At 48.6% G+C, this 56,898-nt stretch carries 55 protein-coding genes, 6 tRNA genes and 1 other RNA gene (2 of these 62 only partly in view); 20 read left to right on the top strand and 42 right to left on the bottom strand.

The genetic code is table 11. The features are described from left to right. The 18 genes from rpoB to rpsU all read right to left on the bottom strand — a co-directional run. On the bottom strand, positions 1-318 hold the 5' portion of the coding sequence (gene rpoB, locus HGH92_RS16315) for a DNA-directed RNA polymerase subunit beta (RefSeq protein WP_168871840.1). It extends 3,492 nt beyond the left edge of the window; the window shows 318 of its 3,810 coding nt (coding positions 1-318); it begins with the start codon at positions 316-318; the stop codon falls past the left edge of the window. A gap of 219 nt (positions 319-537) precedes the next feature. Beyond that, entirely contained in the window at positions 538-909 is a 372-nt protein-coding gene (rplL, locus tag HGH92_RS16310) for a 50S ribosomal protein L7/L12 (protein ID WP_113617224.1), read from the bottom strand. A 122-nt stretch (positions 910-1,031) separates the two neighbouring features. Further along, positions 1,032-1,559: a 50S ribosomal protein L10 gene (gene rplJ / locus HGH92_RS16305; RefSeq protein ID WP_168871839.1), complete on the bottom strand. Its 528-nt coding sequence runs from the start codon at positions 1,557-1,559 to the stop codon at positions 1,032-1,034. A 57-nt stretch (positions 1,560-1,616) separates the two neighbouring features. Beyond that, positions 1,617-2,306, bottom strand: a complete 690-nt coding sequence (gene rplA, locus HGH92_RS16300; protein ID WP_247654960.1) for a 50S ribosomal protein L1 — start codon at positions 2,304-2,306, stop codon at positions 1,617-1,619. Positions 2,307-2,349: 43 nt separating this feature from the next. Further along, complete coding sequence (gene rplK, locus HGH92_RS16295; RefSeq protein WP_143307800.1) at positions 2,350-2,793, bottom strand: 50S ribosomal protein L11; 444 nt, start codon at positions 2,791-2,793, stop codon at positions 2,350-2,352. Positions 2,794-3,024: 231 nt separating this feature from the next. Further along, positions 3,025-4,218: a transglutaminase domain-containing protein gene (locus HGH92_RS16290; RefSeq protein ID WP_168871837.1), complete on the bottom strand. Its 1,194-nt coding sequence runs from the start codon at positions 4,216-4,218 to the stop codon at positions 3,025-3,027. Positions 4,219-4,383: 165 nt separating this feature from the next. Beyond that, positions 4,384-4,950 (bottom strand): transcription termination/antitermination protein NusG, encoded by a 567-nt coding sequence (nusG, locus tag HGH92_RS16285; protein WP_078667076.1) that lies wholly within the window; start codon positions 4,948-4,950, stop codon positions 4,384-4,386. Between the two features lie 4 nt (positions 4,951-4,954). Beyond that, positions 4,955-5,152 carry a preprotein translocase subunit SecE gene (gene secE / locus HGH92_RS16280; RefSeq protein WP_168871836.1) on the bottom strand — a complete coding sequence of 66 codons (198 nt, stop codon included), beginning with the start codon at positions 5,150-5,152 and terminating at the stop codon, positions 4,955-4,957. A 97-nt stretch (positions 5,153-5,249) separates the two neighbouring features. Continuing rightward, positions 5,250-5,323 (bottom strand) — tRNA-Trp (locus tag HGH92_RS16275). A gap of 102 nt (positions 5,324-5,425) precedes the next feature. Then, positions 5,426-6,613: an elongation factor Tu gene (gene tuf / locus HGH92_RS16270; RefSeq protein WP_168871835.1), complete on the bottom strand. Its 1,188-nt coding sequence runs from the start codon at positions 6,611-6,613 to the stop codon at positions 5,426-5,428. A gap of 74 nt (positions 6,614-6,687) precedes the next feature. After that, positions 6,688-6,767 (bottom strand) — tRNA-OTHER (locus HGH92_RS16265). Between the two features lie 120 nt (positions 6,768-6,887). After that, positions 6,888-6,959: transfer RNA gene (locus tag HGH92_RS16260), tRNA-Thr, on the bottom strand. Between the two features lie 15 nt (positions 6,960-6,974). After that, positions 6,975-7,047, bottom strand: a tRNA-Gly gene (locus HGH92_RS16255). A 193-nt stretch (positions 7,048-7,240) separates the two neighbouring features. Continuing rightward, a tRNA-Tyr gene (locus HGH92_RS16250) sits at positions 7,241-7,326 on the bottom strand. Positions 7,327-7,399: 73 nt separating this feature from the next. Further along, positions 7,400-7,473: transfer RNA gene (locus HGH92_RS16245), tRNA-Thr, on the bottom strand. A 235-nt stretch (positions 7,474-7,708) separates the two neighbouring features. Further along, complete coding sequence (locus HGH92_RS16240) at positions 7,709-8,008, bottom strand: HPF/RaiA family ribosome-associated protein (RefSeq protein ID WP_078667073.1); 300 nt, start codon at positions 8,006-8,008, stop codon at positions 7,709-7,711. Positions 8,009-8,170: 162 nt separating this feature from the next. Then, positions 8,171-9,109 (bottom strand): tyrosine-type recombinase/integrase, encoded by a 939-nt coding sequence (locus HGH92_RS16235; RefSeq protein ID WP_247654959.1) that lies wholly within the window; start codon positions 9,107-9,109, stop codon positions 8,171-8,173. 89 nt (positions 9,110-9,198) lie between these two features. After that, positions 9,199-9,396: a 30S ribosomal protein S21 gene (gene rpsU / locus HGH92_RS16230; RefSeq protein WP_168871833.1), complete on the bottom strand. Its 198-nt coding sequence runs from the start codon at positions 9,394-9,396 to the stop codon at positions 9,199-9,201. Positions 9,397-9,753: 357 nt separating this feature from the next. Between rpsU and HGH92_RS16225 the strand changes: the two genes are divergently transcribed. After that, a complete protein-coding gene (locus HGH92_RS16225) occupies positions 9,754-9,903 on the top strand; it encodes a hypothetical protein (protein ID WP_168871832.1) in 150 nt (49 codons plus the stop codon). A gap of 8 nt (positions 9,904-9,911) precedes the next feature. On the opposite strand, the gene HGH92_RS16220 is transcribed toward HGH92_RS16225, so the two are convergent. Next, a complete protein-coding gene (locus HGH92_RS16220) occupies positions 9,912-10,664 on the bottom strand; it encodes an XRE family transcriptional regulator (protein WP_168871831.1) in 753 nt (250 codons plus the stop codon). Positions 10,665-10,772: 108 nt separating this feature from the next. On the opposite strand from HGH92_RS16220, the gene HGH92_RS16215 reads away from it, so the two are divergent. After that, positions 10,773-11,219 (top strand): hypothetical protein, encoded by a 447-nt coding sequence (locus HGH92_RS16215; RefSeq protein WP_168871830.1) that lies wholly within the window; start codon positions 10,773-10,775, stop codon positions 11,217-11,219. 83 nt (positions 11,220-11,302) lie between these two features. Here the strand turns inward: HGH92_RS16215 and HGH92_RS16210 are convergent, their stop codons facing one another. Continuing rightward, a complete protein-coding gene (locus HGH92_RS16210; protein ID WP_168871829.1) occupies positions 11,303-11,968 on the bottom strand; it encodes an SdpI family protein in 666 nt (221 codons plus the stop codon). A 437-nt stretch (positions 11,969-12,405) separates the two neighbouring features. Here HGH92_RS16210 and dinB point away from each other — a divergent pair, with 437 nt between their 5' ends. From dinB to HGH92_RS16190, 4 genes are all read left to right on the top strand, one after another. Continuing rightward, complete coding sequence (gene dinB / locus HGH92_RS16205) at positions 12,406-13,620, top strand: DNA polymerase IV (RefSeq protein WP_168871828.1); 1,215 nt, start codon at positions 12,406-12,408, stop codon at positions 13,618-13,620. Between the two features lies 1 nt (position 13,621). Next, positions 13,622-16,573 carry a DNA polymerase III subunit alpha gene (locus HGH92_RS16200; protein ID WP_168871827.1) on the top strand — a complete coding sequence of 984 codons (2,952 nt, stop codon included), beginning with the start codon at positions 13,622-13,624 and terminating at the stop codon, positions 16,571-16,573. 124 nt (positions 16,574-16,697) lie between these two features. Then, positions 16,698-17,150: an antitoxin Xre-like helix-turn-helix domain-containing protein gene (locus tag HGH92_RS16195; RefSeq protein ID WP_168871826.1), complete on the top strand. Its 453-nt coding sequence runs from the start codon at positions 16,698-16,700 to the stop codon at positions 17,148-17,150. Between the two features lie 3 nt (positions 17,151-17,153). Further along, positions 17,154-17,615: an RES family NAD+ phosphorylase gene (locus HGH92_RS16190; RefSeq protein ID WP_168871825.1), complete on the top strand. Its 462-nt coding sequence runs from the start codon at positions 17,154-17,156 to the stop codon at positions 17,613-17,615. Between the two features lie 60 nt (positions 17,616-17,675). Here HGH92_RS16190 and HGH92_RS16185 read toward each other — a convergent pair whose 3' ends face one another. The 9 genes from HGH92_RS16185 to trpS all read right to left on the bottom strand — a co-directional run bounded on the left by HGH92_RS16185 (position 17,676) and on the right by trpS (position 30,269). Beyond that, a complete protein-coding gene (locus tag HGH92_RS16185; protein ID WP_168871824.1) occupies positions 17,676-18,998 on the bottom strand; it encodes an aspartate kinase in 1,323 nt (440 codons plus the stop codon). A gap of 80 nt (positions 18,999-19,078) precedes the next feature. Further along, positions 19,079-20,152, bottom strand: coding sequence for an Ldh family oxidoreductase (locus HGH92_RS16180; RefSeq protein WP_168871823.1), 1,074 nt, complete (start codon positions 20,150-20,152; stop codon positions 19,079-19,081). Positions 20,153-20,159: 7 nt separating this feature from the next. Then, positions 20,160-20,474 carry a DUF3467 domain-containing protein gene (locus tag HGH92_RS16175; protein WP_168871822.1) on the bottom strand — a complete coding sequence of 105 codons (315 nt, stop codon included), beginning with the start codon at positions 20,472-20,474 and terminating at the stop codon, positions 20,160-20,162. An 85-nt stretch (positions 20,475-20,559) separates the two neighbouring features. After that, positions 20,560-21,891 (bottom strand): SusD/RagB family nutrient-binding outer membrane lipoprotein, encoded by a 1,332-nt coding sequence (locus tag HGH92_RS16170; protein ID WP_168871821.1) that lies wholly within the window; start codon positions 21,889-21,891, stop codon positions 20,560-20,562. A gap of 24 nt (positions 21,892-21,915) precedes the next feature. After that, a complete protein-coding gene (locus HGH92_RS16165) occupies positions 21,916-25,146 on the bottom strand; it encodes a SusC/RagA family TonB-linked outer membrane protein (protein ID WP_168871820.1) in 3,231 nt (1,076 codons plus the stop codon). A gap of 448 nt (positions 25,147-25,594) precedes the next feature. Beyond that, positions 25,595-27,658, bottom strand: a complete 2,064-nt coding sequence (locus HGH92_RS16160; RefSeq protein WP_168871819.1) for a ComEA family DNA-binding protein — start codon at positions 27,656-27,658, stop codon at positions 25,595-25,597. After that, positions 27,634-28,422 carry a hypothetical protein gene (locus tag HGH92_RS16155; RefSeq protein ID WP_168871818.1) on the bottom strand — a complete coding sequence of 263 codons (789 nt, stop codon included), beginning with the start codon at positions 28,420-28,422 and terminating at the stop codon, positions 27,634-27,636. Before HGH92_RS16155 ends, HGH92_RS16160 begins: the two co-directional genes overlap by 25 nt. Before the next feature lie 156 nt (positions 28,423-28,578). Further along, positions 28,579-29,214, bottom strand: coding sequence for a deoxynucleoside kinase (locus HGH92_RS16150; RefSeq protein ID WP_168871817.1), 636 nt, complete (start codon positions 29,212-29,214; stop codon positions 28,579-28,581). A 44-nt stretch (positions 29,215-29,258) separates the two neighbouring features. Continuing rightward, a complete protein-coding gene (gene trpS, locus HGH92_RS16145; protein WP_168871816.1) occupies positions 29,259-30,269 on the bottom strand; it encodes a tryptophan--tRNA ligase in 1,011 nt (336 codons plus the stop codon). Between the two features lie 186 nt (positions 30,270-30,455). Between trpS and gatC the strand changes: the two genes are divergently transcribed. Genes gatC through HGH92_RS16120 form a run of 5 tightly spaced genes read left to right on the top strand, consistent with a single transcriptional unit; the run spans position 30,456 to position 33,364 of the window. Further along, positions 30,456-30,746 carry an Asp-tRNA(Asn)/Glu-tRNA(Gln) amidotransferase subunit GatC gene (gene gatC / locus HGH92_RS16140; RefSeq protein ID WP_168871815.1) on the top strand — a complete coding sequence of 97 codons (291 nt, stop codon included), beginning with the start codon at positions 30,456-30,458 and terminating at the stop codon, positions 30,744-30,746. 4 nt (positions 30,747-30,750) lie between these two features. Next, positions 30,751-31,464, top strand: a complete 714-nt coding sequence (locus HGH92_RS16135; protein WP_168871814.1) for an ABC transporter ATP-binding protein — start codon at positions 30,751-30,753, stop codon at positions 31,462-31,464. 34 nt (positions 31,465-31,498) lie between these two features. Further along, positions 31,499-32,059 (top strand): cob(I)yrinic acid a,c-diamide adenosyltransferase, encoded by a 561-nt coding sequence (locus tag HGH92_RS16130; RefSeq protein ID WP_168871813.1) that lies wholly within the window; start codon positions 31,499-31,501, stop codon positions 32,057-32,059. A gap of 21 nt (positions 32,060-32,080) precedes the next feature. Further along, the gene (locus HGH92_RS16125; protein ID WP_168871812.1) at positions 32,081-32,668 is read left to right on the top strand and encodes a riboflavin synthase; all 588 of its coding nucleotides are present in this window, start codon (positions 32,081-32,083) and stop codon (positions 32,666-32,668) included. A 12-nt stretch (positions 32,669-32,680) separates the two neighbouring features. Continuing rightward, positions 32,681-33,364 carry a hypothetical protein gene (locus tag HGH92_RS16120; RefSeq protein ID WP_168871811.1) on the top strand — a complete coding sequence of 228 codons (684 nt, stop codon included), beginning with the start codon at positions 32,681-32,683 and terminating at the stop codon, positions 33,362-33,364. A 2-nt stretch (positions 33,365-33,366) separates the two neighbouring features. Here the strand turns inward: HGH92_RS16120 and HGH92_RS16115 are convergent, their stop codons facing one another. From HGH92_RS16115 to HGH92_RS16095, 5 genes are read right to left on the bottom strand one after another with little or no spacing between them, the layout of a single operon-like run. After that, positions 33,367-34,719, bottom strand: coding sequence for a DUF58 domain-containing protein (locus HGH92_RS16115; protein WP_168871810.1), 1,353 nt, complete (start codon positions 34,717-34,719; stop codon positions 33,367-33,369). 11 nt (positions 34,720-34,730) lie between these two features. Further along, positions 34,731-35,711: an AAA family ATPase gene (locus tag HGH92_RS16110; protein ID WP_168871809.1), complete on the bottom strand. Its 981-nt coding sequence runs from the start codon at positions 35,709-35,711 to the stop codon at positions 34,731-34,733. Further along, entirely contained in the window at positions 35,711-36,940 is a 1,230-nt protein-coding gene (locus HGH92_RS16105) for a hypothetical protein (RefSeq protein ID WP_168871808.1), read from the bottom strand. The genes HGH92_RS16110 and HGH92_RS16105 overlap by 1 nt, the downstream gene beginning before the upstream one ends. After that, complete coding sequence (locus tag HGH92_RS16100) at positions 36,937-37,794, bottom strand: DUF4129 domain-containing protein (RefSeq protein ID WP_168871807.1); 858 nt, start codon at positions 37,792-37,794, stop codon at positions 36,937-36,939. The genes HGH92_RS16105 and HGH92_RS16100 overlap by 4 nt, the downstream gene beginning before the upstream one ends. Positions 37,795-37,799: 5 nt before the next feature. Next, on the bottom strand, positions 37,800-38,795 hold the full coding sequence (locus tag HGH92_RS16095) for a stage II sporulation protein M (protein ID WP_168871806.1): 996 nt from the start codon (positions 38,793-38,795) through the stop codon (positions 37,800-37,802). 115 nt (positions 38,796-38,910) lie between these two features. Between HGH92_RS16095 and HGH92_RS16090 the strand changes: the two genes are divergently transcribed. Continuing rightward, positions 38,911-39,654 (top strand): RDD family protein, encoded by a 744-nt coding sequence (locus HGH92_RS16090; protein WP_168871805.1) that lies wholly within the window; start codon positions 38,911-38,913, stop codon positions 39,652-39,654. 76 nt (positions 39,655-39,730) lie between these two features. On the opposite strand, the gene HGH92_RS16085 is transcribed toward HGH92_RS16090, so the two are convergent. Both HGH92_RS16085 and HGH92_RS16080 read right to left on the bottom strand, forming a co-directional pair. Further along, the gene (locus HGH92_RS16085; protein ID WP_168871804.1) at positions 39,731-40,156 is read right to left on the bottom strand and encodes an RDD family protein; all 426 of its coding nucleotides are present in this window, start codon (positions 40,154-40,156) and stop codon (positions 39,731-39,733) included. A gap of 41 nt (positions 40,157-40,197) precedes the next feature. After that, positions 40,198-40,626 (bottom strand): DUF5684 domain-containing protein, encoded by a 429-nt coding sequence (locus HGH92_RS16080; RefSeq protein WP_168871803.1) that lies wholly within the window; start codon positions 40,624-40,626, stop codon positions 40,198-40,200. Positions 40,627-40,864: 238 nt separating this feature from the next. Here HGH92_RS16080 and ffs point away from each other — a divergent pair. From ffs to HGH92_RS16055, 5 genes are all read left to right on the top strand, one after another. Further along, an RNA gene (gene ffs, locus HGH92_RS16075) (signal recognition particle sRNA small type) lies at positions 40,865-40,964 on the top strand. A gap of 128 nt (positions 40,965-41,092) precedes the next feature. Next, positions 41,093-41,743, top strand: coding sequence for a fructose-6-phosphate aldolase (gene fsa, locus HGH92_RS16070; protein ID WP_078667044.1), 651 nt, complete (start codon positions 41,093-41,095; stop codon positions 41,741-41,743). Between the two features lie 93 nt (positions 41,744-41,836). Continuing rightward, positions 41,837-43,333: a glycerol kinase GlpK gene (glpK, locus tag HGH92_RS16065; RefSeq protein WP_168871802.1), complete on the top strand. Its 1,497-nt coding sequence runs from the start codon at positions 41,837-41,839 to the stop codon at positions 43,331-43,333. Between the two features lie 11 nt (positions 43,334-43,344). Beyond that, entirely contained in the window at positions 43,345-44,055 is a 711-nt protein-coding gene (locus HGH92_RS16060) for an MIP/aquaporin family protein (RefSeq protein WP_168871801.1), read from the top strand. Positions 44,056-44,406: 351 nt separating this feature from the next. After that, complete coding sequence (locus HGH92_RS16055) at positions 44,407-45,720, top strand: NAD(P)/FAD-dependent oxidoreductase (protein WP_168871800.1); 1,314 nt, start codon at positions 44,407-44,409, stop codon at positions 45,718-45,720. Between the two features lie 108 nt (positions 45,721-45,828). On the opposite strand, the gene HGH92_RS16050 is transcribed toward HGH92_RS16055, so the two are convergent. Next, positions 45,829-47,121 carry a DUF5103 domain-containing protein gene (locus HGH92_RS16050; protein ID WP_168871799.1) on the bottom strand — a complete coding sequence of 431 codons (1,293 nt, stop codon included), beginning with the start codon at positions 47,119-47,121 and terminating at the stop codon, positions 45,829-45,831. Positions 47,122-47,215: 94 nt separating this feature from the next. Here HGH92_RS16050 and HGH92_RS16045 point away from each other — a divergent pair, with 94 nt between their 5' ends. Further along, positions 47,216-48,451: an ABC transporter permease gene (locus HGH92_RS16045; RefSeq protein WP_168871798.1), complete on the top strand. Its 1,236-nt coding sequence runs from the start codon at positions 47,216-47,218 to the stop codon at positions 48,449-48,451. A gap of 2 nt (positions 48,452-48,453) precedes the next feature. Here the strand turns inward: HGH92_RS16045 and HGH92_RS16040 are convergent, their stop codons facing one another. From HGH92_RS16040 to HGH92_RS16030, 3 genes are read right to left on the bottom strand one after another with little or no spacing between them, the layout of a single operon-like run. Continuing rightward, the gene (locus HGH92_RS16040) at positions 48,454-50,775 is read right to left on the bottom strand and encodes a hypothetical protein (protein WP_168871797.1); all 2,322 of its coding nucleotides are present in this window, start codon (positions 50,773-50,775) and stop codon (positions 48,454-48,456) included. Continuing rightward, positions 50,741-51,766, bottom strand: a complete 1,026-nt coding sequence (locus tag HGH92_RS16035) for a hypothetical protein (protein WP_168871796.1) — start codon at positions 51,764-51,766, stop codon at positions 50,741-50,743. Before HGH92_RS16035 ends, HGH92_RS16040 begins: the two co-directional genes overlap by 35 nt. A 9-nt stretch (positions 51,767-51,775) precedes the next feature. Beyond that, positions 51,776-52,516 (bottom strand): TrmH family RNA methyltransferase, encoded by a 741-nt coding sequence (locus tag HGH92_RS16030; protein WP_168871795.1) that lies wholly within the window; start codon positions 52,514-52,516, stop codon positions 51,776-51,778. Positions 52,517-52,647: 131 nt separating this feature from the next. On the opposite strand from HGH92_RS16030, the gene HGH92_RS16025 reads away from it, so the two are divergent. Further along, positions 52,648-55,050, top strand: a complete 2,403-nt coding sequence (locus tag HGH92_RS16025; protein WP_168871794.1) for a BamA/TamA family outer membrane protein — start codon at positions 52,648-52,650, stop codon at positions 55,048-55,050. On the opposite strand, the gene truB is transcribed toward HGH92_RS16025, so the two are convergent. Beyond that, complete coding sequence (truB, locus tag HGH92_RS16020) at positions 55,031-55,726, bottom strand: tRNA pseudouridine(55) synthase TruB (RefSeq protein ID WP_168871793.1); 696 nt, start codon at positions 55,724-55,726, stop codon at positions 55,031-55,033. The genes HGH92_RS16025 and truB overlap by 20 nt on opposite strands. Before the next feature lie 130 nt (positions 55,727-55,856). Between truB and HGH92_RS16015 the strand changes: the two genes are divergently transcribed. Next, the gene (locus HGH92_RS16015; RefSeq protein ID WP_168871792.1) at positions 55,857-56,654 is read left to right on the top strand and encodes a class I SAM-dependent methyltransferase; all 798 of its coding nucleotides are present in this window, start codon (positions 55,857-55,859) and stop codon (positions 56,652-56,654) included. An 87-nt stretch (positions 56,655-56,741) separates the two neighbouring features. Here HGH92_RS16015 and HGH92_RS16010 read toward each other — a convergent pair whose 3' ends face one another. Then, positions 56,742-56,898: the 3' portion of a shikimate dehydrogenase family protein gene (locus HGH92_RS16010; RefSeq protein ID WP_168871791.1), read on the bottom strand. Its footprint extends 575 nt past the window's final position; the window shows 157 of its 732 coding nt (coding positions 576-732); its start codon lies beyond the right edge, outside the window; the stop codon is at positions 56,742-56,744.

Here is a 56,898-nt window from a genome sequence, read left to right as displayed (position 1 = left end):
GCTGAGACGCAGTTTCGCCTTCAACGGTACAGAGTAGGTAAGCCCACGTTCAATACACTCCTCAATGGTATAGCGCGGAGGGTCTACGAAATAATCAAGGAACTCCAGATTGAAGATATTGCGGGTATCTGTAATCGGGAAGTTCTCCTTAAATACTTTAAAAAGGCCTTCGTTATTTCGTTTGTCTGGTGTGGTTTCTAATTGGAAGAAATCCTTGAAAGATTGGATTTGGATAGCCAACAGATCCGGTGTCTCAGTAACTTGTTTGATCTTTCCAAAATTTACTCTTTCGCTTGTTTGGGCTTTTTTTAGAGACATATTCGAAGTTAGCAGTTATATGACTTGTAAGAATTAGGGAAATTAAGATTTCTTTACCAATATCCATCCTAATTTTAGATATGCCTTCTGCACATGGTCAAAGTCACCTTGGGTGATTCCCCGTTTTGACTCTCTGAAAAAGACACTTTCCCAAAGGGAAGAAGGCCAAAAGTACCATGGGCACTTTTGACCTTTAAAAGATGTATACTAAGCAAAGAATTACTGAATTTCAACTTCAGCACCTGCTTCAGTCAGCTTAGCTTTCAGATCTTCTGCTTCTGCTTTGCTAACGCCTTCTTTCACAGATTTAGGAGCGCCGTCAACCAGTTCTTTCGCTTCTTTCAGGCCCAGACCGGTCAGGTCTTTTACAACCTTAACAACGTTCAGTTTGGAAGCACCTGCAGATTTCAGAACTACGTTGAATGCAGTTTTTTCTTCAGCAGCAGCAGCTTCGCCACCACCTGCAGCAACTACAACAGCAGCAGCTGCTGGTTCGATGCCGTACTCGTTTTTCAGTACGTCTGCGAGTTCTTGTACTTCCTTAACAGTTAAACCTACTAATTGTTCGGCTAATGCTTTTACGTCTGCCATTTTTATAATGTTTTAATGTAATGTTTGTAATGTTTGTTAATTATATTGTGACTTGGAAGCCATAATTTGTTGGGAACCAATGATCTGGAAAGAATTTAAGTTCCAGACCGGCCAGGTTCCGGTTATTCTGCAGCCGGAGCTTCTTCCACTGCGCCTTCTTTCTTGCCTTTTTCCAGCAAAGCAGCGATAACGCGTTTTGCAGGAGATTGCAACAGACCGATAACTTCGCCGATGAGCTCGTTTTTGGTCTTGATGTTGGTCAGGGCAGTCAGCTGGTTGTCACCTACGAAGATTTCGTCTGCTACGAAAGCTGCTTTCAGTACTGGTTTTTCCAGTTTGTTGTTCGCTTTACGGAAGCTGGAGATGATCAGAGCCGGCTCTTTCGGGCTGTCAGAGAACATCAGGGCAGTTACACCGTGCAGGGCATCATAGATACCTGCATATTTTTCGCTGTCCAGAGATTCCAGTGCCTTACGGATCAGGGTGTTTTTAGCCACCTTCATTTCCACATTCTTGTTGAAGCAAGTCTTCCTCAGGTCGTTAACCTGCGCTACCGTTAATGACTCGGTGTTGGTGATGTAGAAGTTGCTATATTGAGAGAACTTGCTTTTCAGCAGTTCGATCACTTCATTTTTTTGATCTTTATTCATATTTTACCGTTTGTAGCAAGCCCCTCCTTGCAGATAAGGCTACACACGCGTGATCAATTAGTTTTGAACAGATTTAGTGTCGATCGCAATACCAGGGCTCATAGTAGAAGCCATGGACAGGCCTTTCAGGTAAGTGCCTTTTGCAGTAGCTGGTTTCAGCTTGATGATAGCGTTGATCAGCTCCTGAGAGTTCTGCTCAATTTTATCAGTTGCAAAAGATACACGGCCGATAGAAGCGTGGATGATACCAGCTTTATCTACCTTAAAGGTAATTTTACCACCTTTCACTTCGTTCACAGCAGCAGCTACGTCGTTGGTAACAGTACCGGTTTTCGGGTTTGGCATCAGGTTGCGGGGACCCAGGATTTTACCCAGTTTACCGATTTTAGGCATCACGGCAGGAGTAGCGATGATAACATCGATCTCAGTCCAGCCGGATTCAATTTTCTGGATAAACTCGTCCAAACCAACGAAATCAGCACCAGCTTCTTTAGCGGCAGCTTCTTTGTCAGGTGTGCAGAGCACTAAAACTTTCTTAGTCTTACCAGTACCGTGGGGAAGCGTTACGGAACCACGGATAGCCTGGTCTGCTTTCTTAGGATCAACGCCTAAGCGGATATGTAAATCGACAGAACTGTCGAATTTAGTACAGTTGATATCTTTTACTAAAGCAGATGCTTCTTTCAGCGTATACGCCTTGTTTTTATCAACTTTAGCCTGCGCTACTTTTCTCTTTTTAGTTGCCATTGTCAAAATGATTTAAAGTTCCTGCCTTAACAGGGTGAACCAATTAGTTTTCCCAGGGAGCTTTACCTTCTACAGTAATACCCATGCTACGAGCAGTACCAGCTACCATTTTCATAGCGCTGTTCAGAGTGAAGCAGTTCAGGTCAGGCATTTTATCCTGCGCGATAGCTTCAACCTGTGCCCAGGTCACTTTACCCACCTTGTTACGGTTAGGCTCTTTAGAACCACCTTGCAATTTAGCAGCTTCCAGCAGCTGTACCGGTGCCGGAGGAGTCTTAATTACGAAGTCAAATGATTTGTCAGTGTAAACTGTCAGCAATACAGGCAATACTTTACCCATTTTATCCTGGGTGCGGGCATTGAACTGTTTGCAGAACTCCATGATGTTCACACCTTTGGAACCCAGTGCAGGACCAATCGGAGGTGCAGGGTTGGCCTGGCCGCCTTTTACCTGCAATTTCACGTACGTTGCGATCTCTTTTGCCATTACTATTGTATTTAATTTGGTTAAAACGCCCTCTGCTGTACAGAGAACTCCCAAAACTAAAAGGAACTGAAATAACCTTTTAAAGGGGATGCAAAGGTAAATAATAATATTAAAATGCCAAAAAGTATTTGAATTTGGGCATCCTTTTTGCTAACAGAAACCTTTTTTTTACAAATCCATTGCATTTCTCTTAAAAAAACCTTATTATCCGGGAGAAACGCAAAAGTACAGCTAAAAGCTCACTTTATAAAACAAAGACTTCCGGAACATCTTTCCCGTTTTAATATATTTACCCACAAAAGCCTGCTCATCCGCGATACGACGCTTCAGCTGCGTATTGGCCTCCAATACTTCCATTAATACCCGGCGGTTGCCCTGGTCTGTCACTGTCAACTTCCGCGCCTTCCGCTCTACATCGTCCGACTGCCGCGACATACCGTCCACCCATTCCCGGATTTCCTGGTCAGGCCTGGCGGGAGCAAACTGCTTGTTACGGAAATTCACATATTCATTAAAGTCGTTGGTCAACCGGTTATACAGCCGGCTGCACTCATTGATCTGATCTGCCACCCGGTTTTGCTCCATAATATTGGCATTCTGCCGTTCTACAGTGAGCTGGTTGATCAGGAAAGTCAGCTCTGCGGAAATCAGCTGGTTGGTCACACCGAAACGCCCGATCCTCGCGGCCATATTCTCCGACTTGGCCAGGGGTGACAGCTTACTAAAGGCGGCCAGGGTGTCCCGGAACACAAATACCGGCTGGTCTGTTCCACCACCCCATTTGCCGTCCCGGATTTCATCGTGCCGGAGCGGATATTCGGAGAACTGGAACAACGGATCAAACGGCACGTGTGTTTTCAGGTATTCATGCGGTTCTGCCAGGAAGTGTTTCCAGTTGAGCCGCGCCGTGTATTTATTATTGATCACCGAACCGGCGCCCCAGGTGGGATCAATCATTTTCCATTCATTGTCCAGTTGTACGGCCACCCAGGCGTGACTGGCATTGTCCGGTCTGCCGCCGGTGAGCGGGTAACCTGTCACCAGTACCGCGGGAATGCCTGCGCGGCGGGCTACGTCCATATACAATGAGGCATATCCTTCACACACGGCAACGCGTGTTTGCAGGGTTTTGTTGATGGCGTCTGCCGTGTCCTTATAATAGCCAGGCTGGAAGGTATTGACCATATCATAATTGATATGGGAAGACATCCATGCGTACAGGGAACGGAGGAGCGCTGTTTTGTTTTCGCTGTGAGATACCAGCCAGGCCGCCATGGTAGCGGAGGTGCCGGTTACAGAGTCAGGGATGGAAGCATAGGTTTTAACGGGGACAGCAGATACAGGTGTTACAGCAGGTTTCTTTTGCTGGGCTGAGGCTGACAGCAACAAGAGGCAGCCGGCCATACCGCAAAGCAATTTTTTCATTTTGTTATCTTATTATGTTGTTATTGGGTTATTGGCACAGGGATTTTTAAGATTTGAAGTCCTTTCTGCAACGAAAGGTGTCGCAAAAATATTAAAATAGCAACATATCAAAATAAAAAAGCGCTCCTGTCCGGGAGCGCTTTTTTAAAATATTTGATACAGTAACTATGCTAATTTTTCCACCTGCATGAAGTTCAGTTCCACAGGGGTGGCGCGGCCAAAGATTTTCACGGTTACTTTCAGTTTCTTTTTGTCTTCGATCACTTCTTCGATTACGCCGTTAAAGTCGTTGAACGGACCGTCGATGATCTTGATGGTTTCGCCGACGATGAATGGTTCGCTCATGGTGAGGCCCTGATCGCTCAGTTCATCTACTTTACCCAACATTTTGTTGACTTCGGCTTTACGGAGTGCAATCGGTTTTTCCTTGCCCAGGAAGTGAATAACGCCAGACACGTTACGGATGGCCTGGATCACTTCGTCGGTCATTTTGCCATCTATGGCTTCGATCATCACATAACCGGGGTAGAAGTTTTTTTCGCGCATTACCTTTTTACCGGCCTGCACTTTATATACTTTTTCTACCGGGAGAAACACCTGTGTGATAACGTTACCCCAATCAGATCGGCGCACTTCAATATCCAGGTATTCCTTCACTTTTTTTTCCTTGCCACTAACAACGCGGAGTACATACCACTTTGTTTCCTGCGCAGGAATATTGGTTGCATCCATTTATTTATTTTTTGAAAATTTCGTAATAGTGTGCCAACACAAAATTGGAAGCGGCGTCCATACCCCAAACCAGCGCTGTAACAAAGAGAGTTGCTATCAGCACTACCATGGTGGAGGACTGCAGTTCCTGCCAGGTAGGCCAGGATACTTTGTAGACCAACTCATGATAAGACTCGCGGAAGTAGTTTCTGATCTTATTCATTCTGTAAAGTTAACGATTTATGGTCAATTGATTAAAGCCTAAAAATGGTTGAATTGTTTATTTTTTAATAATAACAATTCAACCATTTAATTAACCTTGGCACGGGTACTAGGATTCGAACCCAGATCAAAGGTTTTGGAGACCCGTATGCTACCGTTGCACCATACCCGTGTGTAAAGCCATTAGCTTTGAGCTTTCAGCAGTCAGCAAATATAACAATAAATCCTGACATTTAATAGCCGAAGCTAATGGCTTTTAGTATTTTGGAAATACTTATTTGATAATTTCAGTAACCTGACCGGCACCTACTGTACGGCCACCTTCGCGGATAGCGAATTTCAGACCTTTATCCATAGCGATAGGCTGGATCAGTTTTACAGTCAGTGTCACGTTATCACCAGGCATAACCATTTCAACACCTGCAGGCAGTTCAACTTCACCGGTTACGTCAGTTGTACGGAAGTAGAACTGAGGACGGTATTTGTTGAAGAACGGAGTGTGACGGCCACCTTCTTCTTTGCTCAGTACGTAAACTTCGCATTTGAATTCAGTGTGCGGAGTGATGGAACCTGGTTTGCAGATAACCATACCACGACGGATCTGGTTTTTCTCAATACCACGCAGCAGCAGACCAGCGTTGTCACCAGCTTCACCTTCGTCCAGGAGTTTTTTGAACATTTCAACACCTGTACAAGTAGATTTCAGGGGTTCTTCCTGCAGACCTACGATTTCAACGTTCTCACCAACTTTGATACGACCGCGTTCGATACGACCTGTAGCAACGGTACCACGACCTGTGATAGAGAATACGTCTTCTACGGACATCAGGAAGTCCTGATCAACCGGACGAGGAGGCAGCGGAATGTAAGAGTCAACCGCTTCCATCAGTTGGTCGATAGCGCCGATCCATTTGTCGTCACCAGCCAGAGCGCCGGTAGCAGAACCTTGGATAACAGGAACGTTATCACCGTCGAAGCCATTGGAAGTCAGCAGGTCACGGATCTCGATCTCAACCAGTTCCAGCAGCTCAGGATCGTCAACCAGGTCAACTTTGTTCATGAAAACAACGATACGAGGTACACCTACCTGGCGAGCCAGCAGGATGTGCTCTCTTGTTTGTGGCATAGGACCGTCTGTAGCGGCAACCACCAGGATAGCACCGTCCATCTGGGCAGCACCGGTGATCATGTTTTTCACATAGTCAGCGTGACCAGGGCAGTCAACGTGAGCATAGTGACGGTTAGCTGTCTGATACTCTACGTGAGCTGTATTGATAGTGATACCTCTTTCTTTTTCTTCAGGAGCAGCATCGATCTCATCATAGCCTCTTTTCTCTGCCAGACCCTTGTTTGCCAAAATTGTGGTAATGGCAGCAGTCAAGGTAGTTTTACCGTGGTCCACGTGGCCGATGGTACCAATGTTTACGTGGGGTTTATCCCGCTTAAAGGTTTCTTTTGCCATTGTATTTTCTTTTTAGATGGTTTGTAAAGATTGTATTGATAGTTGTTTTAAAAAAACGGCTTTTTACAAACTTGTACCGCTGATGAGAATTGAACTCATGTCCTTCCCGATAAAATAAAAAATGTGGGATGCTCTGCCATTGAGCTACAACGCTAAGTTTATTTCGGAGTGCAGAATTAACAAATTCGAATCCGAAATCCGAATTTTATGGAGTGTATGTAGTGGCGAAGTGATCTCACTGCGACCGCGATGCTTCTCTTCTAAAATTCAAAAGAGCTGTTGAAGAGAATTGAACTCTCGACCTCTTCCTTACCAAGGAAGTGCTCTACCCCTGAGCTACAACAGCTTGAAATTATATGCGAGCGGGAGACGAGGTTCGAACCCGCGACCTACAGCTTGGAAGGCTGTCGCTCTACCAACTGAGCTACTCCCGCATACCGGACAATTCAATTCAGCAAGGTAATAACACTGACTGAACTCTCCTGAATAAATTAAAGAACATAAAAGGCTGTTGCATCACAGGCACACCGGGAAAATTTTGCCAATCAACTACGAGAATTTATTCTCACCTTCCACTCAACAACATTGTTCCGCCTCTGCTAGGCGCAAAAGCGGAACAAGCCGTTTTGGTGGGCAGGATAGGATTCGAACCTATGAAGTCGAAAGACAGCGGATTTACAGTCCGCCCCATTTGGCCGCTCTGGAACCTGCCCTTTTTTGAAATTTCGAAATTTGGTTATTTTGAAATTTAAAAATTTTAAAATAGCTAAATATCAAAATTTGATGAGCCAGCAGAGGGATTCGAACCCCCGACCCACTGATTACAAATCAGTAGCTCTGGCCAACTGAGCTATGCTGGCATCTTTCAAAAAACATTCTTTCAAAAAAGTAACTCGTTGAAAGAGAGCGCAAAATTAAGCGATTTTTTCAAATCTCAAAATCTTTTTTTCAGTTTGTTACAAATATTTAAAAATTTATCTGTCTCCCTGAAAACGCCCTACCATAAAGAACTTTGCTACCTTTACCGACCCTCTTTTTGAATCGGGATGGCAAAGGTAGCAAAGAGATTAATATTTCCAAAATTATTTTAAAAAATTATTGAAATTTCTTTTCCTTTTGTCGTTTTACCTGGTTGACTAAGGAATCAAATGCAAGATCAAAGGACTCTTCGAAGGATTTGGATTCATGCTTCACAAAGAGGTCCTGGCGGGGAATTCGTACTCTTATTTCGGCAATTTTATCTTTAACCTGATGCGCTAAATTATCCAATTTTAAAAATACATCCACACTGACAATCCGGTCATAAAAAGTGTTCAGCTTCTGCAGTTTTTTATTCACGTGATCAATCAGTTTTGAATCAGCATCAAAATGCACAGTTTGAATTTGAACGTTCATAGCACTAATTTTTTAATATTTAACAATCTAGGTTATAGTGTGTAAACCATGGTCATAGGCATTCTCTTGGTTGTGAAAGAACTTCTGTATTAAATATACTCACTTTTGTAATGCAATGCTGTTCTAATGCGTAATATTTTGTTAAAATGAAAAAATAATGCGTCAGGCCTTTGGGTGTGCCTGCTGGTACACCTTCTTCAACTGCTCAATGGTAGTATGCGTATAAATCTGTGTGGACGTAAGACTGGCGTGCCCCAAAAGGTCCTTGACCGCCTTCAGGTCTGCCCCGTTATTAGTAAGATGCGTGGCGAAAGTATGCCGCAGTAAATGCGGGCTCTTTTTCTTGTAGGTAGTGATTTCATGTTCTGTCAGGTATTTGCGCACCATCAGGTACACATACTTGGGATACAACCGCTGACCGCTATGCGGATGCACCAGCAACACACCTGGCTCAAACTCCTCCAGTTCCCGCCGCTTCTGTTCCATATAAGCGGTAATCTGCGCACAAAGCCGGCTGCTGACCGGAATAATACGCTCCTTCCCTCCTTTGCCCATCACCTTGATGGACAGGTTGCCTTTATCCACACGGAACTCCTGCAAAGTGATCAGCTCCGACAAACGAATGCCTGTCTGATAGAAGATCTCAAATATCAGCCGGTGGGTTTCTCCTTCAAAATCATCGGAAAAGATAAAGGGTGTTGTCACGGAAGCCGGACTACGGTTGTCTTCCAGCGCCTTCATGCCTTTTTCGTCGATAAATCCCGGCAGGCGGCGGCTGATCTTGGGCGCCACGACCTTCGCCATCGGGGTCTGCTTCAGCAGCTCCTGACGTATGCAGAATTTGAAAAAGGATTTCAGGGTGGAGATCTTGCGGTTTACACTTTTGGCGGTCATGGCATCTTCCATGAGACCTGCCAGCCAGCTGCGGACCATGACATGAGTGATGTCTCCTATGGTCACATTACCATAAGCAGCCGTAGTATAATCAAAAAATTGAAGGAGATCGTTGCGATAAGCGGTGCAGGTGTGCTCTGAGTATCGCTTTTCGAGCTGAATGTAGGAGATGAATCGCTCGGCTAAGGAATATAATGCTTCGTTCAACGCAAAAAGATTGATGATTGTAAAGTTATTAAATAACCTTACAATCATCAAATATTTTGAGTTGGTAAGCCAGTGACGGCTACAACAGATTAAGCTTCCAATTTACCACTGGCCAGCTGTTGTTTGTAAACAGCTTTCAACACCTCTGTACGGCGTTTAACAGATGGTTTAGTAAAAGACTGGCGTGATCTGAGTTGCAGCAGGATACGTGCTTTCTCAAATTTCTTTTTATATTTTTTAAGCGCCTTGTCTATGTTTTCGCAATCTTTAGAATCAATGATCAACATAATTTTTGCCTCTTATTTTTTAGGAATGCAAAGATAAGACAACATTTTATAAAAACAAAAACCAAACAGGTTTTGATTTTCTTTTTTCTTCCGGCCTTACCGATACTATCCTTAAACCTCAAATAATGAATGGGTTATGGTTCTTTTGAAAGGGCCTGCCGGGATGAAAAATAACAGCCTCACAAAGCCCTCAGTCCGCTTGCGGGAAAAACCAGGCAGCTGTGATTACTGACACTGCCGCCTTGTAAACAGCTGCTGCCAGGCTCGAAAATCGATGTAATCACTGATGCTACCAGCTTTCACAGAATTTACGTAGTACCAGCAAACAGGCTCCCATTGCCCTGTAACCTTCCTCATATGGCGCTACGAGCCCCTCATAAAAGAAGCCAGGCAACAAAGGAGTATCGCCCCAGGTGTAAAGGCACCCTTTCTTATCAGGTACCGCTTCAGGAGCAATATACCTATGTGTTGGGCAAAGGGCTGCCGGTATTCAGCAATAGCCAGTAATGTCCGTATTAGTCTTTGATTTTCTTTTTCAACAGGCTAACCTGGTCCTGCAGATGGCTGACCATATCGGCCAGATGGTTAACACTCATGCGGCTTTGCTGGTTGGATTTGCTGATGACCGCATCTGATTGCCACAATTCCAGCACCTCTTCCATTTCCACCGGATAAGGTTCAAACTGAGGGTTATCAGATACCAGCGTGATCCTGGACTTCGCACGGTTGCTTTTCAGTACTCTTTTGAAAACAATCCCTTCGCGGGAAGTCACCACCACATAGGTTTCATTGTTTTTTATCTCCTCCCATCCTTCTACTTTATGACAAACGATCACAGAGCCGGAAGGAACAGGCAGCATGGAATCCCCTGCAATTTCAAAAGCCCGGTAGTCACCGGCGCCCAGCATGGGCAGGGTAAATGTATTCAGCTCCTCGATAAACTCGTCGTCGTTATAACCGGCCAGGTAACCGGCAGCGGCTTTTACGGGCACAAAGTGGATCGCCTGACGGGCGTTGCCCAGCTTCTGCTGACGGCGTTTTTCCAGGAAACTGTCTTTCTGGGAACCCAAATCGCGGCGAAGCAGATCATCGATGGAAACCCGGAACATGTCACTAACCTGTTCCAGTACTTCCGTACGGGGTTCCGCACGCTCTTCTTCATAAGCACCCAGCAGGGAACGCTTGATGCCCAGTTTGTCTGCAAACTCCTGTTGCGTCCAGCCTTTTTGCTTACGCAGATATTTTAAATTCTGGCATACTACGGACATAACCTAAATAATTTAGTACCTTGCTAACAAAATTAGCAAATAATTTTATAAAATACCAAATATATTCAAGCCGCTTCGCTTATTTTTGCCCGGTAAAATCAACTTGTTATGGTACATCTACACTCCATTCTGAGATGGGCAATCGTATTGGCTGGGCTTTGGGCAGTGCTCCGTGCATTTAAAGGTGTTTCCGGAAGAACACCATTTACAGCTGCTGACAATAAAGCAGGACTGTTTTTCATGATCTTCTGTGACATTCAGCTGCTGGTAGGCCTGCTGTTATATTTTGTATTTAGCGATAAAGCCAAAACCGGACTGGCCAACATGGGCGCTGCCATGAAAGATCCTGCGCTTCGCTTTTTCACGGTAGAACATACCCTGATGGCAGTAATCGCCATTGCGTTGGTGCACATCGGCAAATCCAAAGTCAAAAAGGCGACCTCAGATGCACAGAAACACAAGCTGGCCCTTATATTCTACGGGATCGCATTTATCCTGATACTGGCACTCATTCCCTGGCCGTTCCGTCAGGTTTTAAATGCAGCCTGGTACTAAGCACAACGTATTATATACATGAAAAATGGCGGTCAACTGACCGCCATTTTCTTTTTGTTATTGATTGACCACTATGAATAACCTTATCCCTTGTCCTTGTTATATAACCGGAACGAATAAATGTACGGCAGTGCTGCCAGTACGATCGCTGCAAAAAAGATCAGGAACACCCCGGTAACAAGTGACAGGAAAAAACCTGCTATCATCATCACTATTCCTGCGCTCACCCAGAGGGTCCCTGCCATACGGTGTGTTTCCTGCCAGATCTCTTTGTTCTGTAACGTCCAGGGCGTACGAACGCCCACATAGTGATTGGGTTCCAGCTGCAACTTCCACAAATATAGGCCTATCGCCGCAATCAGCAAACCTACCCCCACAAAAGCCCAGCTTGCCATCGCAAAAGGCCGTCCCTGGCTCACCAAGAAGATGATGATGCAGGTAAACAGCGCCAGGTATGTATGTATGATGAAACGGATACGGTAAAATTCCCGCTGTTCCACAGTTGCCACCGCCGGACTGTCTTCCGTCGTTTTCGGAATAAACCGGAATAACGCGTAAATCAACGCATTGGTCACAAAGAGGAATATCATCAGCAACAGAAAAGCAGTTCTGCCTTCAGCCTGTTCAGATAAGCTCTGGTCGGTTTGAATTGTTGCAGGAAGGCTGTTCCAGATGATGGCCAGATAAGCCATGGGCAGGAGCAACAAAGCCAGGATAAATATTTCCTTTGAAGCTTTGGTCTGTTTCATGGGACGATAGTTTAAAGATGAAGATTCACGCTTTTCTTATTCGTTCATTTCCATTCTCTTATATACTACAGATGGCCCCTCGGATATGTTGTATCAAAGTTAGGAAAATTGAAAATGGGGATAAAATTTGAATAAAGAAATACTAATAATTTTAGCAAAACTAAAATATTTAGTATCTTTACAATAAATCGGGTGATTACGGCTGGCAGGCCCTGCTGATCACTATTTGTGCCGACTTTCGCCCGGCCTGCCATCCGCTTATCGCTTACAAACCCGGAGAATGATGGTCTCCCCAAGTGGGGAAAATGACGGTATTGCAGATGGAGGGAAATCAGTTTATGCGATTGAAAAATGGCTGGATTGGGAAGGATAATGATATTTCGATGGAGGAGCATAAATAGTATTCCGAACGGGAACTCGTTCCTAAACAGGGAAACATGATTACATTACAACAGCGAGCTATCGCACATTTTGACCTGGATTGTTTTTTTGTATCAGTGGAATGCCTGCATGACAGTCAACTGAAAGGCAAGCCGTTGCTGATAGGCGGCAGCAGCGACCGCGCTGTGGTAGCTGCCTGCAGCTACGAAGCCCGCCGCTTCGGCATCCACTCCGCGATGCCCATGAAAACGGCCCTGCGCCTGTGTCCACACGCCATCGTCCGTAGCGGTGACATGGACCGCTACAGCGAAAAGTCCCGCGAAGTGACCAGCATCATCGCTGACAAAGCGCCGCTGTATGAAAAATCTTCTATCGACGAATTTTATCTCGACCTCTCCGGCATGGATAAATTCTTTGGCTCGCTTAAATGGACCACAGAACTGCGGAAAGCCATCATCAAAGAATCCGGGCTGCCTATCTCTTTTGGGCTTGCATCCAACAAACTCGTTTCCAAAGTAGCGACCGACGAAGCCAAACCCAACGGCCAACTGGAAATACCTTTCGGGGCCGAAAAAAATTTCCTTGCTCCGATGCCTGTCGAAAAAATACCGATGGTAGGCAGGGAAACGGCCGCACAGCTCCGGCGCCGTGGCGTGGAAACAGTGAAAATACTCAGCGAAGTACCTCCTTCCCTGCTGGAAGCGTGGATGGGTAAAAATGGCATCTCTCTCTGGAGAAAAGCCAATGGTATCGACGACTCCCCTGTAGTACCGTACTATGAACAAAAATCCATCTCTACGGAAAGTACTTTTCCTGCCGATACCATCGACATGGAATTTCTGCATGCGGAGCTGGTACGCATGACGGAAAAAATTGCCTTCGAACTGCGGCAGCAGAATAAGCTCACCGGTTGCGTGACCGTCAAAATCCGGTATTCCGATTTCGAAACCGTCACCAAACAAATGACCATCCCCTATAGCTGCTCCGATCATGTATTGCTGGAAAAAGTGAAAGACCTGTTTAAAAAACTATACGACCGGCGCCTGCTGGTACGCCTCATCGGCGTACGTTTCAGCCACCTGGTGCAAGGCAACCACCAGATCAGTCTTTTTGATGACAGCCAGGAAATGATCGCGCTCTACCAGGCCATCGACAATATCAAAAACCGCTTCGGCTGGGATATGCTGCTGAAAGGCACCAACGTGGTGCCGCCGGATAAAAAAAACATCCCCGCACCGAAAAAAGATATCATGCCGTACTATAAAGGATAACATGTACCTGAACTGCAAAACATTTTTCAGCCTGCGATATGGCACCATGCCCGCTGAAATGCTGATCAAAAAAGCAGCGCAACTGGGCATCACCACGCTGGCCCTTACCAACATCAACATCACTTCCGATGCCTGGGAATTTGTGGACCTTTGCCGCAAACATCTCATCAAACCAGTACTGGGCGTGGAATGCCGTAATCAGTCAACATTCTGCTACCTGCTGCTGGCCCGTGACCAGGAAGGATGGTATCATATCAACCGCTTTCTTTCCGATCACCTGAGCCGGGAGATACCTTTCCCCGACCGCGCCCCTGCCCTCCCCGGCACCTGGGCCATCTATAAGTGGGGCGCTGTTCCGCCAGCCCTGCTGCTGCCGCACGAACTGCTGGGCGTTAATCCACGCGACCTCAACAGATTTTTCCGGGTAGATACCCTTAGCATCCGCCACCAACTGGTGATCATGCACCCTGTCACCTTTCAGGACAATGACCACTATGAACTGCACCGCGTATTACGCGCTATCGATCAGAACATCCTTATTTCCCAACTGGAACCACATACCACAGGCACTGTCCACGACCAGTTTGTGCATCCAGCCAAAATGGTGGAACGCTTTGAGCAATATCCGCATATTGTTTCCAACACGCTCCGCGTGCTGGAAACATGTGAAGTGGAAATGGCGCTGCAAACGCCCCGCAACCGGAAATCATTCCTAGGCAACGTGGAAGAAGACCGGCAGCTATTGCGGCAGCTGGCCTATCAGGGTATGGAATACCGCTACGGGAAAGACCATGCCGAAGCTTCGCGGCGCATTGAAAAAGAACTGGACATCATCGCACAACAGGAATTTGAGGCGTACTTCCTGATCACCTGGGACATCATCCGCTACGCACAGGAAAGACAGTTTTTCTATGTAGGACGCGGCAGCGGTGCTAATTCTATCGTGGCGTACTGCCTCAAAATAACCGATGTGGACCCCATAGAGCTGAACCTCTTTTTTGAACGCTTCCTCAATCCCTATCGTACTTCCCCTCCGGATTTTGACATCGATTTTTCCTGGCGCGACCGTGATGCTATCATCCGGTATGTGTTTGATAAGTACGGCGACACGCATACCGCGCTGCTGGGCACCGTCACCACATTTCAAACGAATGCCATTATCCGGGAAATGGGCAAAGTGTTCGGTCTCCCTAAAAAAGAAATCGACCAGATACTGGAAAACGGCTTCAACATACAACTGAACGAAGACCACATCCAGCGTAAGATCCAGCATTTCAGCGGGCTGATGGACCAGGAAAAATCCTTTCCCAATCATCTCAGTATCCATGCCGGTGGTATCCTCATCAGCGATGCGCCCATCCATCAGTACTGCACTACATACCTGCCGCCGAAAGGATTCAGCACCGCCCAGCTGGACATGCTACAGGCTGAACGCATCGGCCTTTATAAATTTGATATCCTCAGTCAACGCGGCCTCGGACATATCCGCGACACCATCGACATTATCCGTAAAAACAAACAGGTGGACATCGATATCCACAATGTCAAAGCATTTACAGTAGACGAGAAGGTGAAAGAAAACCTGAAAAAAGTTAACACCATTGGTTGCTTTTATATAGAATCACCCGGTATGCGGCAGTTGCTGCAAAAGTTGCAGTGCGACAACTACCTTACCCTGGTGGCCGCCAGTTCTATCATCCGGCCGGGCGTGGCGCAATCCGGCATGATGAAACAATATATCCACAGTTACCGCAACCCTGCCAGTGTTACTTACCTGCACCCTGTCATCGAAGAGTTGCTCAGTGATACGTTTGGCATCATGGTATACCAGGAAGATGTGATCAAGGTGGCACATACCTACGCCAATATGGAACTGGCGGATGCTGACTCGCTACGGCGGGCCATGGCTGGGAAATACAGGGGAACAAAGGACTTTGAAAAAATACAGGAACGTTTTTTTGCCAACTGCGCACAACTGGGACGTCCTTATGAAGTGTCCGCGGAGGTATGGCGGCAGATCGCCAGCTTTGCCAATTTCTCCTTTTCCAAAGCCCACTCCGCCAGCTTTGCCGTGGAGAGCTATCAGAGCCTCTATCTGAAAACTTATTTCCCGGCAGAGTTTATGGTCGCCGTGATCAATAATTTCGGCGGCTTCTACAACCGCGAACTGTATTTCCGGGAACTGAAAAAGACCGGTGTCAACATTCATCCGCCCTGCATCAACAACAGCGACTATCCCACCAACATCAAAGGACAGGAGGTGTATGTAGGGCTTATCCATGTGGAAGGCCTTGAGCAGGCCCTCGCTGAAAGGATACTGGAGGAGCGCCGGCAATGCGGTCCTTACCTGCACCTGGAAGATTTCTGTAGCCGTATTTCCCCGGGCGCGGAACAACTGGAATTATTGATCCGTATTGGCTGTTTTCAGTTTACCGGCCAGACTAAAAAACAGCTGTTGTGGAAAAGCAGTTTGTTGGTCCGGCAACCCGGTACTGCCGCTGTCCATAACCTGTCATTGTTCCAGCCCGCTGCTGTGAACTGTGAACTGCCGGAGCTGGCCTACCATCAGCATGAAGACGCCTTTGATGAAATAGACCTGCTGGGTTTTCCGCTGGCATCTCCTTTTGAAGTGCTCAATCATGACCAGTCTGCGTATATCCCTGCCCGTGATTTTCACCGGTATGTCAATCAACCGGTGACTACGCTGGGGTACCTGGTCACCACCAAAACGATGCGTACCGTCAAAGGTGAACCGATGTGTTTTGGTACTTTCCTTGACCGTGAGGGACAGTTTATTGATACGGTCCATTTTCCGGACAGCCTGCGTCAATATCCTTTTCAGAAGGGTGGTTTTTATATTTTAAAAGGGAAGGCCATCTCCGAATATAATGTTATCACACTGGAAATCAGTCAGATGAAAAAAATCGGATACTTCGAGGATAAAAAATTCTGATAATAATTTCCCCCTGAAAAGAAAGGTTTAAAAACCTGACGCGGTCCCCGTTAACTTCCTTTTAACCTTAATCGATTCATTTTAACGACAATTTGTTGTATTTTTGTGCCAAATGTCGGGACATATGAAACACGCAAGAAAATACCAGGTGCAGGAAAACACCCTGATGATTGTGGAGAACCCGGGCGCGGCCTACACTCCAGGCAGCGGATACTATGACTTCATAGAACTTTCCCGGAGTGGCGTATTAAAAAGAGCATTATTGAACCTGAGTCGTCAGCTTTCTTTTTCACTGACAGAACTGGCGCAGGTGCTGCACATTTCAGAACGAACGTTGCAGCGTTATGCAGACGACGCCAAACTTGGCGCCGATACCTCCGAACGGGCGATCCTCCTCTCCCAGCTGTACCAGCGGGGCACAGAAGTTTTCGGCAGCCTGGAAAACTTCAAGGAGTGGATGCGCACGCCGCTTCCCACCTTTAACTATCAACTTCCTATTTCCCTGTTAGATACTACTTTTGGTTTTCAGCTGATTGAAGACGAACTGGGACGCATTGAACACGGGATATTCGCATAACTCATGGATGTTTACAGAATCAGTAAATGTGCCTACATCAATGACCTGACAGGCACAGGGTCCCGCTTGTACGGAGGCCGGTGGAACAGTCCGGGCCATTCGATCGTTTACACGGCCGGCAGCAGGGCGCTGTCTGCGCTGGAAGTACTGGTGCACATTCCCTTAAAAAATATTATTCAGGACTTTTGTATCGCCACCATCCACATCCCGGATGATATTGCGATCAAAGTGCTCACGAAAAAAGACCTTCCCTCCGGCTGGCAATCGCTGGCGCCCTTCCCTGCCCTGCAGACTATTGGCGACGAATGGGTGGACACTGCCCGCTATGCCGTGCTCAGGATTCCCTCTGTAGTGATTGCCGAAGAAAATAACTATCTCATCAACCCTTTGCATCCCGATGCCGCCCGTGTCACGATTACGGACACCCAACCGTTTGTGTTTGACCAGCGGCTGAGAAAAGTATAAAAAAGGGGCGTACCGGTTGGTACGCCCCTTTTTCCTTTGGATATTTTTAGCAGTAGCGGTTTACTCTAAACCGAACAGTCCTTTATTCAGCACCTGCAGTGTTTTTTCCTTGAACTGGCCATTCACCAGGATGGAAATGTTATGTCTGCTGCCACCGTAGGAGATCATACGCAAAGGAATACCTTCCATGGCATCAAACAGTTTGGTGATGATGGAAGGAGTAGCAGCCACCTCGTTGCCAACGATAGAAACGATCGTGTGGTGATGGTCCAGTTCTACTGTACCAAACGGCTGCAGTTCTTTCAGGATCTGGTCCAGGTGCGCTTCGCTGTCGATGGTGAGTGATACGGCCACTTCAGAAGTAGTGATCATATCGATCGGAGTACGGTATTTCTCGAATACCTCGAATATCTTCCGGAGGAAGCCATATGCCAGCAACATGCGGCTGGATTTGATCTTGATGGCGATGATACCGTCTTTTGCCGCGATAGCTTTAGCACCGTTGCCATTAGGCATTTCAGTGATGATGGTACCTTTAGCTTCGGGTTGCATGGTATTGAGCAGTTTCACCGGAATATTAAAATGCTGCGCAGGCCAGATAGAAGCCGGGTGCAGGATTTTAGCGCCGAAGTAGGCCAGCTCGGCGGCTTCGTCGAATGACAGCTGCTCGATCGGGAAGGTTTTTTTCACTACGCGCGGATCGTTATTGTGCATACCGTCGATATCGGTCCAGATCTGGATTTCTTCAGCCTGGATCGCGGCGCCGATCAGGGAAGCGGAGTAGTCACTGCCGCCACGTTTCAGGTTATCCACTTCTCCTTTGGCATTACGGCAGATGTATCCCTGTGTGATGAATAACTTCTGACCCTTATGCTGATTGATCAGGTTACCCAGTTTGATTTTGATCTTGGGAATTTCCGGTTCTTCATATTCATCGATGCTCATGAAATCCAGTGCTGGCAGCAAGACGGCGGGAATGCCGGCTTCTTCCAGGGATACGCAGAACAGGCGGGTAGACAACAGTTCGCCCTGTGCGAGGATATCTTTATTCAACGCTTCGTTGAAAGATATCTTCAGGATGATGTTCAGAAATTCAAAGTGTTCATCAATGATAGCTTTAGCGCTGGCACGGCCAGCCTCCTGTTTCACCAGTTCATCGCAGAAGGTCCTGTAATGGCTTTCCAGCTTGTCTATCTGCTGCTTCGCCTGTGCTTTTTTGCCTTCCGACAATGACTGGCTGATTTCCACGAGTGCGTTCGTGGTGCCTGACAGGGCAGACAGTACCACAATTTTCTGATCATTATCTGCTGTGATCAGTTGCGCTACTGAATGCATGCGCTCTGGTTTTCCCACGGAGGTTCCACCAAATTTTAACACTTTCATCTGAATATAATTGTTTTTGCCTCTTGCCGGGATAGCAGTCTGCTGGCCCGTTTCCGGCTGTTTATATGAATGATAGAAATTTAAAAATTCAAATTAAATTTAGCAGCTACCTCCTGCATATCTTTCACTACCGGCGCCAGAACAGGTATTCCATTTTCCAGGCGATGGCTGTGCATTTCCCTTTCCGGGTCACCGGGTATGAGCACCTGTTTACCTTCCACCGGTACCGCGGCCCTGAAGCGGCTGATCCAGGTGTCCATGTGGGATTTGAATTCATCTGCCGGGCGGAACGCATCTACGCGCATGGCGCCGAAGAAATGTCCCAGTCCTTCTCCCACCGGATCAGGGGCCAGCGGCAGGAAGCTCACAAAAGGAGGCGCCCATGGTCCGTAATTGGCCCCGGAAAGAACGGCCGAAAATATATCAACTATTGCTCCCAAACAATACCCTTTGTGACTTCCATGATCGCGGTCGCCGCCTAATGGCAGCAAAGCCCCGCCATCTTTGAGTTCATGCGGGTTGGTGCTGGGATTGCCATCTTTGTCCTGAATCCAGCCAATGGGAGCTTCCTGGTTTTTACGTTGCAGGATCTCCAGTTTACCATTGGCAGCAGTAGTCGTAGCGAAATCCGCCACGAACGGCGGTTGCTCTTTCGCCGGGATGGCCACCGCAATGGGATTGGTGCCCAGCATTCTTTCTTTCGCGAAAGTGGGCGCTACCAGCGGGCTGGCGTTGGTCATCGCCATACCGATCATATCCTGGTCCAGCGCTTTCATGGCATGGTAACCAGCGATACCGAAGTGGTTGGAGTTTTTAACGCTTACCCAGCCGGTACCGGCAACAGCAGCTTTCTGTATGGCCACTTCCATGGCAAACGGCGCTACAACGAGGCCCAGGCCAGCATCGCCGTCAACAACCGCCGTGCTGGGTGTTTCGTGTACAATGCGGATATTGGGACGGGCATTAATCCTTTTGGCTTCCCACAAGCGCACATAGCCGGACAACCGGGCTATACCGTGAGAGTCTATTCCCCGCAGATCGGCCGCTACCAGTACTTCACTGGCCAGCATAGCATGGTCGCGGGAGCAACCCATACGAATAAAAACCTCGCGGGTAAACTCCGTCAGATGATGATAAGAATAAATATGTTCCATGGTGTAATCAGGCTTGAGCAGTGGGACCACCAAAATTCATGGGCACAGAAACCGGCTCCTGGTCCTGAATTGTGCCGTGAACAGATTCGTATTTTTTGACATTATCCTGCAATGCCTTCATAAAACGCTTGGCATGCTGGGGCGTAAGAATAATGCGTGACTTGACTTTTGCTTTCGGCAGGCCCGGCATCACATTGACAAAATCCACTACAAACTCGGCATTGGAATGGGTGATTATAGCGAGGTTGGCATATTGCCCTTCCGCAATCTCTTCATTTAACTCGATGTTAAGCTGATTCTGCTCTTCGTGCTGATTTTCCATATCTATATGATTTAGCCCCACAAAAATAGAAAAAGAGGGCTCAATGAGCCCTCTTTTTTTATGGAAAGCGGTTAAACGGCTTTTTTTACTGGTCCCACCACATTTTGGTAGTGAGTGAAATACCAGTAGGCACATTAGCACCATTGTAGGACAGCTCAGACTGCGGATAAGGATAACGTCTCGGAATTTCCTTGCCGGCATTTTTGGATGTCAGCGCCGGAAAGCCTGTGCGACGCCAATCGGTGAAGTTTTCAGCCTGCAGGTACATCGCATAATATTTCTGCGTCAGGATGAGATTCAGTTTATCTGTAGCGCTGGCTGCCGGATCATATTTCACTTCCGGTTTGGCCAGATAACCTGTTGGGTCAGCTTTTACAGAAAGGAAGGAGCCAGTTACCGCTGCTTCGTAGTGGGCCTGTGCATCAGCATCCTGTCCGAGACGGGCGTATGCTTCTGCCAGGATAAAGTCCAGCTCATAGGCAGTCAACAGGTACACAGGGGAAGTTTTGGAGTCGTAGGCGCCGCCCAGGTATGGTCCCACCCTGTTATCACCCAGCGCTTTCATCTGGTTGATCATAAACGACTGGTCGTAAGTGATGTATCCGGGACGCTGGGCATTGAACTGCTGCACCGGATTAGCCCTGGTAGGGTCGTTCAGGAAAGCCACCGCAGCTTCCTCACCTGCGCCGATAATGCCGCCTGCCGCCTTGGACGCGTCAATTACCTTCTGTGCATAACCAGCAGGATCTTTTTTGGTGAGATGGATCAGCGTCCGCATCCGGTAAGAGTTAGCGAATTTTATCCAGAGAGCAGGGTCGCCGCCATAAAGCACGTCGTTGCCGCCGGGCACCGGTCCCAGCTGTGGCTGGTTCAGGTCAGCGATAGCTGAAGTGAGCAAACCATCGATGGTTTTATAGATATCTTCCTGTTTATCGTATTTCGGTTTGAACTTAAAATCCAGTCCCTGAAAAGCATCGCTGTAAGGGATATCTCCCCAGAGGTCAGTGCTGGTGCCCAATACATAGGCGATCAGTATTTTGCTGGCGCCGCTGTAGAAATACCATTTCTTGGGTTCTGACATTTTTCGCAGTTCCACCAGGTCATTGAGCGTACCCTGATAGAGATTGCCCCAGCAGGTGGTCAGGTTATCCGCCACGATCTGGTATAACTGGTAGTTCTTAAACTGTTGGCTGGTGCCGTCCACCTGATTGGTGAGCAGGCTGGCAGTGAGGGCAACGTCAGCACCACCAATCGTATAGGCGGCAGTTACTTCCGCCCCGGTGAGGATGGCCGCAGGCGGAGCGTCTACAGGCCTGTCCTGATCGTTATTAACATCCAGGTACTTTTTACAACCGGAACCCAGCGCAAGCAGGGCTGCGAAACCAGCAGTGACAAGTGTTTTATTGAGAATAGTCATAACTTCTGTTTTTCGATTTTTCAATTAGAACTCAAATTTTGCACTGAAGCCGTAGGTTTTGGAGCCAGGGTTGTTGAAGTAATCAAATCCTTGTGCTTCCTGCGTACCGAAAAGACTTGTTTCAGGATCTACGCCGGTGTATTTGGTATGCAGCCAGAGGTTTCTTCCTATAGCCGTCAGCGTTACTGCATTGAACCATGGTTTCTGTTTTTTGAAGACTTTGGAGCCTGTCAGCCTGTAACCGATAGACACTTCGCGCAGCCTTACCCAGCTGGCATCCTGGATAAATGGCTCATTTACCACAAAGCCGCTGCCGACACCGCTGTAATAGTCAGCGTTCAGATCAGCCTTGATATCGTTTTTCTCTCCTTTGGTAACGAGATTATTGCTACCGTCCAGGTGTCCTTTTACACCATCAAAGGTGGTTTGAGTACCTCTGGCGAGTGTATTGGCACTGGTACCAAAGTTGGTCATAGCGCCCCAGGTGCCATTCCACATACTCTGACCTTGTTTGGTTTCAATCAGGAAACTGAGGATAATACCTTTGAAGTTGAACATGTTTCCTACAGAGCCGGACCATTTGGGGTTTACATCGCCCAGGTACTGCAACGGATCATATACGATCGGATAGCCGTAAGAACCATCGCCTGGCGTGCCCTGATCATTAATAACCAGGCGGCCCTGTGCGTCTTTCAGGTAACCGGTGCCATAAAGGGAACCATATTGTTTACCTACGATAGCAGAAACGAAAATACCGGTGAAGCCGTTGAAGTCGAAGCGGTCAATACCTTCAGCCAGCGCCAGTACCTTGTTCCTGTTCTGGGCATAGTTGAATGTCAGGGTCCAGTCCAGGTTTTTGCTACGGACCGGCGTGATGCCTACCGTCAACTCATGACCATGGTTTTCCATAGAGGCAGCATTCAGAAAGGCGGAGCCATAACCACTGCTGGGCGCTATATTTACCTGATTTAACAAGCCTTTACTTTTACCTTTATAGTAGGTGTAATCAACTGTTACACGATTGTCAAAGAAGCGCAATTCCGCACCTGTTTCAAACTGATTGGTTTTTTCTGCGGTCAGATTGGGATTGCCCAGTGTGCTGCTTTTGGAATACCCTACCAGGCCATTATACGGGAAAACAATACCATTGGTCCATCCGTCAATAGGCGCAGTACGTGCATAGTACGTTTGCAGGCTATATGGATTGAGACCACGGCCTACACTGGAAAAGGCCACACGCACTTTACCATAGGACAACACATCGCTCTTTATTTTCAGCCCTTCGGTAAACACATAGCCGAGGCTGGCAGAGGGATAAAAGAAGAACTGATTTTTCACCGGCAAGGTGCTGTTACCTTCGTAACGACCGGTCAGTTCCAGGAACAGGTAATTGTTGAACGCTACGTTTGCTTTACCATAGAAAGCCACTCTGCGTTGCTGGGTATTTGCGATAGATAAAGTATTGCTACCAGTGTTGGTAATGCCCTGAAAGTCGTTGCCGCTTAGTCCATCGCCCTGTGTATGCAGGTACTTGGTTTTATAATCGTACACGTTTTGACCAACGAGGAAGGAATAGTCAAAGTTGCCTGATTTTTTAGTGAACGTAGCAAACAGGTCATTGTTGATAACCAGGGTGCTAAGCTGATCTTCAAAATATTGTCCGTCGGGGAAACCACCGGAGCCTTTGGAATAGATCTGTTTACGATTGTCCAGGGAATAATCGCCTCCAAACCTTTCAGTAATACTCAACCACTCAAAAGGCTTGTAAACGCCGCCCACCGTGCCAAAGAAACGTTGTACGTTGTCTTTAAAAGGGTTCATATTGACAGTCCAGTAAGGGTTGTCATAGATACCTCTGCCGCGGTAGCTGCGCTGGTCACCGCTGTTATCACCGAGGAGATAAGCCGAAGGATCGGTAGGATCAGAAGCGCCGTTGGAGTTATCGAATGTAGGCGTTGTTCTCAGAAGGCCCAGCATGATACCGCTCAGGTTACTGCCCTGCTGCGCGCGGCGGCCGCCTGAATTAACATAGTTCATTGTGCTGAACATGCTGAACTTATCAGAGAATTTATAGTCCGTTGAGAAAGCGATAGTGTTCTTCTTAAAATCTGTGAGTGGGATCATCCCCTTCTGATTGTAGATGGAAGCAGACACGCGGTATGTCAGATTGGGCGTAGCGCCGCTGATGGCCAGGTTGTTCTGTGTACCTACGCCTGTCCGGAAGAACTGGTAAGGATCGTAAGCGATAGCCGCTTTACCGCCAGGGTTCTGGCTTCTGCCTACCAGCATACCATTTTTATCCCACAGGTATGGTTTGCCGTCAAATACGAGTGTATCTATGGCCGGTCCGAAAGAATAAGCTTTAGGTCCGCCGTCATCACCCGGATGGGAAAGATCACCGTAACCCTGTGCATATTTGTTTTGTCTTTCCGGCAGCTGGCTTACCTTGTCGAAGTTGACAGTAATACCATAAGAGATATTAAATGACCTGCCGTCAGGATTTCTTTTTCCTTTTTTGGTGGTGATGATCACAGCACCGTTGGATGCCATGCTACCATACAATGCTGCGGCAGCAGGCCCTTTCAGCATAGTGATATTTTCCACGTCATCAGGGTTGATGTCCACCATTCTGTTGGATTGCAGTACACCGGCGGTGCCTCCGCCATCGCTGGAGGTATTGGTTTCTGTATTGTCCACCGGTAAACCATCAATTACAAATAATGGCTGGTTGCTACCCATGATGGTCGTTGCACCACGGAGCTGTACTCTCACCGGGGCGCCAGGCGTACCGGAAGCGGTCACGATACTGGCGCCGGCTACTTTACCGGAAAGGGCACTAAGAGGGTTGGAAGGAGCTGTTCTGACTAATTCTTCGCCTTTAACATCCTGGGCAGCGTAGCCAAGCGCTTTTTTCTCCTGGCGTATACCCAGGGCCGTTACCACTACTTCCTGCAAAGCTTTGGTATCTACCGGCAAGACGATATTGAGAGTAGGATTATCACCAACGGTCACTTCGCGGGTGAGGAAGCCAACGCTTCTCACCACAAGCACTGCATTAGCGTCTTTTACCGTGAGGTGGAAATTTCCCTGTCTGTCGGTAGTAGTGCCGGTGGTGGTGCCTTTAATCTGTATGGTAGCCATAAGTACCGGGCTTCCGTCACTGCCCTTTACTGTACCTGATACCTGCCGTTCCTGGGCATAAGTCAGGCTGACAATTGCCATGGGCATGGCAAAAAGGAGTAAAACCTTTTTCATAAAAAGATTCAAATTTTGGTTGAAAAAGAAAGTGGACAAGCGTCCAGCATTATATCGTTGTCATAGACCTGGCATATACAATACAATTGTATATACCGCTAACGGCATAAATAACTTCTGATCAGGCTTTGATTAAACGTACGATAGACAGCAAAAACCATTTCTATAATCGCATATAGTCACAAGCAAACGAGCAAACAAGCAAATAAGACTAGCAAGTTGGAATAGCCATTGCTAAGGGCACAGCTTTTTTAAAGGTAAAAGCGCCTCATTGATAGTTTAGTTTTTAAGATTTAGATTTTGGTTGAACATCCCCAAGTTATAAAAAAAAACCTTTCTAGCCCCTTTGCGGGTTAACATTTTTTTAACAGCAAAGATCCCAAAGTACCTAATCAACTAACAATCATTCATTTACGAGAATAAAAATTAATACCGATTGGAGGACTGCTTACCATGACTGGAGCAGTTGAAACTGAAAAAAGGTTTTTCTGTCACCGGTGACCATCTCCTGTCCTGTCCCGATGGTTTGCTGACCGAGGTATATCACCTGATGTATTCGCAGCCAGCAGGACAAACGACGGTTTATTTTCCACTTCGCGTTCAGGTAGTACTGCCAACCATCTCCATATAACATTGAGACGGCGTTATCATATAATACGCTACGCTCATAAGCGTATATCCGTGTGTTATAGTCTGCCGTTCCAAAACGGGTAAGTCTTGCATTGATCGCCAGCGGGCAGGCACGCGGATGCCATGCCGCCTCCAGGTATGCCAGCCACCCTGTTTTCCTGCCGGTATCCGCTGCATACATGCTGTACTCTGCCCTTGACCTGAACTGCCAGCTGCGGCCATAGGTGCTTTCACCCTGCAAACGTAGATGCGTTGATGTTACATCCGTCAGTACGCTCAGCGCATTGCCTGCGGCTTTTCTGTTTTCCGCATGGGTGGCATTCGTGATCCGCAGTGACAGTCGTTTTCGTTTATTGGGCGTGTATACCGCCTGTACTGAAAAATCATGCCCGCCTGAAGGTGCATCCGCGCGGTATTTCAGCCAGGGAAAGCGGAAGAAGTCTGCATAGCCGTCTACCTTCCAGCGATTGCTGAGCAACATGCTGACACCTGTGTACCATCCCTGTTCATTCACGGTCCGGGAGCCATCCCCGAAGCTGCTGGTGTAAAATGACTGGTATGCTTTATCATAATACCGGTACACCATGGCCACGTCCACCATGGGCGCCACACTGGCCAGTGCGCCCTGCACGATGGCAGGCCTGCCGTTATCGCTGGCGGCCACCTCCCCAAACAGATGAACATTTTTCCAGTATGCCGCATAATCCATGCTGGCGCCGGTCAGCTGCGTACCGGTGAAATCAAACTGGCTGTACGGTTTCAGTTCCCGTTGTAGACCAGGGTTAAGACGGTGACTAACGATATTGGCGCCCAGCTGCCAGCGATGCTGCTGATAACGGACACTCCCGCCGCCGCTCCACTGTTGCACCGCTCCCTTGCGTGACAGTTCCGCCAACGTACGGTGATAACCGCTACGCTGCAAGGCAGTGGCACTTACCGCATCCTGATCGTCATCGGCAGACAGCGTACCGTCCAGCCGCCGCAGCGACACGAAGGCCGTGGCCTGCCACGCCCGCTGCTCCCAGGTGGCGGCCGCGCCCCGGAAGAAATTATTTTCCCCGGCGGAAGTGTGTGGCCGCAGGATATCACCTTCCCGCTTTACCTGCATGGCAGCCGCTCCTTTACCATAGGCATGCGCCTGCCACTGCAACAATCCCTGTCCAAGGTTCACTGTGTAATCTCCCAGGGCGATGGTCTTCAGCCCACATACATTACGGACAAACAGATGCGCACTGTAATAGTCAAACCCATACTGCTTCGGAAACCCGCTCCACGGCTCACCTGCATCTTTCTCCATGGTGACGCCCCAACTGACATAACGCGGAAAACTATACCGGTAACGCAGCAGTACCTTGTCCGGACCGCCCTGATAGGCTGGCGGTGCGGTGGCAGTGCTCTGATAGCCGCGGGGCTTTTCCAGCTGACGGCCGTACCGTAACATGGCAGTATGGCCGCCTTTATGCAGATAATCATGCAGGCTGTAATGCGGCATAAGGTCATTGCCTACTTTCACATAGGGCAACAACTGTCGTATCACCTCCGGTTCAAACCCCGGCACTGCCTGGAGTTCATAGATACTGACCAAGTTGCCCAAAAGGCGCCGGTAAGTGAGGAACTCCTGCACCTGTATGGCCGTCAGTATTCCTAACGACTGCAACGTGGCGCCATCAGCAGTGTTCAGCTGTATTTTATGCCGCATAAAATCTTCCAGCTGCTGCCAGTCCTCATCATCGTCTGATGCGGCGTCTGTTGCGGCCGTTTCTTTTTCCAGCGCATTTTCCATGACGGCAGGCAGTTCCGTTACCTGTCTGGCTGCCGCCTTCTCCCAGCTACCACACAACAGCAGCCATATCACGGTTATTCTGTACCATCCCGCTGCCATATGATAGTGGTTGAAGGGGTGATGCCCAGTTGAGGGTGAAAGCCGGCTGCAAACATGATCTGCAGCATATGCCAATGAATGGTGATACCCGCATGCTGAAAGGGCGCACAGGTGGCAAATCCCCATTGCAATGCCAGCGGCGGAACGATCCGGTAGCTGGCTGTTGCTTTCAGCCAGGCGGTTTCATTGTCGGCTTTTCCTATTTCGGCACTCAGTAAAAAAGCGGAGGATGCCTCAAAACCAATACCGGCGCTGTATATGGTCGTCCCTGGCCGGGAATGGCTGATACGGACGCCGGTATGCCACTGCTCACCGGCATGCCATAACAGGCCGCCGGTAACGGCCACGCCACCGCGACTGCCATAACCGGTTATCGCTTCTGTGAGGTAACTGCCCTGCAGCCCTATTCCGGCATTCCGTCCCAGCCGCATGCCATAGGCCAGTGCAGCCTGCTGCCGGTAATAAACGCCGCTGCCTAAGCGCATCAGCTGTAAACCAAACGCACCGGCCCCTGCGGGGATAGCTGCCATAGCCTGGTAAAGCGGTATCTCCTGTAATAAAAAACGCTGTTCTGCATAAACGCCTGCTGTAAAGGCGTGCAGACAAGACAACCCGGCGGGTTGATAAGCAGCGGAAGCCACCTGCTGAAAATGACGGCTGTAACTGCCTGCAGCAGCATCTTTGCCGGCCGGCATGGATAAAGACTGTGCATACGTCATCAGAAAGTATGACACACAAACAATGGTCAGTAACAATGGTTTCATAGCGGGGTTTTAACAAACAATTCCTGTACGACAAACATACACCACTAAAAAATAGCAAATGTTAACCACTTCTAAACGCGTAAAAAAATTTCCCGGAAAATAAAAACCCCGCCTGGCAGTTGCCAGACGGGGCGTAATAAGCTGTTGCCGTAAGGATCAGAAAAGTCCGTGCAGCTGGGAATCTATTTTTGAAATGATTTCTCCGAGGTCTTCATCGCTCTCGGGGAATTTATTTTTATCAATATCAATCACCAGCAAAGGACCTTCATCATATTTTTCAATCCAGTTGTTGTAATATTCGTTTAGCCGTTTGAGATAGTCGAGCCGGATATTTTCCTCATATTCCCTTCCTCTTTTCTGTATCTGTGCTACCAGCGTGGGCACGGACGCCTGCAGGTAAATCAGCAGGTCCGGTGGTTTCACCATACTTTTCAGCGTCTGAAAGAAGTTGAAATAGTTATCAAAATCCCTTTTGGTCATCAGTCCCATCTCATACAGGTTGGGCGCGAAAATATGCGCGTCCTCGTAGATAGTGCGGTCCTGTATCACTGTCTCTTTTCCATTCTGGATTTCGAGCAGCTGTTTCAGCCTGCCGTTTAAGAAATATACCTGCAGGTTAAAAGACCAACGGGGCATATCCTCATAAAAATCGTTCAGATATGGGTTGTGCTCTACATCTTCATACTGCGGATGCCATTTGTAATGGCGGCAGAGCATTTCGGTGAGGGTGGTTTTACCCGCGCCGATATTGCCGGCGATCGCGATATGTTTGATTTTATTTTGTTTTGCCATGCTAATGAAAGGTCGTGAATACTGAAAAATGCTGACAGTTGTGGTTACTCAAAATAGTTTAAACCAATGAGATTTCTCGCCTGTTGCAAAGTTTGTGCCGCATTTGCCCGTGCTTTTTCAGCTCCTTCTTTCATGATCTTATGCAGATAAGCGCGATTTTCCTGCAAGTCTTTCGCTTTTTCGCGGATAGGTGCAATAAATTTCACCATATCTTCTCCCAGCTGTGTTTTCATATCTCCATAGCGGATGGTGCCGGCATTAAAAGCATCAACATAAAACTGAACGGTATCAGGAGCAGATACCAGTTTCATGATTTCAACCAGGTTAGCTACGGATTCCGGCATAGGTTCGCCGGGTATGCCGCTGCCACTGTCGGTTTTAGCCTTTTTCAATTTCTGACGGATCTTTTCATCATCGTCTGACAGGTAAATGGTAGACATTTCATTTTCACTCTTGCTCATTTTACCACCTTTACCATCGAGGCTCAGAATACGCACAAGGTTATCACCATAGTTGAAAGCCACCGGTTCAGGGAACAGCTCACCATAACGGTTATTAAAACGCTGCGCGAAGTTGCGGGCCATTTCCAGGTGTTGTCCCTGGTCTTTGCCCACCGGCACTTTCACGGCACGTTGAATAAGAATGTCCACGCTCATGAGCACCGGATAGGTCAACAGGCCGGCGTTCACGTTTTCGGGCTGCAATCTTACCTTGTCTTTAAACGTAGGTACTTTTTCCAGCTCACCTTTATAAGCCAGCATATTCATCAGCAGATACAGCTCTGCTATTTCCGGTACATGGCTTTGGGCGTACAGGGTCACTTTTTCCGGGTCGAGGCCGGAAGCGATGTTTTCCGCCAGCACCCGCATCACATTGGCTTGCAGGTCTTTCGGGTTCGGATGGGTCGTCAGCGAATGCCAGTCCGCCACAAAAAAGTAGCAGTCAAACTCTTCCTGCATCCGGATATAATTACGGATCGCGCCAAAATAATTGCCTAAATGCAAATAACCGGTGGGGCGTATGCCGCTCACCACAATTTCTTTTTCTGTAGCCATAACAGGGCGCAATTTAAAGAATAGCTGTTAGCTTTTAATATTCCCTTGCCTGCTGATCTGTAAAAAAATATCATAAAATGTGCAAAAAGGCGATGGCAGGCAGCTGAAAGCTCTCCGTTTATCCCTATTTTTGATATACCATCATTTTGGCTATTACATTTTATTATTTTTTGATTTAATTTGATTATGGAAGTGAACGACGCCCTGGTACAACAGTTAGCCGACCTCGCCAGACTGGAATTCAACGAGCAGGAGAAAACCGCCATCCGTGGCGACCTTCAGCGGATGATCACCTTTGTGGAGAAACTCAATGAACTGGACACTACCGATGTAAAACCGTTGTTACATCTTACTGCTGACTATAATGTTTTCCGGGAAGACAAGGTGACGACCACCATCACCCGGGAAGAAGGCCTTCAAAACGCACCTGCGGCCACCTCTGAATACTTTGAGGTACCGAAAGTCATAAAGAAATAACCACATGCAAAAGTCCGTTATCCACCTGGAAGACATCAGAAAAAGCTATTTTTTAGGTAAAAATGAGCTACCGGTACTGAAGGGGGTATCCCTGGACATCTTTAAAAACGAGTATGTTGCCCTGATGGGACCTTCCGGCTCCGGTAAATCCACGCTGATGAACATTCTCGGATGCCTGGACTCCCCCACCGCCGGCAAATATATCCTGAGCGGCCACGACGTCAGCACCATGGCAGACAACGACCTGGCCGGCGTTCGCGGTAAAGAAATCGGCTTCGTTTTCCAACAGTTCAACCTCATGCCCCGCCTTACCGCTCTCGAAAATGTGGCCATCCCCCTCATCTACGCAGGTATCGGTAAAAAAGAAAGGGAGGAAAAAGCCCGCGAAATGCTCGAAAGAGTAAAACTGGGCGACCGTTACAAACACAAACCCAACGAACTGTCTGGTGGACAGTGCCAGCGTGTGGCCATCGCCCGTGCCCTCGTGAACGATCCCTCCCTCATCCTGGCCGATGAACCGACCGGTAACCTCGATACCAAAACCTCCATCGAAATCATGGACATATTCGGTAGCATCCACGCTTCGGGCAACACCGTCGTACTGGTGACGCACGAAGAAGATATTGCCGATCACGCCAGAAGGATCATCCGCCTGAGAGACGGTGTCATCGAGTCTGACAGGGTCAACGAGAAAAAAGAAGCCCTGCTCAAATCATGACCGCTGCGTAATTCGTATTTTGCAGAAAAAAGACATGTCTCTTAAAATATACACCAAAACAGGGGATAAAGGCAAAACCTCCCTGATAGGCGGTACCAAAGTACCCAAGAGCGATCTCCGCATAGATGCCTATGGCACCGTAGACGAACTGAACTCCTATATCGGTCTGGTCAACGATTACATGGCAGATCCGGACACCAAAACACTGCTGAAGGAAATACAGGACCGCCTGTTCACCGTCGGCGCAGCGCTCGCCTGCGATCCGGACAAAGAAACGAAAATGCGCATCCCCGACCTCCACGAAGCAGATATCCTACTGCTGGAAACCAGCATCGATAAAATGAATGAAGAACTGCCCCCCATGAAACACTTCATTCTGCCAGGCGGACATGTGGCCGTGTCCACCTGCCATATCGCCCGCTGTGTATGCCGCCGCACTGAAAGGCTCTGCGTAGGCATGCAGGAACAGGAGATGTTCATCGAACCGCTGGTCCTTAAATACATCAACCGCCTGAGTGACTACCTCTTTGTATTGGCCCGCTGGACCGGCCACAAGCTGGGCGTGGAAGAAATCCCCTGGAAACCAAGGGTATAGTTTTTTTCTTAAATTCGCTGCATGTTCACAGGAATCATTGAAACAACAGGAGAAGTTATGTCCACCCGCAAAGACGGCGGTAATCTCATTATCAATATCAAGTCGTCCATTGCCGGTGAACTCAAAATAGACCAGAGCGTTTCCCATAACGGTGTATGCCTTACCGTTACCAACATTCAGGGCGATACCTACGAAGTGGTAGCTGTCGCGGAAACGTTACAGAAAACCAATCTGTCACTGCTGGTGCCAGGCGCTAAAGTCAACCTGGAAAGGGCCATGGTCTTCAACGGCCGTATAGACGGGCACCTCGTGCAAGGCCACGTGGATGGCACCGGCACCTGCGTTTCCCGCCAGGAGCAAAACGGCAGCTGGCTGTACCGCTTCACCTATCCTACCGCCAACGCCGGCCTGATAGTGGAAAAAGGAAGCATCTGCATGAATGGCATCAGCCTTACCGTATTCGATATCACGGAGAAAGAATTTTCTGTGGCCATTATACCATATACGTTCGCATTCACCAACGTACAATTCATGCACCCCGGACACCTCGTTAACCTGGAGTTTGATATTCTGGGTAAATACGTAGCCAGACAAATGGCGGTGCGATAAACAATAAAGACTTTGAAAAAACACCTGCTGCTGTCCATATCTCTGCTGCTCACACTGCTGGCACATGCCCAACAGACAAAAGTGGCACGTATCAACGTGTGGTACGATACCACCGCCGTGTCCGAACTCTATGACCGGGTGCCTGTCGGCGTGGAACTCGTATATAGCGACAGCAGCAGCCGCCAAACCACCGGCATGTTGCGCGGCAACCTCCGCTGGAATAAAATACAGGTCAGCACGTCCAACGGCAATATCCGGGACGGTATCCTTTATTTCAACCGCATGCAACTGGTAAAGGACCATTATCGTGTAACCATTACCGTTAACGGGGAAGGAAATACGTCCCTGTCAAATACACTGACCCTGCCTTACCTGGTAGGTATGCGTTTCAACCATTATGCGGACAGCATTAAACGTAACATCCGCTATTATATGAACGTAGAGGGGAAATTCAGCAGCGGGCGGGTACTGCCGCTGGATACCGTACAACTGCGGTTCCGGACTTCTGCCGGTACCGTTATCGGTCAGGATGTATTGGTGGAACAAAATGATACGGCAAAGGCAGTGATGATGGAAGCATGGTACAAAGCCAACCCCAACCTGTATATCCGTTCAGAAGTACCTGTCAAAATAATGCCCGACCCCGAACTGCCGCCCCCACCGGGACAGACAAGGCCACGGGGCCGGCGTCAATAACATTAAATCAGCGTACGCGCCTTCAGCTCCAGGTATTTGTTGACCACATTCAGCGTCAGATGCTCCGGCGTACTCAATAAAGACATAATGCCGTATTTGGCCAGCTCTTTCACGATCAGTTTCTTATCGTAGGCAAACTTCTGCGCAATAGTCTGCTTGTAAATAGCTTCCACGTCCACGGCCTCCTGCTCTGTTATCCGCTTCAGTTCCGTATTCTCAAAAAACACGACCAGCACCAGGTGGTACTTCGCCAGCCGCCGCAGATAAGGCAGCTGCCGCTGCAGGCTGGACATCGATTCAAAATTGGTGAATAATATCAGCAGGGAACGTTGTGATAAATGACTGCGTAACTGTACGCTTAATGCTTCCAGGTCACTCTCCTTCCATTGTGTTTCCTGCGAATACAACAACTCCAGTATCTTGTTGAGCTGCACTTTTTTATTGCTCGCCGGCAACACTTCCACGGCACCTTCATTATACGTTACCAGTCCTGCCCTGTCGCCTTTGCCTAACGCCACATTGCTGAATACCAGCGAAGCATTGATGGCATAGTCCAACAACGTCAGTCCGTCAAAAGGCATCTTCATGGTACGTCCCTTGTCGATCACACAGTATACCTGCTGTGATTTTTCTTCCACATAGTTGTTTACCATCAGGTTACCGGAACGGGCGGTCGCTTTCCAGTTGAGCATACGCACATCATCCCCCTTCGTATACGGCTTGATATGATCAAACTCCATACTGTGGCCAATTACACGACGTTTATGCACCCCTATCTCATTGAGCCGGTTCATATAGGAATACAGGGAGAAATGCCGCAACTGCTGAAAGCTGGGATACACCTGCACATCCTGTTCGGTGTTGAAGACGAAGCGGCGGTTAACGATACCCAGCGCGCTCTGTACAAAAATATAGGTATATCCGAAATGATATACGCCTCTTTCCACAGGACGCAGCTTATACCTGAATTCATACGCTTCACCGGCGCCCAACTTCGCTTTCATAGCGAAATTACGGTCCTGGAACTGGAATGGCAGCTCTTCCACCAGTGTTGCAGACACCGGAAAAGGATAACGGTTGGTGCAGGCGACCACTACGTCGTTTTCATCCCCGTTACTAAAGCGGGGACTGGCTGTACGCACGGCCTGGAAGATATTGGCCGGTCTCAGCACCAGCAATATCATGTCCAGCACCAGTAATACCAGCAGTACCACAAAAATCAATATGGCAACATTGAACAGCCCCGGTACAAAAAAGGAAATGATGAACAACAGGATGTTGGCCCCCAGTCCCATGTACAGGCGATTGCTGAAAAACAGCTGCTGATACAAGTTGTTTTTTACAGTTGAAGACATATACAATCAGCTTATCTGGGAACCTCTACCATCTTGATGATCTGTGCGATCACATCGTCCGTACGGATACCTTCCATTTCTTTTTCCGGTGTCAGCATAATGCGGTGACGCAATACGTGGGGGATCATTTCCACGATGTCATCAGGCACCACAAAGTCCCGGTTACGCATGGCAGCCATGGCTTTGGCGCAGTTCATAACGGCAATGGATGCACGCGGTGAAGCGCCCAGGTACAAGGATGCGTTCATACGGGTTTCCTGGATAATGGAAGCGATATAGTGCAACAGCTTTTCGTCTATCCTTACCTGGCGCACCAGGTTCTGGAATTCGATCATCTGTGTGGCCGTCACTACTTTCGCTATTACTGTAGACAGGTCTGTAGCGCCGTTCAGCCGTTGTACATTTTGCAGCACTGCCACTTCTTCCTTCAGGTCGGGGTATTTCACCTCCACTTTGAAAAGAAAGCGGTCCAGCTGTGCTTCCGGCAAACGATAGGTGCCTTCCTGCTCTATCGGGTTCTGCGTGGCAATTACCATAAACGGGCGGTCCAGCTGGTAAGTCGTACCATCGTTGGTGATCTGCCTTTCTTCCATCACCTCAAAAAGGGCCGACTGAGTTTTGGCAGGGGCACGGTTGATTTCATCTATCAGTACCATATTGCTGAAGACGGGTCCTTTTTTGTATTCAAATTCCCGCGTTTGCGGATTGAATACGGAGGTGCCCAACACGTCAGCCGGCATCAGGTCGGGGGTGAACTGTATCCTGGAGAAATCAGCGTCTATACACTGTGCCAGCAATTTGGCGGTCAGTGTTTTGGCCACGCCCGGCACCCCTTCAATCAGTACATGCCCTTGCGTGAGCAGGCCCGCTATCAGCAGGTCCACCATCTGGTGCTGTCCCACAATTACTTGACCAATCTGTGCTCTGATAGCTTCCACGCCTTCATGCAGGGTGGTAAAATCAGTCCTGGGTTGAAAGGTATTGATGTCCATTATTTCGTATTTAAATAAAAATGTTGAATGCGTTGATAAAAATGTTGTAGTTGCTCGTCGCTTACCTGTCCGGCCAGCTGAATATGATGCACCATATTAATCAGCTCTTTTACTTCATTCTCAGGCATGGCCGCCTTTTTGGACAATGCCTCGATGAACTGTGCATTAAGGTGATTGGTATTCAGATAATAACGGTTACGGATATACTCCAACAGATGCAATATCATTTTATGCGCCAGGTTGAAGTTATCGTGCTGCTGATAATACAACTGGCCGATGGCATCCACAAATTCAAGGGAATTGTTGGCCAGCACAGGTTTATCAGGGATGATGCGTTGTCTTCTTTTTCCTTCAAAAAGCACATACAGTAATAACAACAATACCGACAGCCACAGTGCCCAGCGCATCGAAGGATAACGCATCAGCACCTGCCATTCGCTGAAATCGCCGGACTGTGCGCTGTCCTGGTGGCTGTAGAAATCGTCCCAGTAAATATTGGACGCATCTCCCGGCATGTAGGACAACTGCGTTTCCAGCGCCCCGACATTATCCTGTTCCAGCAGGAAGTAGTTGGAGAAAGTATAAGGGTTCAGCGATATAAAAAAGCAGCCGCGCCCGTGTACCACCCGGATGAAGTTGGGTTTGCCTTTAAAATTGCTGCCCAGTACTTTCGTATAGCCGGTATCGATAGCAGAAAAATAACTGCCGGCCACCATACCGCTGTAGCTGTAAGTCGTGTCCAGCGGCACTGACTGATCATTATATCCCTGTACTTTGGTGGGAACGCCCGGCTGATAATTGTACCCTTCCACTACTTTACATTTCAGCTTCTTCGCCAGCAACGGATCAATTTTATTCACGCTCAGAAAAAGATAGTTGCCGATGGACACACATTCCATCATGGCCTCCACATCTTTCTCCGTTGTGAACAGCTCGTTGGCCACCAGGATATAGTTGTTGTACGCATAACGCAGTTCTGATTCCTTTGCATAGGTGGTGGCAAAGGGTTTGGTCACTACCTGCACGGAGTGGCGGGTAAAAAGTTCCGGTAGCGTTTTGAAGGCCACATAAGCGCCACCAGCCTTTTTATCCTTGCTGGAGAAAGATGATTTCTCCATTTTGGTAGATAACCGGTCGTTGTTCAGTGTTCCCTTTTTGCCGACAAAAGCCAGCAATATTACCAGGAGCAATACAACGCCGATGATGATATAGGTGGTCCTGTTTTTCACGAAGCTTTGCCTAATTGGTTATTAAAATCCCTGAACTGCTGGTCCATGGTCCTGAAGTTGTCCGCACTGATTTCAAATCCGCCGTACCAGATATATTCATAGTCCAGCGTTAATGTGGAAAACGCTTTATAGTAAGGTGTGTTCCGCATGCTGCGCAGATAATCGTTGTTGGTTTTTTCCCGGCCGGGAGTAATCAGCTGGCGGTTGGCCAGTTGGAACAACGTGTACAGGTACCACCAGCGGATAGCCTGTCTTATCTCTCCCGCAGCGATGGCTGCACGGATTTTTTCTTCGTATTCTGACGCGCTTTGCAGGTTTTCTTCCTGTATTTCTTCCAGACCATCTACCAGTTTGGGTTTTCGGAAGATGCTCAGGTCGTTGTTTTTCATAAACCGGTACAACAGGTAACCAAGCCCTGCTAATAACAGGATGAGGATTACCCAGCTAAACCGCCAAAGAAAATAGAACAACGCAGCAAAAAAACGGGCAACGCCCTCTCCGAACCCGGAGGTCGTTTTTTTGTCTTTATCGGGGTTATCACGATACTGCATGTCGTCGTCTGCTTTCAGTTCCCTCATGGTATTTTCATGCACCGCCCTTTTATCAAACGGGGGGAGCTCTACTTCTTCTCCATATTGGTCCAGAACAGAAGACCCGGTCTGCGCCTGCGCGCCTTCCTCACCAGCAGCTGTTTCAACAGGTGGAATAACGGCCGCCGAATCTTCTGCCGGCACAGCTATCGCCGGAGGCGGGTCGGTTGGTGGTGGAACGGACTGTGCGGTCCCCCTCATTGCTATGCCCAACAGGCATAACAACAGCAGCGACCAGCTATATTTTTTGCAAATGCTTCTCATGACAATTACTGCTTTGAACGGGGCAATGGAACAATCACTTTACCGCTTTCACTGAGGCGGTACCCTTTACGGTGCAGCCGGATAGGATACACAACGAAGTAGCCTATCATAAAAAACAATGAACCGGCGAGTATAAAAAGACTAAGCCACAACGGCATTTCAGTATAGCGGGTCACGAAGCCTTCCAGGAAAGCCGCCACCACGAAAACAGGGATCAAAGTCACCATGATCTTGATACCATCTTTAGCGCCTTTTCGTAAGGAGTCCAACCGCTTGCGGGTGCCGGGGAACAGAAGGCTTTTTCCCAGAATAATTCCTGCGCAGCCGGAAATAACGATACTGGATATTTCCAGTGTTCCGTGTATCCAGATCACCAGTATGGACTTGAAGCCCAGGCCATGCGAAAAGAATATATACTGGAATACGCCGAGCATAATACCGTTGTGCAGCAACAGGTACAACGAGCCTGCGCCGAGGAAGATACCGCCTACATAACACATCAGCGATACCCGGATATTGTTGATCGCTATCTGCAGGAACATCAGCAACGGATTGCCCTGTTTATATACGCCGAAAGGGTCGTTATTCGCGATGTTCCGTTCTGTCATGTTTACATATTCATCTCCCAGAAACCCCCTGACAAATGTTTCATCGTGCGCAGAAGAAAAAGCGCCGATGATACAGAACAGCAGGAAAAAACAAAGCGTAAACAACAACAGCCGGTGATACTGCCGGAACAACAGCGGCAGTTCATACCGGAAGAATAATTGAAAGCGGCCCACTTCCTCTTTGCGGTTCTGATAAATACGCTGGTAAATACCGGCTGCCAGTCCGTTGATATAGCGGGTTACTTTGCTGAAGCTATAGAATGTTTTGGCATAAGAGAGATCATCCAGTAAGGAAACAAATCTTTCCGCCATTTCATCGGGGTCCTCTGTTGGCTCCTCCTGGATCTGTTTCCAGCGGGGCAAATTTTTCTTGATAAACAACGATTCTCTCATAATGAGTCAAATTCCCTTTTTTTGAATCCGGATATCTACCTACAGTATAAGGGGGAGTATCGGGCAAACATACTAAATCGTTTAACAATATATAAACAAATATGTAAATTTGAGTATGAGCAACATAAAAATACCAACTTCCTTTAACATTGACCTCGAATTTGAAACGGCGGACGCGATGGCGCGTTTTCTCGCCTGGCTCATTGATTTCGGGATCAGGGGCGCATATGTCCTGCTGGCTTTTATAGCTATTGGCGCACTTAATATATCCTCCAACGCCAGAATGGTGTTTATCATATTGGTGGTAACGATACCTGTCATGTTGTATTTCCTGGTAACGGAAATAGCCATGGGCGGGCAGTCACCCGGTAAAAAAATACTTCATATGAAAGTGGTGAGCCTGACCGGCAATCAGCCTACCGCGAGCCAGCACCTTATCCGGTGGATATTCCGGATGATAGAATCCCCCCTGATGGCCGGGCTGTTTTTTATACCGGTGATCCTTCCGATAGTGACCATGTCCCGCACCGCTTATAACCAGCGCCTGGGCGATCTGGTGGCCGGCACGATAGTGATCAATACCAAACGTAAGGGCAGCATTGAAGAAACTATTTTCCGGGACATGTCGGCATCCGACTACCAGCCGCAGTTTCCGCAGATCATGCGGTTGTCTGACCGGGATATGAACAAGGTAAAAGAACTGCTGGATAAAGCGTTGCTGGCCGGAGATGAAGTACTCGCCGCCAAGGTGGCACATCGCGTCAAAGAGGTGCTGCATATTCAGTCCGACCTGCCCAATACCGGTTTTCTCGAAACGGTATTAAACGATTACAACTACTACACCACGCGGGACAACTGAGGTGGATGATATTCAACAGAAAGGCCGAAGCATGTTGCTTCGGCCTTTCTGTTTCAGTAAGATATTTTGCACTGACTTATTTGCCTTTCACTACAGCGGTGTCAGTCCAGGTATCGTGCCAGGGGGCGTCGCCAAACAGCATGCTGAATGGTTCAAAAGGCACCCATCTGCAAACGGTGCGGAGCATGATTCTTCCGGTAGTGAGTGGTTGTCCGTTGGTGCTTACCACATGCGTACCGGTTACCATCTTACCAACAGTACGTCCGCCTGCGAAACCTTCCATGCCGGTGTAGTAAGCGAGGTTAATGACGAGACTGAGGAGGATAGATTCGTAAATGCCTATTCCGAGTACCGCGGCTATTATGTTTTGGGCTACGCCCACGATAATGCCGTCGATAAGCAGGTTAGCAAAACGTTGTCCTTTGGAAGCATGTTCAAAGGAAGCTTGTTCCTGCAGATCGGAGAGCAGGTCAGTGTTTTTGGTTTGGTTAAATGAATCCATAGGTTGAAACAGTATATAGCGTTAAAAAATAGATTTTACAATTAAACGAGGCTTTTTCCGATGGAGTTAATATCCTGTGGCCGTGGGGCATTGGGATCACCTGCTGGTCCCTGGTACACGATCGTCCGGTCAAATGCCATGATGGCCAGGAAGATAAAGCTCAGGAAAACCAGCCCCAGCGTAAATCCGGTGCCTTTTCCAAAACTTTTGCTGAGCAGATCGATCGCCATGATGCCAAAAATAATATTTGCAAAAGGGATAAAAAACATCAACAGCCACCACCATGGCTTGCCGATAATCCGCAGTAAAATAAGTGTGCTGTAAATGGGGATGATGCATTCCCAGCCTTCAAAGCCGGCTTTCCTGTATATTTTCCACATACAGATGATGGAGAAAACAGCAATGCCGATACCAAACAGCAGAAAGGGGATAAGGAAGGCAAAGATGGCACCACTATTGGCGTTGTCCATAAGGATATAGTTTTGAATGAAAGAATAAAGACAAACGGCTGCCACATGTTTCAGCACGTTGTCTGGGATTAAAACGTCAACAAGATACACAAAATTTCAAGTATAACAATTGTAGCACATACATATTTGGTTGATTTTTTAACGGGAAAATAATACGCCAGGGGAGCTGATCCAACATTTTTTTTGAGATTTCTTCTACAAAATTTGGATTTTCAGTGGATTGCATTACCTTTGCAACCGGCAAGTCTTATACGACCAGCTCCTGCTGAACTCCCCCAGGACAGGAATGTAGCAAGGGTAGGTGGTTGAAGCGGTGCGATATAAGTAACTTGCCTTTTTTCTTTTTTAAAGGTCATTAGTTGCTCGTCAGTAGTCATCTGGTTACTATTTGCTCACCTCATTCACTAATGACAGTGTACTCCACAAATGACGCAAATCAAGTCCTTACAATCTAATTCTTAATAGTATGAAATTCTTTATCGATACAGCCAATCTCGATCAGATAAGAGAAGCTCATGATCTCGGCGTACTGGATGGTGTAACCACCAATCCGTCCCTGATGGCCAAAGAAGGTATTAAAGGTGAAGCCGCTATCCTGAAACATTATGCGGACATCTGCGAAATCGTGGATGGTGACGTGAGTGCAGAAGTGTTTTCTACTGATTTCAAATCTATCGTGGAAGAAGGTAAGAAACTGGCTGCTATTCACCCCAACATCGTGGTAAAAGTACCAATGATCAAAGAAGGTGTAAAAGCCATCAAATGGTTTTCTGAGAACGGTATCCGTACCAACTGCACCCTCGTGTTTTCTGCCGGTCAGGCTATCCTGGCGGCTAAAGCCGGTGCTGCTTACGTATCTCCTTTCATCGGTCGTATTGATGACAGCAACTGGGACGGTGTTGAACTGATCGCACAGATTGCACAGATATACAGCCTGCAGGGCTTCAAAACGGAGATCCTCGCAGCATCCATCCGTAGCGCGCTCCACATCGTTAAATGCGCTGAAGTAGGTGCTGACGTATGTACCTGCCCGTTAGATTCCATCCTCGGCCTGCTGAAACATCCGTTAACGGATATCGGCCTCGCCAAGTTCCTGGAAGATGCCAAGAAAATGTAGTTTCAAAGATATTTTTTAGATGGTGTATCCCCGGTGCAGTTCTTGCGCCGGGGATTTTTTTGTAAATTGTTAACCACCAAAACCATTAACCGGATGGGGAAATATATTCTTGCGCTGGACCAGGGCACCACCAGCTCCCGCGCCATCATCTTCGACCACGATGGCAGTATCAGGGCTACTGCACAAAAAGAATTCAAACAGATATTCCCCCAACCCGGATGGGTGGAACACGATGCCATGGAAATATGGACGTCCCAGGCCAGCGTAGCCGCAGAAGTACTGCTCAAGGCCCGCATCACCGGCGATAACATCGCGGCCATCGGTATCACCAATCAACGGGAAACCACCATCGTATGGGACCGCAAAACCGGCAAACCAGTCCATAACGCCATCGTATGGCAGGACCGCCGCACCGCCGCCTACTGCGACAGCCTTATCAAAGAAGGCAAGGAACAAATGATCAAAGACAAAACAGGTCTGCGTATAGATGCCTACTTCTCTGCCACCAAAATAAAGTGGATACTGGACAACGTTGCCGGCGCCAGAGAAAAAGCAACCGCCGGCGAACTGGCCTTCGGCACCGTAGACAGCTGGCTTACCTGGAACTTCTCCAACGGCCACCTGCATATCACCGATGTGAGCAACGCGTCCCGCACATTGTTGTTTAATATCCACGACATGCAATGGGACACAGAACTGCTCGCTCTTTTCGATATCCCAGCGTCTATGCTGCCGGAAGTAAAACCTTCCAGTGAAGTATACGGCTACTCCGAAGCCACCCTCACCCCCTATCGTATTCCTATTGCCGGTATCGCCGGCGATCAGCAGGCGGCGCTCTTCGGACAGATGTGCACCGAGCCCGGTATGCTGAAAAACACCTATGGCACCGGCTGTTTTATGGTGCTCAATACCGGTGACAAACCCATCCCCTCGAAAAACAACCTGCTCACCACCGTAGCCTGGCAGATCAACGGTAAAACCACCTACGCCCTGGAAGGCAGCATTTTCATCGGTGGGGCGGTAGTACAGTGGCTGCGCGACGGCCTCGGCATCATCCGCCATTCGGCAGATGTGGAAAAACTGGCTGCTACCGTGCCCCATAGCGATGGCGTATACTTCGTGCCCGCTTTCGCCGGCCTGGGCGCCCCCTACTGGAACCAGCATGCACGCGGCACCATGGTAGGCATCACCCGCGGCACCAGCGCTGCACATATCGCCCGCGCTGCCCTCGACAGTATTGCCTTCCAGACCATGGACGTGCTCAAAGCCATGGAAGGCGACGCCGGTATGACCATCAGCGAACTTCGCGTCGATGGCGGCGCCACCAGCAATAACATGCTCATGCAGTTCCAGTCAGACCTACTACAGGTACGCGTGGTACGGCCGCATATCACCGAAACGACCGCCTTAGGCGCCGCCTACCTCGCCGGCCTGGCCGTCGGATACTGGGACAGTATCCCGTCCATAGCCCGCCAGTGGAAGATAGACGCCACCTTTGAACCCGCTATGGAAACAACGCAACGCCAACAACTTTGCAAGGACTGGAAACGCGCTGTCAGAGCAGCCCAGGCCTGGACAGAAGAAGCCTAAAAACTCCACACATGTCACCATTCTTAGCCGAAATTATCGGAACCGCTTTTCTCATCGCCCTTGGCGACGGTGTAGTCGCCAATGTAGTACTAAACCGGTCCAAAGGCAACCAGGGCGGCTGGATCGTCATCACCATGGGATGGGCCATGGCCGTCTTCGTCGGCGTATTCTGCGCCGGACAGTACAGCGGCGCCCACCTCAATCCTGCCGTCACCATTGCCCTGGCCGTCAAAGGCTCCTTCAGCTGGGCACTGGTACCTTCCTACATCGCCGCCCAGATGCTGGGAGCCATGCTGGGCGCCGGTCTCGTATGGCTCTGCTACAAAAAACACTTCGACGCCACAACAGATGCCGCCAGCAAACTGGGTGTCTTCTGCACCATCCCGGCTATACGAACGCCAGGCTATAACTTCCTCACCGAATTTATTGCCACACTCGTCTTTATACTGGCCGTATTTTATATCACCAAACCCGCTACCGGCATCGGTTCCCTCGATGCGCTGCCCGTAGCCTTCGTGGTACTGGCCATCGGCCTCTCCCTTGGCGGCCCTACCGGCTACGCCATCAACCCCGCCAGAGACCTCGGTCCACGTATCATGCACGCCATGCTGCCCATCGCCGGAAAAGGCAGCAGCGACTGGAGCTACGCATGGATACCCGTCGCCGGCCCTATCGCCGGAGCAGTGGCAGCCGCATTGATATACAACGCCTTCCTGATTTAATATTGTTATGATTGCATGATTGAAGGTCCCGGGGCTGAAGCCCTGGGACCTTGATTCGTCAGAATACACTATTCATAATTAATGGCTCCCCTGTCTCCCGAACCCAATCACCCCGCCCCGAAAACCACGTCTAATCCCACGCCTAACGCCCCCTGACACCAGATGAAAACCTCCTCACGGAAACGCCTATCTCAAAAACCTGATATTTATCATGTGAGTTATTTTCATTTTTTTCTGAAAGTTTCGTAACTTTGATAAAGATTACTACTGGTACGGCATTTGAACTGCCAGCAGTATCAGAATGTTATAACGAGGCATGCCATATCCAAATACAAAATAAACAGATGAATTATGATCCAGCCTAATATTCCGGAGTCAGCTCAACCGCGCGTAGTTATTGTAGGAGGAGGATTTGGTGGTATTAATTTGGCCAAACAGCTCAAACACGCTCCGGTCCAGGTAGTCCTGCTTGACAGAAACAACTATCACCTTTTCCAGCCACTGCTCTATCAGGTGTCTACTGCCGGACTGGAACCAGACAGCATCGCTTTCCCGCTACGGGGCATCTTCAGAAAACAGAAAAACCTCGTCTTCCGTATGGCGGAAGTGACAGGCATCAGAGCAACGGAAAACATACTGGAAACAGGTATCGGCGACATCCATTACGATTATCTCATCTTCGCCACCGGCAGCAATACCAATTTCTTCGGCAACAAAGCCATAGAAGAAAATGCTATCGGTATGAAATCTCTGATCGAAGCAGTTCAGATCAGAAACTATGTGGTGAAACAATTTGAAGAAAGCCTGCTGCTTAAAGACCCCGAAGAGATAAAACCCAAACTGAATTTCGTGATGGTCGGCGGCGGCCCCACTGGCGTGGAACTCGCAGGTGCGTTCGCTGAACTGCGGAAATATATCATGCCTAAAGATTATCCCGATCTGCCCCAATCCCTGATGAACGTTTACCTGATAGAAGCAGGCCCCAAACTGCTGGCTTCCTTCAGCGAAAAAACATCAGAACGCACGCTGCACGCGTTACAGGAACTGGGCGTAAGAGTGATGGTCAATACCGGCGTAAAAGAATATGACGGCCATACGATCACGCTCAGCAACGGCGAGAAAATTCAATCACAGTCCCTCCTCTGGTCTGCCGGCGTGAAAGGCGTACCGGTAAACGGTCTGCCACAGGACATTCTGCTGCCTAACGGTCGTATTCTGGTCAATGAGTTCAATCAGCTGAAAGGATTTGAAAATGTATTCGCCATCGGCGATATCGCGCAAATGACCAACGACCCGCGCTTCCCGAAAGGATATCCCATGGTGGCCCAGGTGGCTATCCAACAAGGGAAAAACCTGGCACATAATATCCGCCTCCTGCTGGAGAAAAAAACGCTGAAAGGCTTCTACTATAAAGACCTCGGCAGCATGGCCACCATCGGACGTAACAGAGCAGTGGCCGAATTCGCCAATATGCGCCTCAGCGGCTACTTCGCCTGGATAGTATGGATGATCGTGCACCTTATGAGCCTGCTCGGCTTCCGTAATAAACTGGTGGTGTTCATCAACTGGTTCTACCGCTACTTCACCTACGAAAGAGGTACCCGCATCATCATCAAACGCGGTGCAGCCAACATTGTGAAGCTACGGCAAACAGTCGGCGTATAATCAAACAAGGTTGTTTTGTTGTTATATAAATAGGTGTTTTATTGTTAAAAATGCAAAAGACCTGATGAGCATTCATCAGGTCTTTGCTTTATAACATATCTCCGCCAGCTACTTGCGGTTCAGGATAGAATTTAAAGTAACACTGGCCACCAGCTCATCTGCACGGCCGCCCAACGGACGGAAGTACAACAAAATAGTATAGTTGTTCTCCGTTTCCCACCAGTTGCCTTCTGTTAGTTCTGTATTCAATTTTGCATTAGGCACTGTCTTATCTATCAGCCCGTACATGTAATTATAGTATCCCTGCTTCAGGAACAAAGTTCCTTCATAAGCCCTGCTGGCAGCGTTGTAGCTCAATTTACTATTGCTGTTCAGTTCGTAGTCGGTCATCTCCCCAAAGATATACATATCATAACCGGCGTAAGGTTCAGGGGAAGCAAAAGAAAAATGCACAGACGCATAGTCTCCCTCAAAATCCGGATTATAATCATCCAGCGTGGCCAGATAATATTTGCCATTAACGTCTTTTATGAACTGATATACTTTGTCGGCCCGCTCTACATCCGGCACCGCGAAAACATCCGTACTGTTTGCATGATACTCCGATCTCCGTACGCGCTCTGTCTGCAAACGGAAACTCCGCAGGTCTATCCAGCGGAACTCTTTCCCCGCGGGAATAACACAGTCCAGCTCCGCATTGTATTTGATCACGTTACCGTTGATAAACTGCGGCTTCAGATTGGTAACAGCATTGTCCCAACGGTAGTTTTGCAGGATCACCACTTTGATCTGGTCAAAAGGGTTCTGGATATTCAGAGAACCGGTATTGACCTCAAAGTTCACCTTCTGGTGCGTGCGGAACAATTTCGGAGACACCGGCTGCTGGATAAACCCCGCGACACCGGCCTTTGATTCCACTACGTACATACGACGGGTAAACGCCAGCTGCGTAGTATCACTGTCCAGGTACACCTTCAGCAGGTAGTTGCCCGACTTGATCGGGTAACTGTTGGTGCCCGGCAGCTGCACACTGTAATGCGTATACCGCTGCAATGCCACGGAAGACATCTTGTAATTAAGTATCCTGGTTTCAGAGAACCCACGCATGTAGTCAAACTGGTTCACCTGTGCCGGTGTCCAGTCCGCGTTACAAAGGATAAAAGAATAGTAATAGGTTTTCACATCGTTGTCCATGTCGTCAAAAGACAGCTCCAGTTTCTCCCCGGTACCAATGGTATACATGGGCATACTCAGCGGATCGCCCTGCTGATTGAATTTAACGGACTTGATGTTGTTGTGGTAGATATGGTCCGGTGTAATGACATTGGCCTGCGCCATTACCCTGCCGGTAAACAGACAGGCTGCCAGGACCACCCATAAAAGAAAAGCTGCTGTACGCATACTGGCTATTTGGTTGTATTCAAGTTACGATTATTTGCTTATTTAGAGATTTGATTTTTGATTTGCTACATTTGCTTTAATCGAAATCAGTTCAATGGAATTATCTGCTTTTATTGCCAGAAGGATCGCTTTTAACAAAGCCTCCTCTTTTTCGAAGTTCATCATCAACATCGCTGTAGCTGCCACCGCAGTCAGCGTGGCGGTAATGATCCTGGCAACGGCCCTCGTCAATGGTTTCCAGCAGGTCATTCAGGACAAGATTTTCAGCTTCTGGGGACACCTTCACGTTAATCAATACCAGCCTAACGCCGGCCCGTTGACAGAAGAAATACCCTTCGCCTCCAGGCCTTCCCTGATAGACAGTATCAAAAAAGTGCCCGGCGTAAAAACCATCTATCCCTACGCCACCAAATCGGCCATCATCAAGTCCGAAAAGGAAATCAACGGCATCATCTTCAAAGGAATAGACAAAAGCTACGACTGGCCGCAGCTGCAGCGGTTCATGCAAACCGGCCGGCCGCCCCGCTTTAATGACACCAGCTATGCACCGGAAATTATGATTTCCACCAACATGGCGAATGAACTGCAGCTAAAGGTAGACGATAAAGTCATCATCTACTTCATCCAGGGCGGCGGACTACCGCCCCGCGCGCGCAAATTACAGGTTTCCGGCATCTTTAAAACCGGTATCGAAGAATATGACAAGACGTATGTTATCGGTGACCTGAACCTCATACGCCGGCTCAATGACTGGGAACCCTCACAGGTAGGCGGTTACGAGATCATGCTCCAGGACTATCATAAGATGGACACCACCGCCCGCATCATCGATAACAATGCACTGCCCGATCAACTTTTTACACGCACCATCCGCGATATCTATCCCAATATTTTTGACTGGCTTCAGTTACAAAACCAAAATGAACTGATCATCATTGTGATCATGACCATCGTGGCGGTTATCAACATGATCACCGCTATCCTGATACTGATACTGGAACGGACCAACATGGTAGGCATCCTCAAGGCATTGGGCATGCGTGACTGGAAAATCCAAAAAGTATTTGTGTTCCAGGCAGGTTACATCATCCTCATGGGCGTCCTCATCGGCGACTTCTTCGGACTGGGACTGGCCTTTATGCAAAAGGCCACCGGCATCTTCAAACTCCCGGAAGAGTCTTACTACATGTCGGTGGCCGCTATCGATATCAGATGGCCGGAAATAGTGCTAATCAATCTCGGCACCCTCGCCATCTGTTTGCTGGTATTACTGATTCCATCGCTCATTATCCGGAAAATCACGCCGGTAAAAGCGATCCAGTTCAAATAACTTTATCTTCCGCTCTTCACGAAGTCACGCAGATAACTGCACTGCCCATATACTTCCTGGTACAGGCGTGTCTGGGAATAGTTGTTCCGTAACACGGGGAAGTAACGGTTACGTACCAACGCTGCATAATACTTATCGCTGTCTTCCAAAGGTGTCACATGTTTCTGATAACAACGTGCCGCCATGAAGAAACATTTAGCCCTGAATTCCGGATCAGTGGCTGCCTGCGCTGCTTTCAGATAATAACCCTCTGCTCCGTAAGCACCAAAATACTGCCGCTCAAAAGGATCTTTTTCACATTCAGTAGTATACCAGCGGGTAGACGGCCTGTAGCGGCTCACGAAGTTCCACGTTCTGCCGTAATAAGTGATATTAAACAGTCCTGTCGCATATTCATAGTAAACCTTCGCATCTACCGGCGCTACTTTCATCTTCTCTTGCAAGGCTAACATCTTGTCGCAAAACTGCAACTGTGTAATGGCTTTGGGATAAGCTTTTTCAGGCGCATCGTCCGGACCAAAATCCTGGAACAGCTCTTTGAACACAAGGTAAGAAGAGGTCATCTTGCCGGCTTTTCTGAACCATTGTTGTGCGGTTTTGAAATCATGCACGCGCAGGTAACTTTCGCCGAGGGCAGCATTCATATCCACTTCTTTCGGGAAAAAGCCGGTCAGGTAAGTCTCGTAAGGCGTTTTGCCGGTAGCTTTCATGAAGTTATTTAGTTGCAACAACTGTGCGCTGTTCATCTCATCACAGATCTGTTCTGTCGCTGACTGGCCGGAGAGGAAATAATCATATACGTTCAGGCTGTCACAACGGCCACGGATCAACGCTTCTTTGGCAAAGTCTTTCTGCTGATGGTATTTAGGCGCTAATATGACTCCCAGCAGGTTGCGGTAGGTTTTGCCGAAATATCTGTCCCGGCCGGTGCCCCACCAGTCCCGCTGCCGCGGTGCGGCCGCCAGCTGGCTGTCCAGCCATTTAAAGGTGCCCAGTAATTTTTCTTCCAGTTCTTTGTCGATGGTTTTATGCTGGTTGATATTGATCAACAAATTCACCACTTCCCACTGGTTACGGATCTCAGGTTCTTTGCTGTTGACTTTGTCCAGCTGGGCCCTTGCCACATCATAGTCACGGCACATATAGGAAAGGTAGGCTGAATTCACCTGCCAGAAGGCCAGGTCTTTCACTTTCCCTTTGTCGATCACGCTGTTCATCCAGCCGATCAACGGGCGTATCTGGGTATTGACAATGGTATTCAGTTCGGGTGACAGGTTCACCATACCCGCCATGGTTACGGAATCCGTAGAAGAGGAAACAGCCCTGTCGAGAAAGCGGGATTCCAGTTTACTGATTTCACGGCCCGCTAAAACCATCAGCGCAGGTGATGTGGGATCAAATTCATACACCTTCTTCAAAGGTTCCAATGTGATCTCCTCTTTCCTCATACCATAAATAGCCGCTACCATGGCCTTTTCGCGGTTGTCTTTACAGAGATGGTACACTGCTTCTTCCGGCGCATTGCCCCATTTCATGCTGGTATAACAACTGATACGCAGTGCAGGCGCCTTATCGAAAACACGGGAAAACAGATAGGCCCCTTGTATGGAATCGCCCATATGCTGCACAGCACCTGCCTTCAGGGCCAGTGCCTTGTAATACATCAGCGAAGAACCGCCTTTCTTAAACAACTTATCGAAGGTAGTGACGGCATCTTCATACTGGCCACTGTAGTGCAACAGCCTTACCTGCTGCAAAGCATAACGTTCGCGAAGCTCTTTATTACCGGTTTTTTCATACAGTTCGGCAGCTTCTTTTCCCAACGCCTCCATGGTAGGCATGTTACGCGTAGGCGGCGTCCATGGATCGATCTGGCTGACAGACGGCTCACATGTTTTTGCAAACAACAGGTAGCGCGCAGCATCCTGGTTGCGATCTTCCTGCAGGAACTTTACAAAGGTGTTGTTCCGCGCACTGTCAGGCAGGGAAGCAGTACTACGCGTAGCTACTGCCGACATCTCATCTTTGGTGTAGGTATAGATGTACTCCCGGATATCAGCGGCTTTTACCTTATCGCCGGTAAACCGCTGCCAGTCGCTCACATTCACTTCTGTTTCCGAAGGCGTGGTGGCATCTTCATAAAAAGGGCTCATGCCGGTATAGTAAAACGGCTCATACCCTTTTCCTGATTGGTAAGGATTAAAAAAGGAGATGTAATAATCGTAAGGATCTGCCTCTGCCCCGCAAGACAGAATATAGATCACATTGCCAAAAAACACGGCACAAAAGCTAATGAAAAAAACGATAAATTTTTTGTAGTTCATCCAACGGATAATTATGAAGGGTTACTGAATCCAAATGATAAAAAATAACAACAGGGTCATAGTCCTGCCGCTGCTGTGCTACCATGCGGGAAACGGCTTCCAGCACGGCGGGCTCGCTCGTTTCCCGGCGCACCACATTACCGGCTTTTAACAGGTATCCATTTACCACGCTGTCTTTCTGAACGGTGTAGACGTATTTCCCTGACGGCGCAAACAGTGCAGTGTCGCGTAGTTCGGCTGCTCCGATGTTACGAAGAATGCCCGCATAACGGCCATCTCTGAATAACACCGACCAGTCAAACAATGGCAGGGCAACATCCAAAGGTACCGGATAAGCGGATACTCTGTCACTGCCGATATAAGATTTCATGGTGTTTTCATCCAGGATGGAGTTATGGTCTCCCGCTTTCCGCAGATCACCCATATTGTAGCACATCAGCAGTCCCTTGTCTACCGGCGGCACGCCGCTGTTGATCAAAAATTTCACCTGGTGCATACGGATAGTGGCCGACAGCTGCCGGTCACGAAAAAAAGACAGCTTCCGCAGCTGCTGCAGAAAAGCAAAATAAGCATCCCGGGAAGTGCGCGTCCAGTCGCAGTCCATCTGTACTTCCGGGATACGGGCAGCAGGAATGTGCCGGCACAGCTGCTCCAGCAGCCGGTTAATATTGGCGGCAAGCGCAGTATCCGGCTTGCCCCACACTTCATTTACAATGAACACCACCGGTACAATGTCGATACTGTCCGGCAGGGGTGCTTGTTCCCGTAATATGGCGACCGGTACGGGTTTGCCGGTACCGGGGTCAACATCGGTATCAAACATTTTTATGTAGAGCCTCCTGGCCGGCAGTTGGCGCAGGTATTGCATCTCGCGGGCATTACCGGTCCATGTCTGTTTCCAGTAGTAAAAAGCAGGAGTTATCTGTCGCGGCGCGGGACGTTGGCAGGCGAAACACAGTATCAACAAACACAAAAACAGATATCGGGACATTTCAGTCGGTTAAATCAATAATCTGCCACAGATAATGCCGGCGGCTACGGCTGCGTTCAGGGATTCAGCGCCGCCAAGGCGCGGGATGGTGATGCGATGGGTAGCGTGCGCAATGGTCTCTTCGCTCAGCCCGCGGCCTTCGTTACCGATCAGGATAATCCCTTCCCGGAGGGTGGTAAAGCTGGTGATGTCCACTCCATGCAAAGTAGCGGCGTAGGAAGGCAGCTTACTTTCTTCCAGCAGCGTCCGGATGTCCATCTCTTTCACCTGTACCCGGGCGATACTGCCCATGGTGGCCTGGATGGTTTTGGGATTGTAAACGTCCACACAGTCGGGGGAAACGATGATTTGCCGGATGCCAAACCAGTCGGCTATACGAATCAGCGTGCCCATGTTGCCGGGGTCCTGGATCGCTTCAAGCGCCAGTACCACTGTACCTTCCTGCGGAAGCCCTCCCTGCGCCGGCGGCATGTCCAGCAGGGCCATGGCATTGTTCGGCGTGGTAAGCGCCGACAGTTGTTTCAGGGCTGCCTGGTCCACCTCTTTTACAGCATCCGCCGGCAAACGGTCCAGGAGCTGGCTATGCTGAAGCAGCCATGCACTGGTGGCATATACGGCTTTCACTGGCATGCCCGCCTGTAGTAGCTCCTGTACGATCTTGTCTCCTTCCGCAATATACTGGCTGGATTTTTGACGGTTTTTTTTGTGCTGTAATGATTGAATATATTTAATTTGCGCCTTTGACAACATGAGGCCAAACCTACACGATTTCTTTTAATCAGCCAAGAAACAGGCTGCCGGAGGTAGGGTTCAGTATTACCATTTAAAATATTATAACGTTTTCGCCCGTGATGCAGCCGCCACCCAATTCAAGGACTTCTTTGCTGAGATATTTGCTGCTACTGGTTGGAATACTGGCTTTGGGCGCATGTTCCAATACCAAATACCTGCAACAGGACCAGACCTTATATATCAACAGTACAGTAGATGTGAAAGGCGATATCCTCAACTCAGAAAAACAGGATATCCGCAGCTCCCTGTCTTCTAAATCGCTGATGACCCAGCAGCCCAACAAAAAGCTGCTGACCACCCGCATTAAGGTGTGGCTGTTCAATCAGAAGTATAACGAGAAAAAATCCAGCTGGTTCTGGAACATGGTGCTCTCCAAAAGAAACCTGGAAGCCCCGGTGGTCTATGATTCCGCCAAAACAAAGGAGTCTATCGCCCGCATGACCAGCTACCTGCATAACCAGGGCTTCTTCTACGCCACAGTGACAGCCGACGCCAGCGAGAAAAGACGCAAAACCAGCGTCACCTACGCTGTGAATACCGGCCGCAACTTCGTACTGGATAAAATCACCTACGAAGTGCCCGATTCCAATCTCCTCGCGATCGTGCAGGCCAATCAAAACCTGTCGCTCCTGAAAAAAGGCATCGCGTACAAATCGGCCACTTTATCATCCGAGAGAGAAAGGCTTACCCGCGTTATCCGCGATGCCGGCTATTACAAATTTGGACGCGATGCCATCGAATTTGAAGTCGATACCCTCAATAAAGCACTGTTCCGCAACTCCCTCAATCCCTTTGAAGGGTTCGTGAACATCTTCGCGGAAAACAAAGGCCGCGAAAAACCCACCATGGACGTGGAAGTAAGGATCAAAAACCCTGAAGACTCCGCCAACGCCACCTGGCAACGCTATCACATCAGCCAAATATACGCATACCCGGACTTCCCCCTCAACGGTAATCCCAACGATTCCACCCTGAAGGAAGATAAACGCAAATACATTACCATCCGTTCCCATCAGGATGTCCTGAAACCAAAAACACTGTCCAAATCCATCCTGCTAAGACCGGGAGAAACATACTCGTTACAGCAGTATAATAATACGGTCAACAAACTGTATGACCTCGGCGTATGGCAGTTTGTGACCCTGCAATACAAAGAAAACAAGGATACTGCACACGCGCTGGATGCCTATCTCTTTCTCACGCCCCGCCGCAAACAGGAGCTGGGCATCAACTTCGAGTTGAGCAACAGTTCCGACTATACGTTAGGTTCCGGCGTGAGCCTCAACTACAGGCATATCAATCTCGCTAAAAGCGCTACCCAGCTGAGCATGAGCCTTAATACCGGCATTGAACTGGTAAGACTGCCCGACAGCTGGGTGCTGCAGTCCAGGGAGTTTGGCGGGGAAATGAGTTTCACCTGGCCCCGCTTCGCACTGCCGTTCAATATCCGGCAGACGGCGCGGTCCAATGTAAAAACACGCCTCACTTTCGGCGCCAATTACCTATCCCGTGTCGAAAAATTCGATATCACCAGCATCAACCTTTCCTATGGATATGACTGGAACGAAAGCCTGTACAAACGCTGGATCGTGAAACCTTTTACGCTCAACTATGTAGGGGTGAACCTCGATCCCAATTTTAAGGCGACCACCGTAGACCCCAACCCCTACCTCAAGCGTAGCTTTGAACCTGCGCTGATCGGCGGAGAGAGCGTTTCTTTTATTTACAGCAATAATGACCTGCTGCATCAACGGCACTACAGCTATTTCAGGGCAAACATCGAAGAGTCAGGATTGTGGCTGAATGGTATCAACAGCCTGGTAGACATGGCTACCGGTAAAAAATCCAATATTGAATCCCTTACCAAAGTAAATATTTCCAATTTTGTGAAGATGGAGGCCGACTACCGTCACTACTGGCGGTTAGGCGTTCATAGCGGGCTGGCGACAAGGATATATGCAGGCGTGGGCATTCCCTACAGCTCTTCAAGCGTACTGCCTTATGTAAGACAGTTCACTTCCGGCGGTCCCAACAGCATCCGGGCTTTCCGGCTGCGTACACTAGGCCCCGGCTCTTACAAGGACACATCTTCCGCTGCCCAGATATTCCCCGACCAAACCGGCGATATGAAACTGGAAGGCAACGTGGAATACCGGTTTGACCTGCTAAGGATGTTTGGCGGCACCGTTAATCTGAAAGGCGCCACCTTCCTCGATATGGGTAACATCTGGATGATCAAGAAAGACCTCACAAGGCCTGGCTCCGAATTCCGCTTCGACCAGCTCTATCATGACCTGGCCATCGGTACCGGCGCCGGCCTCAGGCTGGATTTCTCTTTCTTCCTGATCCGCCTCGACTGGGGCATACCGCTGAAAGTGCCTTATTACACCGACAGCAAAAACGGCTGGTACGTCAGTGAGTGGGACCTGGGAAATGGCAGATGGCGCAGAAACAATATTATCTGGAATATTGCTATTGGTTATCCGTTTTAGGCGCGCTGTTGGCGGATATAAACTCTTCCATATTGATGGCTTCTTCCAGCCTGAAAGCACCGATGCGGGTACGGCACAAACTGCTCAGATAAGCGCCGCAGCCTAAAGCAGCACCATAATCGTTGGCCAAAGAGCGTATATACGTGCCCGTGCTGCATACCACGCGGAAATGCACAACAGGCAGTTCTATTTTAGTGATCTCAAATTCGGAGATAGTGATCTTACGGGGCTCCACTTTCACATCCACTCCTTTTCTGGCCAGCAGATAAATAGGTTTACCGTTTTGTTTAATGGCAGAGTGGATTGGCGGCAGTTGCATGATTTCACCTAAGAAACCGGCAGTAGCGGCTTTCAGGGCAGCCTCATCGATGCCGGCAATATCTTTGAAATTTTCCGGTTCAGACTCCATGTCAAAAGTGGGCGTAGTGGCGCCGAGTGTGAAAGTGCCGGTATACTCTTTCTCCTGAGCCTGGTATTCATTGATCTTTTTGGTCATTTTACCGGTGCAGCAGATCAGCAGCCCGGTAGCCAGCGGGTCCAGTGTGCCGGCATGCCCTATTTTGGCTTTCGTTAAATTTCTTATTTTGCGTACTACATCAAAGGAAGTCCATGTCAGCGGTTTATTAACCAGTATTACAGCTCCTTGCTGGTATTTCGTCTTATCGGTTGTTTGCATCCCGCAAAGATAGCTAAATCACGTTTAGCGCACCATATCCTGACTCACTACTGGTTATATAGTAAAATATTATAACCAATAACTATTAAAAGCTTGAAGCTTTTGCATAAATTCACGCAATTTTGCTATCATGTCATTAGAACACCATAAGAATGCAACGCTCCGTTATCAGCAGCAGGTAGACAACTCCCGCGATTACGTGGTGCCGTTTATCCAGCAGGAATTTCCGCAGCTGGAAGACCTGCGTGTCATGGAAGTGGGCTGCGGTGAAGGCGGCGTGCTCACACCTTTGCTGGAAAAAGGCTGCCATTGCGTAGGAGTAGACCTGGCACCGGCCAGGATAGAACTGGCCAGAAGCTTTCTGGGGAAATATGAAACTACCGGGCAATTGAAGCTGATTGCCAAAAATATTTATGATGTTGATTTTCTGGGAGAATTCCGTAACTCCTTCGATGTGATCATCCTGAAAGATGCCATCGAACACATACCGGACCAGGAGAAAATTGTCGGTCACCTCAAACAACTGCTCACGCCACGCGGACAGGTATACTTCGGCTTTCCGCCCTGGTATATGCCCCACGGCGGTCACCAGCAGATCTGTCATAATAAATTCCTGAGCATGGTGCCTTATATACACCTGCTGCCTAAACCGGTGTACCGAGGCGTACTGCGGATGTTCGGGGAAGAAAATGATATCGTTCAGGAGCTGATGGACGTGAAATCCACCGGTATTTCCATCGAACGGTTTGAGCGGATCGTAAAGCGCCAGGGCTATAAAATCACACAACGCCGGTTCTATCTGATCAATCCCATCTACAAATACAAGTTCAATGTCAGCGCCCGCGAGCAGTGGAAGCCGGTTGCAGCGATTCCCTATGTGCGTGATTTCGTGACGACATGTATGTATTATATGATCAAGCCGGAGTAACCGGCACAAACAAATAAACAAAGAGCGAAGATGTCCTGCCGGAGATCTTCGCTCTTTGTTTTTATAATGATTTACTTACGGTAACGGCTACTTGTTCCAGATGTCCCATGAAGCCTCTGCCTGCAGGATCAGCATCTCATGCCCGTTTTTAATGGCCGCGCCCTGTGCGGCGCCTTTTTGCAGGAACAGCGTCTCGGCAGGGTTATACACCAGGTCATACAGCAGATGCCTGGAGGTAATGAAT

The sequence above is a fragment of the Chitinophaga varians genome, assembly GCF_012641275.1.
Lineage (GTDB): Bacteria > Bacteroidota > Bacteroidia > Chitinophagales > Chitinophagaceae > Chitinophaga > Chitinophaga varians_A.
Note: the sequence above shows the minus strand (reverse complement) of the source record. Positions and strands in the feature narration are given on the sequence as shown.

What these genes read in the sequence shown, in the direction of transcription:
- nusG (WP_078667076.1), bottom strand. Translation starts at nt 4,950, where the DNA reads ATGGATGCAACCAATATTCCTGCGCAGGAAACAAAGTGGTATGTACTC.
- HGH92_RS16150 (WP_168871817.1), bottom strand. Translation starts at nt 29,214, where the DNA reads ATGGCAAAACAAAATAAAATCAAACATATCGCGATCGCCGGCAATATC.
- trpS (WP_168871816.1), bottom strand. Translation starts at nt 30,269, where the DNA reads ATGGCTACAGAAAAAGAAATTGTGGTGAGCGGCATACGCCCCACCGGT.
- HGH92_RS16045 (WP_168871798.1), top strand. Translation starts at nt 47,216, where the DNA reads ATGGAATTATCTGCTTTTATTGCCAGAAGGATCGCTTTTAACAAAGCC.
- HGH92_RS16060 (WP_168871801.1), top strand. Translation starts at nt 43,345, where the DNA reads ATGTCACCATTCTTAGCCGAAATTATCGGAACCGCTTTTCTCATCGCC.
- HGH92_RS16080 (WP_168871803.1), bottom strand. Translation starts at nt 40,626, where the DNA reads ATGGACAACGCCAATAGTGGTGCCATCTTTGCCTTCCTTATCCCCTTT.
- HGH92_RS16110 (WP_168871809.1), bottom strand. Translation starts at nt 35,711, where the DNA reads ATGGACATCAATACCTTTCAACCCAGGACTGATTTTACCACCCTGCAT.
- rplJ (WP_168871839.1), bottom strand. Translation starts at nt 1,559, where the DNA reads ATGAATAAAGATCAAAAAAATGAAGTGATCGAACTGCTGAAAAGCAAG.
- HGH92_RS16220 (WP_168871831.1), bottom strand. Translation starts at nt 10,664, where the DNA reads ATGTCCGTAGTATGCCAGAATTTAAAATATCTGCGTAAGCAAAAAGGC.
- HGH92_RS16200 (WP_168871827.1), top strand. Translation starts at nt 13,622, where the DNA reads ATGTACCTGAACTGCAAAACATTTTTCAGCCTGCGATATGGCACCATG.
- HGH92_RS16125 (WP_168871812.1), top strand. Translation starts at nt 32,081, where the DNA reads ATGTTCACAGGAATCATTGAAACAACAGGAGAAGTTATGTCCACCCGC.
- HGH92_RS16035 (WP_168871796.1), bottom strand. Translation starts at nt 51,766, where the DNA reads ATGTCCCGATATCTGTTTTTGTGTTTGTTGATACTGTGTTTCGCCTGC.
- rplL (WP_113617224.1), bottom strand. Translation starts at nt 909, where the DNA reads ATGGCAGACGTAAAAGCATTAGCCGAACAATTAGTAGGTTTAACTGTT.
- HGH92_RS16185 (WP_168871824.1), bottom strand. Translation starts at nt 18,998, where the DNA reads ATGAAAGTGTTAAAATTTGGTGGAACCTCCGTGGGAAAACCAGAGCGC.
- HGH92_RS16165 (WP_168871820.1), bottom strand. Translation starts at nt 25,146, where the DNA reads ATGAAAAAGGTTTTACTCCTTTTTGCCATGCCCATGGCAATTGTCAGC.
- HGH92_RS16135 (WP_168871814.1), top strand. Translation starts at nt 30,751, where the DNA reads ATGCAAAAGTCCGTTATCCACCTGGAAGACATCAGAAAAAGCTATTTT.
- HGH92_RS16030 (WP_168871795.1), bottom strand. Translation starts at nt 52,516, where the DNA reads ATGTTGTCAAAGGCGCAAATTAAATATATTCAATCATTACAGCACAAA.
- HGH92_RS16050 (WP_168871799.1), bottom strand. Translation starts at nt 47,121, where the DNA reads ATGCGTACAGCAGCTTTTCTTTTATGGGTGGTCCTGGCAGCCTGTCTG.
- HGH92_RS16290 (WP_168871837.1), bottom strand. Translation starts at nt 4,218, where the DNA reads ATGAAAAAATTGCTTTGCGGTATGGCCGGCTGCCTCTTGTTGCTGTCA.
- HGH92_RS16115 (WP_168871810.1), bottom strand. Translation starts at nt 34,719, where the DNA reads ATGTCTTCAACTGTAAAAAACAACTTGTATCAGCAGCTGTTTTTCAGC.
- HGH92_RS16210 (WP_168871829.1), bottom strand. Translation starts at nt 11,968, where the DNA reads ATGAAACAGACCAAAGCTTCAAAGGAAATATTTATCCTGGCTTTGTTG.
- HGH92_RS16180 (WP_168871823.1), bottom strand. Translation starts at nt 20,152, where the DNA reads ATGGAACATATTTATTCTTATCATCATCTGACGGAGTTTACCCGCGAG.
- HGH92_RS16090 (WP_168871805.1), top strand. Translation starts at nt 38,911, where the DNA reads ATGAGCAACATAAAAATACCAACTTCCTTTAACATTGACCTCGAATTT.
- HGH92_RS16100 (WP_168871807.1), bottom strand. Translation starts at nt 37,794, where the DNA reads ATGAGAAGCATTTGCAAAAAATATAGCTGGTCGCTGCTGTTGTTATGC.
- HGH92_RS16085 (WP_168871804.1), bottom strand. Translation starts at nt 40,156, where the DNA reads ATGGATTCATTTAACCAAACCAAAAACACTGACCTGCTCTCCGATCTG.
- HGH92_RS16175 (WP_168871822.1), bottom strand. Translation starts at nt 20,474, where the DNA reads ATGGAAAATCAGCACGAAGAGCAGAATCAGCTTAACATCGAGTTAAAT.
- rplA (WP_247654960.1), bottom strand. Translation starts at nt 2,306, where the DNA reads ATGGCAACTAAAAAGAGAAAAGTAGCGCAGGCTAAAGTTGATAAAAAC.
- HGH92_RS16190 (WP_168871825.1), top strand. Translation starts at nt 17,154, where the DNA reads ATGGATGTTTACAGAATCAGTAAATGTGCCTACATCAATGACCTGACA.
- rplK (WP_143307800.1), bottom strand. Translation starts at nt 2,793, where the DNA reads ATGGCAAAAGAGATCGCAACGTACGTGAAATTGCAGGTAAAAGGCGGC.
- HGH92_RS16130 (WP_168871813.1), top strand. Translation starts at nt 31,499, where the DNA reads ATGTCTCTTAAAATATACACCAAAACAGGGGATAAAGGCAAAACCTCC.
- HGH92_RS16215 (WP_168871830.1), top strand. Translation starts at nt 10,773, where the DNA reads ATGGTACATCTACACTCCATTCTGAGATGGGCAATCGTATTGGCTGGG.
- HGH92_RS16160 (WP_168871819.1), bottom strand. Translation starts at nt 27,658, where the DNA reads ATGGCAGCGGGATGGTACAGAATAACCGTGATATGGCTGCTGTTGTGT.
- HGH92_RS16040 (WP_168871797.1), bottom strand. Translation starts at nt 50,775, where the DNA reads ATGAACTACAAAAAATTTATCGTTTTTTTCATTAGCTTTTGTGCCGTG.
- HGH92_RS16055 (WP_168871800.1), top strand. Translation starts at nt 44,407, where the DNA reads ATGATCCAGCCTAATATTCCGGAGTCAGCTCAACCGCGCGTAGTTATT.
- tuf (WP_168871835.1), bottom strand. Translation starts at nt 6,613, where the DNA reads ATGGCAAAAGAAACCTTTAAGCGGGATAAACCCCACGTAAACATTGGT.
- glpK (WP_168871802.1), top strand. Translation starts at nt 41,837, where the DNA reads ATGGGGAAATATATTCTTGCGCTGGACCAGGGCACCACCAGCTCCCGC.
- dinB (WP_168871828.1), top strand. Translation starts at nt 12,406, where the DNA reads ATGATTACATTACAACAGCGAGCTATCGCACATTTTGACCTGGATTGT.
- gatC (WP_168871815.1), top strand. Translation starts at nt 30,456, where the DNA reads ATGGAAGTGAACGACGCCCTGGTACAACAGTTAGCCGACCTCGCCAGA.
- HGH92_RS16155 (WP_168871818.1), bottom strand. Translation starts at nt 28,422, where the DNA reads ATGAAACCATTGTTACTGACCATTGTTTGTGTGTCATACTTTCTGATG.
- rpsU (WP_168871833.1), bottom strand. Translation starts at nt 9,396, where the DNA reads ATGTTGATCATTGATTCTAAAGATTGCGAAAACATAGACAAGGCGCTT.
- HGH92_RS16195 (WP_168871826.1), top strand. Translation starts at nt 16,698, where the DNA reads ATGAAACACGCAAGAAAATACCAGGTGCAGGAAAACACCCTGATGATT.
- HGH92_RS16225 (WP_168871832.1), top strand. Translation starts at nt 9,754, where the DNA reads ATGGCGCTACGAGCCCCTCATAAAAGAAGCCAGGCAACAAAGGAGTAT.
- HGH92_RS16170 (WP_168871821.1), bottom strand. Translation starts at nt 21,891, where the DNA reads ATGACTATTCTCAATAAAACACTTGTCACTGCTGGTTTCGCAGCCCTG.
- secE (WP_168871836.1), bottom strand. Translation starts at nt 5,152, where the DNA reads ATGAATAAGATCAGAAACTACTTCCGCGAGTCTTATCATGAGTTGGTC.
- truB (WP_168871793.1), bottom strand. Translation starts at nt 55,726, where the DNA reads ATGCAAACAACCGATAAGACGAAATACCAGCAAGGAGCTGTAATACTG.
- HGH92_RS16240 (WP_078667073.1), bottom strand. Translation starts at nt 8,008, where the DNA reads ATGAACGTTCAAATTCAAACTGTGCATTTTGATGCTGATTCAAAACTG.
- HGH92_RS16015 (WP_168871792.1), top strand. Translation starts at nt 55,857, where the DNA reads ATGTCATTAGAACACCATAAGAATGCAACGCTCCGTTATCAGCAGCAG.
- HGH92_RS16095 (WP_168871806.1), bottom strand. Translation starts at nt 38,795, where the DNA reads ATGAGAGAATCGTTGTTTATCAAGAAAAATTTGCCCCGCTGGAAACAG.
- fsa (WP_078667044.1), top strand. Translation starts at nt 41,093, where the DNA reads ATGAAATTCTTTATCGATACAGCCAATCTCGATCAGATAAGAGAAGCT.